54 protein-coding genes (1 of these 54 running past the window's edge) are annotated in these 57,671 nt (G+C 36.2%); 24 read left to right on the top strand and 30 right to left on the bottom strand.

Annotated features, from left to right (window positions below):
- Window positions 1–61: the 3' portion of a cytochrome bd-I oxidase subunit CydX gene (gene cydX / locus ACG916_RS11210; protein ID WP_002120988.1), read on the top strand. It extends 41 nt beyond the left edge of the window; the window shows 61 of its 102 coding nt (coding positions 42–102); the start codon falls outside the window, past its left edge; its stop codon occupies window positions 59–61.
- Window positions 62–64: 3 nt separating this feature from the next.
- Window positions 65–361, top strand: a complete 297-nt coding sequence (locus ACG916_RS11205; RefSeq protein WP_336950768.1) for a cyd operon YbgE family protein — start codon at window positions 65–67, stop codon at window positions 359–361.
- Window positions 362–408: 47 nt separating this feature from the next.
- On the opposite strand, the gene ACG916_RS11200 is transcribed toward ACG916_RS11205, so the two are convergent.
- Together ACG916_RS11200 and ACG916_RS11195 are read right to left on the bottom strand one after the other, a co-directional pair.
- Complete coding sequence (locus ACG916_RS11200; protein WP_336950767.1) at window positions 409–966, bottom strand: GNAT family N-acetyltransferase; 558 nt, start codon at window positions 964–966, stop codon at window positions 409–411.
- A 470-nt stretch (window positions 967–1,436) separates the two neighbouring features.
- The gene (locus ACG916_RS11195) at window positions 1,437–2,102 is read right to left on the bottom strand and encodes a YccT family protein (protein ID WP_419327339.1); all 666 of its coding nucleotides are present in this window, start codon (window positions 2,100–2,102) and stop codon (window positions 1,437–1,439) included.
- A 1,438-nt stretch (window positions 2,103–3,540) separates the two neighbouring features.
- Here ACG916_RS11195 and ACG916_RS11190 point away from each other — a divergent pair.
- The 4 genes from ACG916_RS11190 (at window position 3,541) to ACG916_RS11175 (ending at window position 7,068) form a co-directional block, all read left to right on the top strand.
- Window positions 3,541–3,804: a hypothetical protein gene (locus ACG916_RS11190; protein ID WP_419327340.1), complete on the top strand. Its 264-nt coding sequence runs from the start codon at window positions 3,541–3,543 to the stop codon at window positions 3,802–3,804.
- A gap of 552 nt (window positions 3,805–4,356) precedes the next feature.
- Window positions 4,357–5,511, top strand: a complete 1,155-nt coding sequence (locus tag ACG916_RS11185) for a hypothetical protein (RefSeq protein WP_336950764.1) — start codon at window positions 4,357–4,359, stop codon at window positions 5,509–5,511.
- A gap of 9 nt (window positions 5,512–5,520) precedes the next feature.
- Window positions 5,521–6,387, top strand: coding sequence for a hydroxyethylthiazole kinase (gene thiM, locus ACG916_RS11180; protein WP_419327341.1), 867 nt, complete (start codon window positions 5,521–5,523; stop codon window positions 6,385–6,387).
- 63 nt (window positions 6,388–6,450) lie between these two features.
- Entirely contained in the window at window positions 6,451–7,068 is a 618-nt protein-coding gene (locus ACG916_RS11175) for a DUF4240 domain-containing protein (protein ID WP_419327342.1), read from the top strand.
- A gap of 37 nt (window positions 7,069–7,105) precedes the next feature.
- Here the strand turns inward: ACG916_RS11175 and ACG916_RS11170 are convergent, their stop codons facing one another.
- From ACG916_RS11170 to aceI, 6 genes are all read right to left on the bottom strand, one after another.
- Entirely contained in the window at window positions 7,106–7,489 is a 384-nt protein-coding gene (locus ACG916_RS11170) for a 5-carboxymethyl-2-hydroxymuconate Delta-isomerase (RefSeq protein WP_419327343.1), read from the bottom strand.
- Window positions 7,490–8,024: 535 nt separating this feature from the next.
- Window positions 8,025–9,479: a SulP family inorganic anion transporter gene (locus ACG916_RS11165; RefSeq protein ID WP_336950760.1), complete on the bottom strand. Its 1,455-nt coding sequence runs from the start codon at window positions 9,477–9,479 to the stop codon at window positions 8,025–8,027.
- 397 nt (window positions 9,480–9,876) lie between these two features.
- Window positions 9,877–10,290 carry a hypothetical protein gene (locus ACG916_RS11160; RefSeq protein WP_262086329.1) on the bottom strand — a complete coding sequence of 138 codons (414 nt, stop codon included), beginning with the start codon at window positions 10,288–10,290 and terminating at the stop codon, window positions 9,877–9,879.
- A gap of 23 nt (window positions 10,291–10,313) precedes the next feature.
- Window positions 10,314–12,029 carry a DEAD/DEAH box helicase gene (locus ACG916_RS11155; RefSeq protein WP_336950759.1) on the bottom strand — a complete coding sequence of 572 codons (1,716 nt, stop codon included), beginning with the start codon at window positions 12,027–12,029 and terminating at the stop codon, window positions 10,314–10,316.
- 131 nt (window positions 12,030–12,160) lie between these two features.
- Window positions 12,161–14,230: a hypothetical protein gene (locus tag ACG916_RS11150; RefSeq protein ID WP_419327344.1), complete on the bottom strand. Its 2,070-nt coding sequence runs from the start codon at window positions 14,228–14,230 to the stop codon at window positions 12,161–12,163.
- Window positions 14,231–14,814: 584 nt separating this feature from the next.
- Window positions 14,815–15,240: a chlorhexidine efflux PACE transporter AceI gene (gene aceI, locus ACG916_RS11145; RefSeq protein WP_004822192.1), complete on the bottom strand. Its 426-nt coding sequence runs from the start codon at window positions 15,238–15,240 to the stop codon at window positions 14,815–14,817.
- 147 nt (window positions 15,241–15,387) lie between these two features.
- On the opposite strand from aceI, the gene aceR reads away from it, so the two are divergent.
- The 4 genes from aceR (at window position 15,388) to ACG916_RS11125 (ending at window position 19,960) form a co-directional block, all read left to right on the top strand.
- On the top strand, window positions 15,388–16,278 hold the full coding sequence (gene aceR, locus ACG916_RS11140) for an HTH-type transcriptional regulator AceR (protein ID WP_034618362.1): 891 nt from the start codon (window positions 15,388–15,390) through the stop codon (window positions 16,276–16,278).
- Between the two features lie 88 nt (window positions 16,279–16,366).
- Entirely contained in the window at window positions 16,367–17,350 is a 984-nt protein-coding gene (gene tal, locus ACG916_RS11135) for a transaldolase (RefSeq protein ID WP_419327345.1), read from the top strand.
- 153 nt (window positions 17,351–17,503) lie between these two features.
- Window positions 17,504–18,157: a leucine efflux protein LeuE gene (leuE, locus tag ACG916_RS11130; protein ID WP_419327346.1), complete on the top strand. Its 654-nt coding sequence runs from the start codon at window positions 17,504–17,506 to the stop codon at window positions 18,155–18,157.
- 630 nt (window positions 18,158–18,787) lie between these two features.
- Entirely contained in the window at window positions 18,788–19,960 is a 1,173-nt protein-coding gene (locus ACG916_RS11125) for a benzoate/H(+) symporter BenE family transporter (protein WP_419327347.1), read from the top strand.
- 349 nt (window positions 19,961–20,309) lie between these two features.
- On the opposite strand, the gene map is transcribed toward ACG916_RS11125, so the two are convergent.
- Window positions 20,310–21,104, bottom strand: a complete 795-nt coding sequence (gene map / locus ACG916_RS11120; RefSeq protein ID WP_151802897.1) for a type I methionyl aminopeptidase — start codon at window positions 21,102–21,104, stop codon at window positions 20,310–20,312.
- 326 nt (window positions 21,105–21,430) lie between these two features.
- Between map and brnQ the strand changes: the two genes are divergently transcribed.
- Both brnQ and ACG916_RS11110 read left to right on the top strand, forming a co-directional pair.
- Complete coding sequence (gene brnQ / locus ACG916_RS11115) at window positions 21,431–22,723, top strand: branched-chain amino acid transport system II carrier protein (RefSeq protein WP_419327348.1); 1,293 nt, start codon at window positions 21,431–21,433, stop codon at window positions 22,721–22,723.
- A 646-nt stretch (window positions 22,724–23,369) separates the two neighbouring features.
- Window positions 23,370–23,606 carry a hypothetical protein gene (locus tag ACG916_RS11110; RefSeq protein ID WP_336950752.1) on the top strand — a complete coding sequence of 79 codons (237 nt, stop codon included), beginning with the start codon at window positions 23,370–23,372 and terminating at the stop codon, window positions 23,604–23,606.
- Window positions 23,607–23,658: 52 nt separating this feature from the next.
- On the opposite strand, the gene ACG916_RS11105 is transcribed toward ACG916_RS11110, so the two are convergent.
- A complete protein-coding gene (locus ACG916_RS11105; protein WP_419330495.1) occupies window positions 23,659–24,117 on the bottom strand; it encodes a hypothetical protein in 459 nt (152 codons plus the stop codon).
- 127 nt (window positions 24,118–24,244) lie between these two features.
- Between ACG916_RS11105 and ACG916_RS11100 the strand changes: the two genes are divergently transcribed.
- Window positions 24,245–25,102, top strand: coding sequence for an alpha/beta hydrolase family protein (locus ACG916_RS11100; RefSeq protein WP_336950750.1), 858 nt, complete (start codon window positions 24,245–24,247; stop codon window positions 25,100–25,102).
- 123 nt (window positions 25,103–25,225) lie between these two features.
- Here ACG916_RS11100 and ACG916_RS11095 read toward each other — a convergent pair whose 3' ends face one another.
- Entirely contained in the window at window positions 25,226–26,767 is a 1,542-nt protein-coding gene (locus ACG916_RS11095; RefSeq protein ID WP_336950749.1) for a TerC family protein, read from the bottom strand.
- Between the two features lie 962 nt (window positions 26,768–27,729).
- Here ACG916_RS11095 and ACG916_RS11090 point away from each other — a divergent pair.
- Window positions 27,730–28,194 carry a MarR family winged helix-turn-helix transcriptional regulator gene (locus ACG916_RS11090; protein ID WP_336950748.1) on the top strand — a complete coding sequence of 155 codons (465 nt, stop codon included), beginning with the start codon at window positions 27,730–27,732 and terminating at the stop codon, window positions 28,192–28,194.
- Between the two features lie 9 nt (window positions 28,195–28,203).
- On the opposite strand, the gene ACG916_RS11085 is transcribed toward ACG916_RS11090, so the two are convergent.
- The 5 genes from ACG916_RS11085 to ftsY form a co-directional block, all read right to left on the bottom strand.
- Window positions 28,204–28,869, bottom strand: coding sequence for an SOS response-associated peptidase family protein (locus ACG916_RS11085; RefSeq protein ID WP_336950747.1), 666 nt, complete (start codon window positions 28,867–28,869; stop codon window positions 28,204–28,206).
- Window positions 28,870–29,012: 143 nt separating this feature from the next.
- The gene (locus ACG916_RS11080) at window positions 29,013–29,633 is read right to left on the bottom strand and encodes a 2OG-Fe(II) oxygenase (RefSeq protein WP_004719624.1); all 621 of its coding nucleotides are present in this window, start codon (window positions 29,631–29,633) and stop codon (window positions 29,013–29,015) included.
- Between the two features lie 190 nt (window positions 29,634–29,823).
- Window positions 29,824–31,986: a malate synthase G gene (locus tag ACG916_RS11075; protein WP_336950745.1), complete on the bottom strand. Its 2,163-nt coding sequence runs from the start codon at window positions 31,984–31,986 to the stop codon at window positions 29,824–29,826.
- Window positions 31,987–32,715: 729 nt separating this feature from the next.
- Window positions 32,716–33,309, bottom strand: coding sequence for a nitroreductase family protein (locus ACG916_RS11070; RefSeq protein ID WP_004719619.1), 594 nt, complete (start codon window positions 33,307–33,309; stop codon window positions 32,716–32,718).
- A gap of 412 nt (window positions 33,310–33,721) precedes the next feature.
- Entirely contained in the window at window positions 33,722–34,828 is a 1,107-nt protein-coding gene (gene ftsY, locus ACG916_RS11065; protein ID WP_336950744.1) for a signal recognition particle-docking protein FtsY, read from the bottom strand.
- A gap of 176 nt (window positions 34,829–35,004) precedes the next feature.
- Here ftsY and ACG916_RS11060 point away from each other — a divergent pair, with 176 nt between their 5' ends.
- Complete coding sequence (locus ACG916_RS11060; protein ID WP_419327350.1) at window positions 35,005–36,399, top strand: M16 family metallopeptidase; 1,395 nt, start codon at window positions 35,005–35,007, stop codon at window positions 36,397–36,399.
- Between the two features lie 13 nt (window positions 36,400–36,412).
- Window positions 36,413–38,023 (top strand): M16 family metallopeptidase, encoded by a 1,611-nt coding sequence (locus ACG916_RS11055; protein ID WP_419327351.1) that lies wholly within the window; start codon window positions 36,413–36,415, stop codon window positions 38,021–38,023.
- Window positions 38,024–38,033: 10 nt separating this feature from the next.
- On the opposite strand, the gene ACG916_RS11050 is transcribed toward ACG916_RS11055, so the two are convergent.
- Window positions 38,034–38,360: a hypothetical protein gene (locus ACG916_RS11050; RefSeq protein WP_336950742.1), complete on the bottom strand. Its 327-nt coding sequence runs from the start codon at window positions 38,358–38,360 to the stop codon at window positions 38,034–38,036.
- A 249-nt stretch (window positions 38,361–38,609) separates the two neighbouring features.
- On the bottom strand, window positions 38,610–38,969 hold the full coding sequence (locus ACG916_RS11045) for a hypothetical protein (protein WP_419330493.1): 360 nt from the start codon (window positions 38,967–38,969) through the stop codon (window positions 38,610–38,612).
- A gap of 222 nt (window positions 38,970–39,191) precedes the next feature.
- Here ACG916_RS11045 and ACG916_RS11040 point away from each other — a divergent pair, with 222 nt between their 5' ends.
- The 3 genes from ACG916_RS11040 to ACG916_RS11030 all read left to right on the top strand — a co-directional run bounded on the left by ACG916_RS11040 (window position 39,192) and on the right by ACG916_RS11030 (window position 40,560).
- Window positions 39,192–39,425 carry a hypothetical protein gene (locus ACG916_RS11040; protein ID WP_004719607.1) on the top strand — a complete coding sequence of 78 codons (234 nt, stop codon included), beginning with the start codon at window positions 39,192–39,194 and terminating at the stop codon, window positions 39,423–39,425.
- Window positions 39,426–39,604: 179 nt separating this feature from the next.
- On the top strand, window positions 39,605–39,982 hold the full coding sequence (locus ACG916_RS11035) for a DUF2750 domain-containing protein (protein ID WP_419330492.1): 378 nt from the start codon (window positions 39,605–39,607) through the stop codon (window positions 39,980–39,982).
- A gap of 146 nt (window positions 39,983–40,128) precedes the next feature.
- Window positions 40,129–40,560 (top strand): CBS domain-containing protein, encoded by a 432-nt coding sequence (locus tag ACG916_RS11030; protein ID WP_004822228.1) that lies wholly within the window; start codon window positions 40,129–40,131, stop codon window positions 40,558–40,560.
- Window positions 40,561–41,246: 686 nt separating this feature from the next.
- Here ACG916_RS11030 and trpB read toward each other — a convergent pair.
- The 9 genes from trpB to ACG916_RS10985 all read right to left on the bottom strand — a co-directional run bounded on the left by trpB (window position 41,247) and on the right by ACG916_RS10985 (window position 49,214).
- A complete protein-coding gene (trpB, locus tag ACG916_RS11025) occupies window positions 41,247–42,455 on the bottom strand; it encodes a tryptophan synthase subunit beta (RefSeq protein ID WP_336950739.1) in 1,209 nt (402 codons plus the stop codon).
- Window positions 42,456–42,518: 63 nt separating this feature from the next.
- Entirely contained in the window at window positions 42,519–43,706 is a 1,188-nt protein-coding gene (locus ACG916_RS11020; protein ID WP_419327352.1) for a vWA domain-containing protein, read from the bottom strand.
- A 15-nt stretch (window positions 43,707–43,721) separates the two neighbouring features.
- Window positions 43,722–44,573 carry an AAA family ATPase gene (locus ACG916_RS11015; RefSeq protein WP_336950737.1) on the bottom strand — a complete coding sequence of 284 codons (852 nt, stop codon included), beginning with the start codon at window positions 44,571–44,573 and terminating at the stop codon, window positions 43,722–43,724.
- A 20-nt stretch (window positions 44,574–44,593) separates the two neighbouring features.
- Window positions 44,594–45,007, bottom strand: coding sequence for a hypothetical protein (locus tag ACG916_RS11010; protein ID WP_419327353.1), 414 nt, complete (start codon window positions 45,005–45,007; stop codon window positions 44,594–44,596).
- A complete protein-coding gene (locus ACG916_RS11005; RefSeq protein WP_336950735.1) occupies window positions 45,000–45,305 on the bottom strand; it encodes a YcgL domain-containing protein in 306 nt (101 codons plus the stop codon). Before ACG916_RS11005 ends, ACG916_RS11010 begins: the two co-directional genes overlap by 8 nt.
- Before the next feature lie 181 nt (window positions 45,306–45,486).
- Entirely contained in the window at window positions 45,487–46,629 is a 1,143-nt protein-coding gene (locus ACG916_RS11000; protein ID WP_336950734.1) for a ribonuclease D, read from the bottom strand.
- A 347-nt stretch (window positions 46,630–46,976) separates the two neighbouring features.
- Window positions 46,977–47,573, bottom strand: coding sequence for a recombination mediator RecR (gene recR / locus ACG916_RS10995; protein WP_004822240.1), 597 nt, complete (start codon window positions 47,571–47,573; stop codon window positions 46,977–46,979).
- Between the two features lie 10 nt (window positions 47,574–47,583).
- Window positions 47,584–47,913: a YbaB/EbfC family nucleoid-associated protein gene (locus tag ACG916_RS10990; RefSeq protein ID WP_419327354.1), complete on the bottom strand. Its 330-nt coding sequence runs from the start codon at window positions 47,911–47,913 to the stop codon at window positions 47,584–47,586.
- Window positions 47,914–48,026: 113 nt separating this feature from the next.
- On the bottom strand, window positions 48,027–49,214 hold the full coding sequence (locus tag ACG916_RS10985; protein ID WP_419327355.1) for an O-succinylhomoserine sulfhydrylase: 1,188 nt from the start codon (window positions 49,212–49,214) through the stop codon (window positions 48,027–48,029).
- Between the two features lie 141 nt (window positions 49,215–49,355).
- Here ACG916_RS10985 and ACG916_RS10980 point away from each other — a divergent pair, with 141 nt between their 5' ends.
- The 5 genes from ACG916_RS10980 to ACG916_RS10960 all read left to right on the top strand — a co-directional run bounded on the left by ACG916_RS10980 (window position 49,356) and on the right by ACG916_RS10960 (window position 53,450).
- On the top strand, window positions 49,356–50,447 hold the full coding sequence (locus ACG916_RS10980; RefSeq protein ID WP_336950731.1) for an alpha/beta fold hydrolase: 1,092 nt from the start codon (window positions 49,356–49,358) through the stop codon (window positions 50,445–50,447).
- A gap of 9 nt (window positions 50,448–50,456) precedes the next feature.
- Window positions 50,457–51,329 (top strand): NAD(P)-dependent oxidoreductase, encoded by an 873-nt coding sequence (locus tag ACG916_RS10975; protein ID WP_419327356.1) that lies wholly within the window; start codon window positions 50,457–50,459, stop codon window positions 51,327–51,329.
- 81 nt (window positions 51,330–51,410) lie between these two features.
- Window positions 51,411–51,677, top strand: coding sequence for a YARHG domain-containing protein (locus tag ACG916_RS10970; protein WP_004719576.1), 267 nt, complete (start codon window positions 51,411–51,413; stop codon window positions 51,675–51,677).
- 28 nt (window positions 51,678–51,705) lie between these two features.
- Window positions 51,706–52,122 carry an HIT family protein gene (locus tag ACG916_RS10965; protein ID WP_336950729.1) on the top strand — a complete coding sequence of 139 codons (417 nt, stop codon included), beginning with the start codon at window positions 51,706–51,708 and terminating at the stop codon, window positions 52,120–52,122.
- A gap of 221 nt (window positions 52,123–52,343) precedes the next feature.
- Complete coding sequence (locus tag ACG916_RS10960) at window positions 52,344–53,450, top strand: porin (protein ID WP_336950728.1); 1,107 nt, start codon at window positions 52,344–52,346, stop codon at window positions 53,448–53,450.
- A 679-nt stretch (window positions 53,451–54,129) separates the two neighbouring features.
- Here the strand turns inward: ACG916_RS10960 and ACG916_RS10955 are convergent.
- The 3 genes from ACG916_RS10955 to ACG916_RS10945 form a co-directional block, all read right to left on the bottom strand.
- Window positions 54,130–54,693 (bottom strand): DUF4256 domain-containing protein, encoded by a 564-nt coding sequence (locus tag ACG916_RS10955; protein WP_419327357.1) that lies wholly within the window; start codon window positions 54,691–54,693, stop codon window positions 54,130–54,132.
- Window positions 54,694–55,102: 409 nt separating this feature from the next.
- Window positions 55,103–56,035 carry a hypothetical protein gene (locus ACG916_RS10950; protein WP_419327358.1) on the bottom strand — a complete coding sequence of 311 codons (933 nt, stop codon included), beginning with the start codon at window positions 56,033–56,035 and terminating at the stop codon, window positions 55,103–55,105.
- Between the two features lie 788 nt (window positions 56,036–56,823).
- Window positions 56,824–57,216, bottom strand: a complete 393-nt coding sequence (locus ACG916_RS10945; RefSeq protein ID WP_419327359.1) for a putative signal transducing protein — start codon at window positions 57,214–57,216, stop codon at window positions 56,824–56,826.
- Window positions 57,217–57,671: the final 455 nt, after the last annotated feature.

Here is a 57,671-nt window from a genome sequence, read left to right as displayed (position 1 = left end):
TTTTGCAGGTGTGTTAAGCGCACTCTATATTGAACATCATCAAGATTTGGATGAGGAATAAACCATGACAGAGATCGCAATGACAACAAAAGAAAGAAAGCCGAATAAGTTTGCAATGGCCATTTCGTTTTTGATGGCATTGCCTCTTGCTGCGGTATTATTGATTCACCCTGGCGCAATGCTTGATGCCAATGGTCATTATAACCATAGTGCGCTCATGATGGTGATGATTGGTATTTCAGGTGGCTTTATACATGGGGTAGGATTTCTACCACAGTTTTGGTTATGGAAATGGTTATTTAGCCCCTATGTTGCATGGCCACTCATGCTATGGGGCTATTACACTTGGTTCTTGAGCTAAATCCAAAATTTAAAACAATAAGACCCTGATTTATTTAGGGTTTTATTTTAATTAGATGAAACGCTACTTTTAACACTCTTTCTCATTTCGATTAAATGCAAATCTACAATAGGTAGGCCTACATTTGCAGTTAAAGGATAATCCGCCACTTCACCCGTTTGAACATAGCCACGGCGCTGATAATAAGCAATCAATTCATAACGTACACTTAAAACCCACATAACGAAATGCGTAAAATGGCAAGGGTTGGATAGAACTTTGTCATGCACATACCGTTCAGCAAAATCTAAAACGTATTTGCCAATACCTTGATTCTGTAATTGAGCTGCAATACAAAATGTGCCGATTTCCACATCATGCTGGGTAAAAGTCAGACCAATACATGCGACAATTTGCTCCTCCAATTCAGCAACAAATAACTGAAAATTATCCTGAGTCAATGCTTGTTCTAATTGCTTGGCATTGATACGATCACCCGCGACAATTTCTGATTCACTTGTCCAACTACGACCTTCTTGCTGCCGATAGGCAGAATTAATCAGATCAACTAAATGTGTAATGTCAGATATTCGTACTGTTCTAAAATTAAGCTGATATTTTATCAAGTTTTATTTCTGTCATATTAAAGCTGAGTAAAGTACTTTATAAAACGAAAATGGTAGCGAGAAAAGCCTTATTCTCACTCCATTCCGTCTTACCCATAAAATAATTTATAATCATCAAGATGATGAATATTATATCAATCAAACCATTTATGCTTTTGCACTATTTAATCATATCTGGTGTGTCTATCATGTGGCGACATCAATGTCGCCCATTATCTGTGAAAATGCGGGGGGTATTGCACGTCCCCCCTCGCCAAACAAACGCAAAACAAAGTACAGTTTTGTTTGTAGCACAAGATTGGTATTTCCCTACAAAAGTGAGACATTGCCTACACAAAGATATTTAAATTTTCAAGAAAAGATGGGGAAGTGCAAACTCCACAGAACTATAAACTAACTTTTATAAAATTGTATTATTCAGTTAAATACAAAAAAAGACCATCGAAATGGTCTTTCACATGTACTCAAAATTATTGCTCAGCTAACCAAGTCATAAACTTCTGACGTTCCGCCTTACTTGCATTTTGCCAGATTTGAATCAATTGGCGATCTGCTGGATTGGCATCACTTAAGGCTTGAGTGGTCTTAGTAACTGTGGTTGCTGCTGGTGACTGGCTTGTCGTTGTTGCATATACAGCCGCTGGTTGATTTACTGGCGCTTTCTTACTTGAAGTTAAATCAATCACTTTGCCAAATAACCCAGAACCTAACCAAGGCTTCGCTTCAGTATTTACACCAGTCTGTTGTACCACGAGGCGATTTTTATTGTCATAAATCGCAATCGTTGGTTGTTCTGAATACTTTTTTGCATCTTCAAAACGCTGAGGCGGATTCACTAAAGCAATTTTATAAGTTTGACCATCTTTTAAATCTGGCGCTGTCACTGTGACTACACCCGATTTTAAAATATCGTGTTCACCATTTAAATGTTCAAAATATTGCTGGTAACGAACACTTACTGCAACTTGACCTGCATCGACTTTATATTCATTCTTTTTACGGATTAAACCTGAATTCACTTCTTGATCGTTCACCGCCAATACTACAATTTCTTCTGGCGCAGATAAGGTGACTGCTGCAAAAACTGATCCGCTTAGCATTAAAGCTAATGCAGCAACGCCGTATTTAAATGCCATATTGCTCTACTCTTATGTCAAAAATATGTAAAATTTATTGCACTATGCAATGTCGTGATGACAGTTTTATGACAATGGTGATTTGTTCTAATTTTTATAATGAAAATATTTTCATTTTACTTATCACATAATTTCTCATTTACTGGAATAAAATCATTCATCTGCTTGTCCTGAAATCACATTTTAAAATTATTTCTTCTTATCTAAAACAAGATCCTTTGAATAGCACACATTCAGAATAAGCATAACTCTAAAAACAAATTAAAAGGATGTTCCCCATGAATAAGAAAACCATATCCTGATTTAAAGCAATAATAACGAGATATATCATTATTATTACAGCTGTTTGTCGTAGCTTATGCCACACAAACTATATATAGTAGCAACCGGTTACGCCACTCAAGCTAACCCTGTACAACGCTCAAAAAATACCCGTAGCAAAATTGGCCACAGTTAGGCAATTAGCTATAAATACATATAGTCATCACTAATCAAAATAAAAAATAGTGCTAGCAACCAATGCCTTTATTTTGATGTATTACGATGCACTCAGTCATATAACCTAAAATTCTTCTGGTCAAATCTGAGTGTTTTTTAGTCAATAAGGTCCGTTCTACCTATGAATCAAACTCCTCATTGTCTAATGCTTTGACCCCTCTTTAAATGTCACCAATAGTCAAAACATCATTATTAGAGGGATGAATGTACCGACATTAAAGGCCACCATTGCCCAAGCCAATGATGAATGAATTTAATGGACAAGCCAATGTTATGGCAGATACTGGTGGACTCAGTATCATGCATCAACATTATGATGCGCACAATATCTGACTGGCTATAGACCTACCCTGACACAAGCGTTTCAATTACAAAAATTGCGGATGAAGAAACACTTCGATTAGGCATTTATTCATCAAAATTTAAAAAAATGGCTAAAAATACACCATCAGCTTTGGTATTCATGAACAAGAGAAAAATCCTACAACCGATGTGGGATAAGTCATTAATACGCGATTTTGCTAAACTTAACGATTTTATAGTGTCACTCTGTTTAAAAAATTTAGGCTTACGTGGTGATATCCTTGTGGGCATCAATAAATTTAAATTAATGTTCACCCCTATCTCATTATTCCAGCACCACTCACCGCAACCAATCTGGCCAATGTGCAACATCGTATTGCGATTGTACGTAATGGTTTCAATGTACTGAATAAATGGAAACAAAAGATATTCTTTGTGTCATGGAATCCAACCATCAGTTGCATATTGGCAAGGGTAATGGCTTATAACAACCCTTAGGTGCACGATAAATCCTAAACCGCCACAATGCAAAACATTACACTTTTTTCAAAGCGACTACATTTTGAGCACAGTTCTTGCTTGTTTAATATCGTGTATATCGCACAATAAAAATACTCAACAAAAAATGAGGTGCAACATGATTTTTAAAGACCATATAGTTCGTGTTGAAAACATTAAAACGATGCAAATGCTGGATAAAGCTAAGTTAGATCATCAAGTTATTGCGATGTTTATGACTTGCGAAGGCATTCCCTTAAAAAGCAGTGAAGTGACTGCGCTTTTAAAGGAATATGAAATGCTAGGACAGCACAGAGTTCCAGTTAAAAAAGCCAAGGCATTGCTTCAAGCTAAAATGGAGCATTTTGAGGATTCTGAATTACCGTGTCCTGCTGCTTACTAAGGCATATAACCATTAGGATTATTGTTTAAATCACCTTTTATCGGTAAATAGAATCAATAGATACGTTCTATTTACCGCATTTAAACCATATACAAGCTTCAGTTCTCCAAGGCCCCACATCGTTACTTTTGCAATGGGATTATAAATATTTGCTTTTCAAAATGATAATATAAGTCAGACTGCGCTATTTGTCCTGCAATAATTCTGAATGGTCAATATGTTTTGACGCAACGAAGCGACCAATATAACGGTTCTCAATCGGGTCATTTTGAATATTTTAAGTTCTTTGAGCAAGAAAATACCATAACAGCATTCTACATACGGACCAGAGGGAAAGATTAAAAAATGATCTCATTTAGAAACATCTAAACTTGCACTCAACTGGATTGAATCGTTGAGATTTAGTTTTTTGAATATCATTGAATAACAATACAATGGCTTCAATCATGATCGAATATGTATATTTTATAAAACATTCAATTTAAGCAATCAGCTTTCATCTATATAGATGTGTATAATGAAAAGTCCTTAATAATTTATACATTTATCTATATGCTTCAAATTCTGCAAAAACAGCTGGATGAAAGTACATTTTGCCCGCTTTGTCAGGCAAGTATGTATTATGTTGAAGCTGAAGAATTTGAGAAAGAAGTCAGTTTTCACCAATGTAGCCATTGCAATCATCAAGTTTTTCAAAACAATCAACGTAACTGTCATTGTGAAACATGTCAAAGCAAACGGCGTAAACTGATTAAAGAAACTCGCTTGCAAGAAACCCGTAAGCTAAAGAAAAAAGATAACTTTGAATTAGGTTTAGACCAGCTCAGTTTTTTACATAAATTATTTTTACTGAGTATTTTAGACAATCAGGTGCATGAAAATACCAACCATCAAGAGTTTATTGATTGGGAAGTAATTAAATATCATCCCATTACACCCAATTACTATTTTCAAAGTCAACTTCTCAATCAGCTGATTAAAGATAATGTTTTTGTCGCCAAAGATTTTAGCGATGATGCCCACCAATACTATATCAACGTTCGTTTGGATGGTTATTCTGAACCGAGTATGTTTAGTATTGCAACACAACTACGCCATTGGTTCTATGAGAATCTAAGCCAAGGTATCCCATTTAAAACATCCGATGAAGTGAAAAATGCACTCTATGTTGTGCTGTATCAAGAAATTGTACAGTTTACCCAACATTATTGCCGCACGTGGGGTATCCAGATTTCGGGTAATAAAAACTTCCAAATCTTCTGTTATCACCTACTCGACACATTGGCCGTTGGGCAAATTTTCTATCTTATTCAAACTGCGCTTGAATATTTATATCAAAAAAAGGCGCTACAAGTTCGTAACGAAAACTTTATAAATACCAATATTCTCAAAAAAACAGTACAACAATATAGAGAACGTGCAATTGCAGAAAAATGGGAAACCTCAACCCTGCCACGCCCACCGAATATTCCATTGAGTAGAATGAGTGAAATACTGTTTTATCGGTTTTTAGGCTACGATGAAGGTATCTTCTTTCAACCTGTGTGGAAATCATGGAAAAAGATCGAACCCCGGTTAAATTTCTATTCACAAAAGCGCTGTATGTATTGTGGCTCAAACGAATTGACAGTTGAGTACGATGCACAAAATTATGTGACATTATTTTGTCGCAGTTGCAAACACCAAGACCACTACTTTACTCAGTAAGGAGCATCTATGAATCATCCTGAAAATATTACCCATTCTCAAACGGATCAACTTCATACGCACACTGATGTCATTTTACAAAAAGTTGTGGATGCTTGGACTGAGTTGCAAACTCAACAGCCCTTAGTCCAGTGTATTACCAATAGTGTCGCAGCAAATTATGCTGCCAACGTCTTGTTAGCTGCTGGGGCTTCACCGGCGATGATTGATAACCCATTTGAGGCTGAAAGCTTTGCGTCTATTGCTGCAGCATTAAGTATCAATGTGGGAACGCCTACGTCTGAACAAATGCAGGCCATGCAGATTTCAGCACAAACTGTAACAAGTAAAAATATACCGTGGGTTCTCGACCCTGTTGGTTATGGTGCATTTCTCAAATGGCGCAGTGAAATGGTCGATCAATTGGTTTTGCTTAAACCGAGTATTATTCGTGGCAATGCTTCAGAGATCAGTACACTTGCCGGTAATCAGGTTGAATCCAAAGGTGTAGACAGTACTGTTTCGAGTAATGAAGTCTATTTGCAAGCTTTAGCACTTTTAACCCATACTGAATGTGTTGCAATTTCTGGTGAATCTGACTTTATTCTTTCTAAACAGCTCAATAGCGTGATTCAGGTTAATGGCGGAAGTTTTTTACAGCCTAAAGTTACGGCAACAGGTTGCGCTTTAGGCGCATTAATTGCAGCGTATAGTGCGGTCACAACAGTCACGATCGCAGCAGTCTCTGCACATATCCATTTTGCGATTGCAGGAAAATTAGCTTTTGAAAAAGCCCAATCTGTTGGGAGCTTTAATGTCGCATTTCTAGATGAAATACATCAAATGAGTGCGGATAAAATTTGGCAATATGCTGATATAGAAGTCTTAAGTCTTTAGAGTACAAATATAAACTTGCTTTTAATCATTAAAATTAAGCTTAAACCGATTATGAAACCACATATGTCATTACAAGAAGAGAAATTGTTTTGGGACGCAATAGACCAGTCGAACCACAACAAAGATGCTCACTGGTCTGACTATGATATTGACCAGCATTTACAAGATCTTGTGCAATATTTATCTCAGTTGGATAAACAACAACTGATTATTTTTGAAAAAACACTTCAGCTCAAACTCTCACAACTCTATAGCGCTGAAATCGCAGAACTCTCGACAATTCTAGAATCTGAATTTACGGAAAAAGATGGTATTTTCAATTTTGATGCTTATCTATCAGATGATGGTTTTATTTATTTTAGATGTTGGTTAATCCTCAAAGGCAAGGATTTCTTTGATGACATACAAGAAGATATTCAAAACTTTGTTAGCAGAAAATATAGTTTTGATATAGGCGACACTTGGGCTGAGGGTCTACTCTATGTTGCTGATGAAGCATATAGCGTTCATTATGAAAATGAAGAAGAGTCTGAGATTCGTGATGCAGTATATTTACAACATCCAGAACATCACTATGATTTTGCAGCAGGCAAGATTGAAAGAGATTTACTCAATGGTGTTGAGTTACAAGCACGATATCCAAAACTGGTTAAAGCAATATGCGAACTTAGAAATAAATAAGTAAAAGATTGGGGCTTATCTTTTAAGCCCAATCTGATTATTTTTGCACGAAAACTTTTTTATAAATTTCTCGTGGCATTTCAGCAAACTCTACACAGAGCTGAATTTCTAAACCCTGTGCAGAATAATCTTCAAATGACTGTAAAAATTGCGATAAATTTTCAGTCATTAAATCTTTTTGTGGTTCAGTACGACCACTTAGACCTTGTAAACGTACAAAAATAAATGCCTGCTTACTCTGCTCGCCACTTTCATCCCCAAAGCCAATCAAATAATCCGAAACTGATTGAATACGGGATTTAATATCATGTGCTTGCCCCACTAACCCTGTATCGAACAGTGCATGATTTAAGCCCAACATCAATTTCTTTTTATCTAAATTTTGAATATTGTCAGAATAATCAATAAATATTTGTGGCATGGTATTAACCGTTTGAAAGCACTAGATATTGATAAAAATTATAGCATTAATATATAAAAAAACTGTAAAATTAACGCTAAATTAGCATTTTAGCGCTTAGATTTATGAGAACTATAAAAGAAAAAGCAAGTCGTAAAGGTGTTATTTTTTAGCTTACCTTTAGCTCTACAAATTTACTTCCAAATACTAAATTTTCTAAATGATAGGGAATTCGAGATAAATCAAACACTAATCTATATTTCGTTGATTTTAATCTGTAAATATTACTTTAAGTTTGAATCTTTTTTAAAAGCTAGACATTGGGCTTAAGTTAGCATCTTAATTATTTCAAACATTTTTTACACTACATTGATTATATTTTTCAGCTGTATCAATATTCCACAAGCTAAAACCATTCTCACTTGCTGATTTTAGTTTTAGCATTTGTGGCATATATCCCATAAATGAATCTTAGCTAATTCATATTACGAAGTACTTGGATAATTAAGATTATACCGATTTTAGAGACTCTACATAAATATAGAGTCTCGTTAATTTAAATTCTGGCATGTGTACCATACTTATCGATCATAATTGAACTCGCTTCATTTAAACCACGTACTGTGACGTTGATTCCATTCTTACGAAATTTGCTTACAACAGAATCCAACATCGCAACAGATGTGACATCCCAAATATGGGAGTGAGTCAAATCGATAATGACATTTGAAATTTTCTCATTGAAGTCAAAGCTTTGCATAAATTTTTCAGAAGAGCTAAAGAAAATCTGACCGCTTAAATCATATAAACGTGCTGATTCTTCAAAAGCAGACTTCACCTGAATATCATTTTCTAATTTAATGGCAAGAAATAGCGCTGAAAGCAAAACGCCACTGAGTACACCTAATGCGAGGTTATGAGTAGCCACGACCACTATGACAGTCATGATCATCACAACATTACTACTTTTAGGATTTGCTTTAAAGCTAGTTAGAGAACGCCATTCAAAGGTACTAATAGAGACCATAATCATTACAGCAACCAATGCAGCCATTGGAATCACTTTGAGCCAGTCACTAATAAACACAACAAGAATAAGAAGAAAAATACCTGCTGAGAATGTTGATAGGCGAGTTAAACCGCCAGATTTCACATTAATCATAGATTGACCGATCATTGCGCAACCCGCCATTCCGCCCATAAAACCAGATGCAATATTGGCGATTCCTTGCCCTTTGCATTCCTGATATTTATCACTTGGTGTATCCGTCATTTCATCCACGATCGTCGCTGTCATCATAGATTCAAGTAAACCAACTGCCGCTAATGCGAATGAATACGGCAAGATAATCTTCAATGTTTCAACATTCAAAGGGATGTCTGGAAGTAAAAATATTGGAAGCGTATCAGGCAAAGCCCCCATATCCCCAACTGTTCGCACATCAAATCCAAGACTCATTGCCAATATCGTAATTGCAATAATACACACAAGCGGTGAAGGCAGTATTTTTCCTAATTTTGGAATGAGCGGAAATAAATAAATGATTACCAAACCTAATGCAACCAAAGCATAAACATGCCACGTCACATTCACAAATTCAGGCAACTGAGCCATAAAAATTAAGATAGCTAAAGCATTCACAAAGCCAATCACTACAGATTTAGAAACAAACCGCATTAACTTCGCTAACTTCAAATAGCCTGCAAATATTTGAATCACACCCGTTAAAATTGTTGCAGCAAGTAAATATTCAAGGCCATGCTCTTTTACTAAAGTGACCATAAGCAATGCCATAGCGCCTGTTGCTGCCGAAATCATTGCTGGACGTCCCCCAACAAACGAAATCACGACGGCGATACAAAATGATGCATATAAACCCACTTTTGGATCTACACCAGCAATAATTGAAAAAGCAATAGCTTCGGGGATGAGTGCAAGCCCCACAACAAGTCCAGCAAGCACATCCCCACGGATGTTAGAGAACCATTGTTCTCGGATATTAGATAACATAAATAGCGCCTATTTTTTTGATTTTTTGATAGGCTAGTGATGTGATATACGACACACAAACGACTACACCACATCACTAGACAGTGATGAGTTATTTACAAATTAGAAGAGGTAAATAAACTTAAGGTGGCGTAAGTGTCATAAAAAAGCACTGGTTTTGAAGGAAGTTAAAGTGCGAGTATAGCATCCAAATTTACTACACAGCTATACGATGCTGAAATTCACTTTAATTTTAGAATAAGAATAACCATGAGATGAAACATTTCTGGACTAGGGCGCTTTATGGTTCTTTATCTCATTCAAAGCACGACATCTATTGTATTCTATTGATAGACCTTAACAAAATCATCAATAAACATCTGTGTTAATGCATTCTTTTTCACTTAAAACGATTGAATCATAAGATCTGAGATGCAACAGTAGCATTGATCACCAATTCTAGATTTTCAAAATCATCAAATTGCTCAAACTCAAAATCGATCTTGATTTTCGCAATCACTTTTAGATAACCGTCACGACTTTCAATAAATGCCAATTGGTATAAATCGACAGGATTATGGATACTTTTAATGGTAAAACACCCATTAAATGCATCACATTCATTTTCATCAAAAACCAACGTCAACCCAAGCAAATCTTTTAAAAATGGAGATGGTAGCTCCAACCCTTCAAAAGAAATATTTGAATCTATCAATTCATGCGCATAATAAAATGGGCACAACTGAAAGCTGAGATTATAACTATTAGAATATTTGCATTTAGACAAAATAGCTAAACGTGGACTTAATAACTTTTTCTCAAATTTAGCCATTAATTCATCACTAAAAACATCTATCACTCAACAAATAACAATGCCAAACGTACCTGATCATAGCCCATTTTGGGACTGGTTAAATCAACGATTGGACGCAATTTAATCGCACCATCATCATTAAAATGACTTGGATCTTGACGTTTCTTCAATTTTTTATAGATCACACGAATTTTTTCTACAACTTCTTCACCAGGATTTGCAATCGAGATATCTAAACCTTGCTCTCGATGTAAACGAGCCAAATGATTGATAATCGTCGCAGGAGTTAATCCACGTTCAACCGCAATATCCTGAATCTCATACCCACTCTCGAACAATTCACGTGTTTCATCAAGTGTTGCCGAGGCATAATTGGTTTTACCACTATTACGCGCCAGCTTCTTCTCATTACGTTCAATCTCAGTGGTATTTAAAGTCCCGCCACAATGACGAATAAAAGCATTGTGCTGTGAAGTTAAATCTGAATCTGCATAATGCACTTCGGCTTCATTAGATAACTCTTGAAAACGGCGATCTGCTTTAATTGCAAGACTATCCAGTTCCAATGCCTGATCATTAAAACCTAACAATCTTAAACCCTGAATCGATTTAAGCCGTGATAAAGCCACATAACCCTGACCTTTTTCAAAAGTATGGCTTAAGTTGATTTCCGCAGCTTCCAAGGTCATCCCTTGTGATTTATGAATAGTAATCGCCCAAGCTAATCGTAATGGTACTTGTTGTAGACTGGCGATGGTTTTACCACCTTCATTGTCAACAGACCATGTTTCTGGCGCAACCAATAAGGTTGTACCATCGGTCATTTTGACTTTAGGCAACATTCCCAGTTCATCGTCCTCTTCAAAACCAATAACTTCACCTAAACTACCGTTGATATAACCCATATCGAAGTTATTTTTAACGAACATGACTTTGGCATGTTTTTTAAGCGTCAACTCGTCAGGCGCACGTACAGAAGATTTCAATGTTTCGATCAGCTTTTCATTACCATCTGTGACCGCTACAAATTGATGATCATCCCCTTCAATCGCATTGAGATGCTGAAAGTTGATGCTATCCACATCCATATTGTGGGTATACAAACGCGTGTAGGTATCACCAATGTCTTGATTACGGGTATCTTGTAGCGCTTGAATATGCTGTGGCTGAATATTCTGGGCACGAATCGCATTGAGTACGTCATTCAATGCCGAATCATCTTGACGATGCTGCTCTGTCAGGTAGCAAACACGAAATTTTGCTTCAACCCAAGCGGTTGACATAAAACAAAATTTATCTCGATTTAATTCGCTGTTTTTACCTACTGGTGGCAACTGGAAAAAATCTCCGGCTGCAATCACTTGAATTCCACCGAAAGCATCATCAGATTCTTTAAAATATTTTAAAACTTGATTGACTAAATTTAGCTGCTTGGCATGTAACATTGAAATTTCATCAATGATCAAGACTTGGGCATTTTCTAAATGCTCTTTTAAGTATTTACGCTCTTTCATACGCTTTAAATCATCATCAGTCAGCGTATCTTTGATCCCAATACCTGCCCAAGTATGAATCGTCATACCATTCATATGTGTTGCTGCAATCCCCGTAGATGCTGTAATTGCAACAGGGACTTTGCGTGCTTTTAAATAATTGATGTACTGATTAAGCGTATAGGTTTTTCCTGCACCAGCAGATCCAGTCAAAAAGACATTTTCACCCGCTTTCATAAGTTTGAGTGCAGTTTCTTGTTTCATAACAGCCTTGAATTACCTAAACAGGATGGGACGGCTATAGCCTAACGATTTTTGTATAAAAAGTTAAGCCAAATGCATCACGAAAAGTGAATTAAAGCCAAGCAGCCCACTTAAAAATGATCTGCGTCAAACTATAAGTTTCCCAATTCTTCATTGGGTTGAATACTGCTTTTCCATTTTAAATGCTGATTTACATCATCAATAAAAGCTTGAGCTTTCAATATATAGAACTCATCAGGAATAAGATTATTGGGTAAACGCAATTGATCAAAGACCAAACATCCTAATTTGTAATAACAACCCAAAGTCATTTCCTGCGTCACATCATCAACTTTCGATACATGAAATGCTACATATTCTCGATCTACAATCCGCGCACAATAGGACAATGCCAAACAGTGTTTAAACACCAACGACTCTTGAATAATTCGTTTTAGGCTATTCAGTTCCTCATAGCACCACTCATCAAAATAAATCTTTTGCATTGGTGCAACGCGATCCCAATGATCTACATCTATTTTTTCTTTAAGTGTCGATAAGGTATCAACAAAATAATGATGTTGATGCCAACGCTGTGCTTGCTGATATAAACCAGACCAAGTGACATTTCGCTCTATATCGTGATGATCATTAAATAAATGCATCACATAGTCCAAAACAAAGCTGTCGTATATACTCGGGTTAGATGCACGACCGATCTGCATGTGTTTCAGTTTTTTACGAAAATCATCGACTGTTATATTTTGCTTTTGCAACTGAATAAAGAATTCAGCATGTTGTTGTCGTTGCGGATCAATAAATTTAATCAGTTGTTTGGGCAAGCCCTGAGCAATGTGTTGTACAAACAGCATAAATGCTTGAATGATTCGATTTATCTTAAGGTATATTTTTTTATACATCTGCGGTTGATCTGCTAACATCAACGCAGCAAAATCCAACCATTCTTCGATATATAAATAAGAATGAGAAATCGTTTTCTTATTCGATTTATTTTCAATCTCTGTTTTTAAAAAACTATAACGATTGTTCTTTGGGTTGTTTTGCCATTCATTTGTAATTGCAAAGGAATGGCATTCAATTAAAAATAGCCGTGCTGCAATATTTTTAAAATACTTTAAAACACTTACAGTGACTTCAGGATAAATCTTTGAAGTATCAATCAAACTTAATGCTGTGATTGTGATCCGGACATTGGGGTCCTTTATATGTCGACTAATCCAATCATTGACCTGTTCATCTTGTTTAAATAGCCAATTTGCAGTGCGCTTAAGACTACAAATTGGAATTTGTGGAACTTGATCCTGTTCCCAATATTCAGCATCTTTTTGTAAAAAGTGCTGCTTGCTCAATAAATCCTGATATTGCCAAAAACCGCGTTTCATATATTTTGCATAAGCAAGCATTTGCGGTTGTTGTTGAGCATGTACCGCCAGCAATTGATAACTTGCAAAATACTGGCTGAGTTCTTTTAAGCGTAATGATTCTGGGTGAAAAATCTTTAAAATACGCAAATAATGCGCTGGAATAAACTGATCTAAAGAAAAAATGGCCTGTTGAAATTTGGGTACCAATGACTGAATCGGTAAAAACTCTTGACCCAATACAGAATTAATCAGCACTAAATGCTTAATGTTAATTTCAACACTTAAAGGAATCGCTTTACCATATTTGGCAAAATCAGAAACATAGGCATAATCAAAATATTCATAGTGCAGTAAAATTTGATCAATACGCTCTGCATCTGCTTCACTAATATTATATAAATACTGCTCTACCCGATTTTCACCATCCACCCACTCAAAAACCTGCTCAATCAGCGTTTGGCGGATGATTTGGGCTTTGGTCTTTAAATCAGTTGGATGTATCTCATGATATTTTGTTGTATAAAAATAAATATTTTCTGAGAAATATTGAACAAAACGATTGATATTAATTTTATTTTCTAAACAACGCGGTAACTTTTCAAAATTTAAATCAAAAATTAAACCCTTTTCTTCATCAAAGTAGATATTGAGTAACTGATTTGCCAGACTGAATTTATGCTGCTGTGGATCAAACTGGAAAAAGTTGTGCGCAGTAATCTCGGACAAATAGTCAAATTGATCAAGATAAATCTTATTTAAATTTGCTGAAACCTGAAGTAATTCTTGAGCAGCAAGCTGGTGTCTATCTGGCAGCTGCTCCTGAACTGTCTGCACCATATTTGCCTCAATCCATCTCTTACATATATTGAATTTATTAGGGTCTGTTGACACTTCTTCTATATTTGCGACAACGAGTTTTTTTAGACGATTCGAGGCACGAAATACGAAATTTAGTCAGCTAAATGAGTAGTTCGTAACGACGTAGCGACAAAAAAACTCTAGTCCCGAAGGGTTATGGTTAAAATTATCTCAGTCTGTGTTATGAAACTCGAAAATAGTCTCGCTATTCTCTTCGTTTCATGCCTTGCCTGCTCAATTTTAGCCTACAACGCAAGCCATTTATGAAATGTTAACAGACCCTATTGTAGGCGAACAATTTTACAAAACAAATTGAATTCCAATTATCTTTTGCAAAAGTTTGTTTAAACTGAGCTGTGATCGTGTAACGGGTTTTATCTTTATTGATTCTAATTTATCCATTCTTTATTCATTATTTAAAATCTATTTTAATTATATGTTATTTATTCAATTAAATTTTTATAAAAAAGATCCCCTTACTTTTCAAAAAAACTAAGGGGATCTCTAACGCAACACATTTGAAATTTTCACTAAAATTTAAAATAAATGCATTGCAGGCTTAATTAAGAATGTACAGGCTTTGCCCCCATACGCTCTTCAATCAAGTCATAACACCATTGGAAAATAAAGGTATACACCAAAATACAGGTGGTCATTCCAAAATCCAATAAAATTGCTTGCCACAAAGACATATCCATTGCGTAAGCAACCATTGGAATCGTGGCTAACATCAAACCACCCTCAAAACCAATGGCATGTAAAATACGTACACCAATGGTACGTTTAAGTTTTCTCTTACGTTCAAATTGTTCAAAGAAATGGTTAAACACCATATTCCAAACCACTGAAGTCACGGCCATCGCAACACCTAATACACCAGTAACTTCCATTGGCACTTCAAAAATAAAACTTAATGCAATCGCTATGATCACCAACAGGATGACTTCATAGCTTAATGCATGAATAACCCTTCTTTTGGAAATCATCATTTAAAACTACTCTTTTTTGATTCGATGGATGCATTATATTTTTATAATATTGATCAATCGAGTCAGGTTCTTTCAATTTCATTGAAAGGTCGTATGAATTGGAGTAAATTTAATGATTGAAGAATAAAACAGAATGGCGCCAAACGTATGAATATTAACCAAGAACAACTCACCATCTTTAAAACGGTGATGGAAACAGGTTCATTTTCAGCAGCAGCCCGACAGCTTGGCAAAGTCCCCTCCGCTGTCAGTATGTCTATCGCCAACTTGGAAATAGACTTAAATCTAAAACTCTTTAATCGTGTGGGACGTGAACCAATCCCTACGCCTCAAGCTCAACGCTTATATGAAAAAACTGAACAACTGCTAGTAGAAATGAATCAGTGGAAACAACAAGCGATTGCACTTAGCGAAGGCTTGGAATCCTCATTAAATATCGTGGTGGTTTCTGAATTACTGCATACAGACTGGGCTGAATACATTGCACTGTTGGGAGAGCATTTTCCAACTTTAGAAATTAATATCTTCTCAGCACCACAAGAAGATGCGCTGAAAATGCTGATGAATCAGACTGCACAACTGGCATTGATGTTTGAACGTGAAATACTTGAAAGCCGTGAGCAATTTGTCGAATTTAAAAAAGAAGCCTTGGTTCCTGTTTCAGCTATTCATCATCCATTATCAGCACATAAACAAGTTACTTTTGAACAAATCCTACAATCCAGACAAATTGTCGTGGCAAGTCGTGATCGAACCATTAAACCTGAACTGCTTTATTCTAAAAACTATTGGCGGACGGACAATCACCACTCAGCATGTGCTTTAATTTTAAAAGAACTGGGTTGGGGAGTACTTCCCTTAGAAATGTTTAATGAAAATCCTGAGCTTAAACATAAGTTAAAAATCTTGGATTTGCTCGATTTCACACCAAAATTTGAATATTTTGTCGACTTAGTCTGGAGTCGTGAGAGCAATTTAGGCTCAGCTGCTCGTTTTTTGATTAATCACATTCGAAATCAAAGAATTCATACAAAATAATAGGCCTTTCAGTACATTTTCCTCTTTTGCTCAAATCGCATTGTGTTATAAATAAATCACAAATATTTTAACTAAGAAATAATCGGTAATGACACAATCTGCATTAGATCAATTAAAACGCTTAACCACTATCGTTGCTGATACAGGTGATTTAAACGCAATTCAACAAATTCGCCCTTTGGATGCAACGACTAACCCGTCACTCATTACAGCAGCAGCACAACAGCCTGAAAGTCGTGAGCTGATTGAAGATGCCTATGCTCAAGCAAAAAAAGAAGGTTATGAATTAGATGCACTCGTTGAACGCACCATCGATATTCTCACCGTCAAACTGGGTGTCGAAATTTTAAATATTGTAGAAGGTCGTGTCTCAACAGAAGTGGATGCAGCCCTTTCCTATAATACCGAAGAAACCATTGCCAAAGCCAAAGAGCTACTTGCGTTGTATAAAGAATATGGGATAGACCAAGATCGTATTCTGATCAAGATTGCCTCTACATGGGAAGGTATTCAAGCAGCAAAAGTGCTAGAAGCAGAAGGCATTCATTGTAACTTAACGCTACTTTTTGGTTTACATCAAGCCAAAGCATGTGCAGATGCAAGGGTTACTTTGATTTCTCCATTTGTCGGTCGTATTTTAGATTGGTTTAAAAAAGCTGAAAATGTAGAGAGCTATCCAATTGAGAAAGATCCAGGCGTATTGTCTGTTAAACAAATTTATCATTACTACAAGCAACATCAAATCAAAACTGAAGTGATGGGCGCAAGCTTCCGTAGCATTGACCAAGTTTTAGGTTTAGCAGGTTGCGACCTTTTAACCGTTGCACCGGGTCTGCTAGAAAAATTGAAAAATGATCAACGTCATGTGGTTTCTCAACTTAGCTTAGACACTGAACAGACTGCTCAAGAACATCAAGAGATCTCTAAAGCTGAATTTAAACAACAATTGGAAGCTGATTTAATGGCATTCCAATTATTGCAAAGCGGGATTGACGGTTTTATCAAAGCGCGTGAACAACTTGCATTATTATTGCGCCAATCTTTTGGTCTAGATGCTGATTTTATTGACTAATCTATGTATTTAGAATGATTTATATAAATCTAAATTGTAGATGCGCTTTTGGGTAAAATTGCACTAAAATCGCTCACACTCTAAAGCCGAGTTTGTTATCATAACCACTCGGCTTTTTTATTTCGCTTTTCTTATTTATACAGTGAGAATGTTGTGTTTGGTATTACCGATATAGTGACATATATACTAGGGACTATTTTCATCGTCATTTTACCCGGTCCCAACTCATTGTATGTCATGTCAATTGCCTCTCGATTTGGAATTAAAACGGGCTATATCGGTGCTTTAGGCGTATTTACAGGAGATTTAATTCTGATTCTCTGTACTGTTTTAGGTGCTGCCTCTTTACTACACGCCTTTCCCTGGTTATTTATCATTCTCAAAGTTGTAGGCGCAAGCTATTTGTCTTATCTCGGTATTCGTTTACTGATCGCAAGTATCAAAACTTGGCAAAACAAACCACAAACGCTGCAAACAAATACATCCAATACTGCAACTCACGAACAATTCCATCCATTTCGAACAGCGCTAACCATTAGCTTACTCAACCCAAAAGCAATTTTATTTTATCTCTCGTTCTTTGTTCAGTTTGTTGATCCCGATTACCCTTACCCCGCTTTAAGCTTTGCGGCACTTTCTGTGATTCTGCAAATCATCAGTATGAGTTATTTGACGATCTTGATCTTCTCAGGCGTTAAGCTCGCCACTTTTTTCAATACACGCTACAAAATTGCTGCAGGTTGTGTTGCCTATGTAGGTTTACTGTTCTGTGCTTTTGGAATAAAGCTTGCTGTTTCAACAATGTAACCTGATTTAGTTAAATAAATCTCCCAATTAAAACATTCTTTTTTGAATCGTTCTTTTGGATAAACTGCGCTTTCTATTCAAGGCAATATCTAATCTTTATCAATGGGTAATCTATAGTCAACCTGTCAAAAAAATCAGACACAAGAATACAACTTCTCTCAATTAATTATTTTTTAATTAAATCAATTACATGGAAAGACTTTTTTGATTATAAAAGCTTGTAATACCACAGCTTACATTCAACGTTTAAATACCTTTGCGTTAGCGATGCCTCCCTTTTTAGAGATAAAAAGGGACAAAAATCTTTTGCTGGGCGAAGGCTATGTCCTGTACCCCCGCCCAACGGCGACATCCATGTCGCCCCACAGTAGGATCACCAACTATAATTCAAAAGTATCAAAAATGAATTGGTGCAAATCACTTATATGAATAATTAGGTGGTTTGACTATACATTGTTTTCAACTAAGATAGTTCTAGATTAAAAAAGCCATATTCTCTCATAATGATAATCTAATCAGTTTTATATTTACTTTTTATATTTAATTCCAATTAACCCTATAAGCTTTAAAATGATCCCTGTATGATGGTTGCATTTTCAACCATTCAATCCAATTTAAAAGCAAGGGATCATGCAAAAGTTACTCCTAGACTTCTCTATACCTGCTGTATTTGCAGGTTTCATTACCTTTTTAATTGGTATCAGTGTTTCGGCTGTACTCGTCATACAAGCAGCTCAATTACTTGGCGCAAACCCTGAACAAATTACCTCTTGGTTTTGGGCACTCGGTTTAGGTATAGGTCTTTCAGGATTAATTCTTTCTTGGAAATTCAAATATCCTGTTGCCACCTCATGGTCAACCGCTGCACTTGCACTCATCATTGCCACTGCCAGCGGCTACTCACTCTATGAAGCCATTGGTGCTTTCTTAGTGAGTGGTTTACTGACCGCCACACTAGGCTTTTTAGGCATATTTGAAAAAATTATTTCGTATATTCCTCAGAGTTTGACCAGTGCCATGCTGGCAGGTGTATTACTCAAGTTTGGTATTGCTCTATTTGCCAGTATGCAAAACGACTGGGCATTTATTCTCAGCCTTTTGACGGTTTATATCGTCACTAAACGGCTATGGGCTCGTTATTGTATTGTGATTACCGTGATCGCAGGAATTATCATTTGTCCATTTTTTATGGAGTTTCATGTTCCAACCTTACAGTGGGGATTGGCAAAACCAGTATGGATGACACCTGAGTTCACATGGTCTGCAATTCTCGGATTGGCACTGCCTTTATTTGTAATCAATATGGCATCTCAGTATTTACCAGGGATTGCGATGATTAAAAGTTATGGCTATAAACCCCATGTTAACCAACTTATTGGTTGGACAGGTACAGCGCAGACTTTGCTTGCACCATTTGGCTGTTATACCGTGAATATTGCTGCAATCAGTGCTGCAGTCAGTCTGGATGACCAAGTTCACCCAGACCATGCGAAGCGCTATATTGCTGGCATGAGCTGTGGTTTCTTTTATATTTTGATGGGGCTATTTGCGGCAACATTGACAAGTCTATTGATGTCTTTTCCACATCTTTTTATTGTGGCATTAGCGGGGATCGCCTTGTTTGGTACGATTAGCCATAATATTGCGATTGCATTTCATGAAGTCAAAGATCGTGAAGCCGCACTGCTCACCTTCTTATTCAGTGCATCAGGTGTTCAGTTTTTTGGGATTGGTTCCGCTTTTTGGGGACTCCTATTTGGATTCGCTGTTTCGTTTATTTTAAACTTTAAACTTAAAAAATAGCATTTTGATCAATAAGATGAATGGAGGCTCATTCATCTTATTTTAAATTTTCAATTGTCAAATCAAAGCAAATCGAGAAGCGATAGACAAAAAAAAGCTTACCCTAGGATGGGTAAGCTAGAAAGCTTGGAACAACAATAGAAACTACAGCGAGAATCTGGAAGCTATCATAGCGATTGTTTAATATTTAAACCAATACTTAAAAACACTTATTGGATATTTCTTAAACGGAAATATCCCCAGAAATAGTCACATTTCTATTAAATAAAGTGATAACAATATCATTTTTAAAGATAAAAAAACAATAAATCATCGATCACAATTCATTCAATAGACTAAAGTCTAAAGTTCAAATTTCCGGGTAGCTTCCAGTGCCTTCAGGCCACGGTGTAAGCAACTCAAAGCCCGTATCTGTGACTGCAACCATATGTTCCCATTGCGCTGACAGTGACTTATCCGCAGTGACCACAGTCCAACCATCTTTCAACTCTTTGACACTGGATTTCCCCGCATTAATCATCGGTTCAATGGTAAAAACCATACCCTTTTTAAGCACTAAGCCCTGCCCGGGTTGACCATAATGTAATACGTTAGGTTGCTCATGATAAATCTTACCAATCCCATGACCACAATATTCACGAACGATCGTATAACCTTCACGTTGCCCAACTTGTTGAATCGCATGACCAATATCCCCAAGTGTTGCACCGGGTTTAACCATATGAATTCCAGCCACCATCGCTTCATAAGTCGTTTCAACCAGTCTTTTCGCTTCAGGTTTAACTGTACCCACATAGTACATACGACTGGTATCACCAAAATAACCATCTTTGATAATCGCAACATCTATATTGATAATATCACCATCATTTAAAACCTTGTGTTTTGATGGGATACCGTGACAGACCACTTCATTTGGAGAAATACAGGTGGTTTTGGTATAACCATAATATCCAATATTTGCAGGGATCACTTTCAACGTATTGACAATAAAATCATTGCAAATATCGTCTAAATACTCAGTCGTCACCCCTGGCTTCACATATTCACCAATCATTGCTAAAACTTGAGCAGCTAAACGCCCCGACACTCTTAATTTTTCAAGGTCTTGTTCGGTTTTAATGGTGACTGTAGAAGCTTTCATTGGATCTGTCCGCAAAAGTGAAAAAATATTATATGCCTTTTCAATACGTTTAGGGCAATTTACCGCCTATCATATTCAATAAAAATGCAAAATCAAGCACACAAATTTTAGAATAAGTATAATTTCTCCCTATAATGTTCTTTCACACTCTATATTTTTTAAAAATTTTGATTTTTGAAAATTAACTGTGAATCATCCACATAAATATAATCAATATAACTAATTGGTTAAAATTTATAAAAAATGGGAATATTATCCATAAAATAAAATACAAAAAATAAGCTATTTCTACTAAAATCGCTGTTTTGCTTTTTCAACCACAGTTTATGACTAATCTCCGTACCAAGGATATTATTGCTTTAGGCTTTATGACCTTTGCCTTATTTATTGGGGCAGGCAATATTATTTTTCCACCCATTGTTGCTCAACAAGCCGGTGAACATGTATGGCTCGCAGCGCTTGGTTTTCTAATCACGGCTGTAGGCTTACCTGTTATTACCATTATGGCACTTTCTAAAACTGAAGGTTCTATTGCGATTTTAAGCTCGCCTTTAGGTAAAGTCGCAAGTTTAATACTGACCGTAGTATGTTATCTCTCGGTTGGACCATTATTCGCGACACCACGTACCGCAACTGTTTCTTATGAAATTGGTTTTTCCTCATACTTTGGCAATGGTGGTACAGCATTATTTATTTATAGTGTTATCTATTTTGCATTTGTGACTTTAGTTTCTCTTTATCCAAATAAATTATTGGATACAGTGGGTCATATTCTTGCACCACTAAAAATTGTTGCACTCGCAATTTTAGGTATTGCAGCATTTCTGATCCCTACTGGTTCAATTTCTCCTGCAATCAACAATTACGCAACCAGCCCTGTTTCTGAAGGTTTTGTGAATGGTTATTTAACCATGGACACTTTAGGTGCTTTGGTTTTCGGTATTGTTATTATTCATGCCATCCATTCTCGTGGTGTAACAGACAAAAAACTCGTAACCAAATATGCCATTATTGCAAGTTTGATTTCTGGTGTAGGTTTAACGCTGGTTTATCTCAGCTTATTTAAACTTGGTTTAGGCAGTCATGATGCTGCTCCAAATGCTGAAAATGGCGCAGTGATCCTGCATGCTTATGTTCAACATGCTTTTGGTGACTTAGGCTCTTTATTCCTGACAGCTTTGATTTTTATTGCATGTATGGTTACTGCGATTGGCTTAACCTGCGCATGTGCTGAATACTTCTCTGAATTGACAAAAATTCCATATAAAGTTTTAGTGATTATTTTGGTGTTATTTTCATTGGTGATTTCAAATCTAGGGTTAACCAAACTGATTGCTTTTTCAGTGCCTGTACTCAGTGCAATTTATCCACCAGCAATTGTGGTCATTCTATTGAGCTTCTTTTGGGGTAAATTCAATAACCCAACCACGGTTATCGCACCTGTTACTGGCGTTGCATTTTTATTTGGTCTTATTGAAGGAATTAAAGTCACAAGCTTTAAAGACAGCTTACCTTTGATGATTCAAAACTTACCGTTAAATGAACAGAACCTTGCATGGGTGATCCCATCATTGATCGTGTTAATCATCTGTGTCGTAATTGATAAAGTTAAAAAATAAAGCTTTTTAATTATCATCCTTAAAATTTGATTTTACCCAAATCTTATTTTAACAGTGATCAATAATTGTCATGTTTACCCCACAGGCCGTTATTGTTTGCGACACAATTTTTAAAGCGTTCTTTGATCCATCTTAGTGCTTCAAACATGTGATCAATGAACCTGAATAGATCAAATCAAGCTTTGCTCTACGTATAAAAAACATTTGGCTAAAAATACTAAAACTTAATTTTAATTCAACAAAGATAAATTCAGTCGCGTTGTTGCTTTTTTTTGAATGAGTGAACCGTTCTCCATGCCAAAATTGAATTATTTTGAAAAAATAGTCATTTTTTTCGATTTTTGCATAAATATTGCATAATTTTTTATCAACTTTAGTCGAAAACACTTTCAAGACCTATTAAGTTATTGTATTTTATTTTGATAACTAGCTCACACTACTTCAACAACTATTACGCCATTTATCAAAAAAATTACACATATTTTCATTTTTTATAAAATAATCATCACTTGTAATAAATATGTCATAATTATTTTGAATAATAGAGGTATTTGCTCTTGAAATAATTATTAGATATGGTACAACTGAATAAACCAATCCAGACTAAAACAATGTGGTTTTTGTCGAGCAGACAGGAGGGATGGAGATGTTATCAATACATTTCAATAAGCAAGTCTTCATTAATTCTTTGAAGACAAATACGAAACTGGTCATCTATCTAAGTACAACGCTTGCACTTTTAATGACACTATTAATTCATGGACTCATTCAAGGAAATTTAAAACCTGAATTTTTTGCCTATGCATTAGTCGTTTCTGCTGCCTTCTATGTTTGGGATGTAGTCGACCATAAATCTCGTAAACTTGCGAAGATTACAGAATAAAAGATGGATGCCATGCATCCATCTTAAATAAGAAAATTATAAAAATTAACTATTAAAATAAAGTAATAAACATTCCAAGTAATAATCCACCAGTCGCAACAATCTCCCCTAACACCAACAATAGCATTGCTATACGTAACAATATTTTCGGTAATTGCACTGTTCCTAATTGATGTGGTTGCTTAAATTGGTTGGTCGTATCTTTCAAGAAACCATGCAAAACATAACTGGCGGTTGAAAAACTAAAAAAGAATAAATTGACCAAAACAAATATCAAATTTATTGTTTCAGTCCAGCTTGAACAATAGGCCATCACCGCTAAAATCAAAGTGGCTGGAGCATAAAGCAAACTACTGCGATGTGCGATATCAACATAATAATGCGCTCGGGCAATTTCTGAACGGCTGATTTGGTAATACTTCCAAACGCCTGTCAACATGCCTACCCATAGATAAATTCCACTAAATATTAACGCTAACTTTACCGACAAATCCAAACTCACAAAATCCATTTAAAACACCTTTATTCCAATTACTTAAAATATTTTTTATTGCATTTGACTCAGAAGTCATACTTTTAACAAGTTTCTTTTTGGAACTTGTGTAAAGTAATCATTAAAGCATACTCATAGAATTGTTATGAATACATTTGAAAATTTAACCATAACTTGTGCAGATAGCTATAGCTTAACTGCACGTTTTTATCCGGCAAAACAATCAACTAATCGTTTGCCTATTTTGGTTTGTCCTGCCACAGGTATTACTCAGAGCTTTTATCATCACTTTATAGAGTGGCTTGCTCAACAAGGTTCAGATGTACTGGTTTTCGATTTCCGTGGTATAGGTGACTCCTTACATGGTCCTATTCGTCAGTCCACAGCAAGTATCCAAGATTGGGGACAACTGGATATTCCTGCTGCTATTGAAACTTTGCTGAATAAGACAGGCAAAGAACAAGTCATACTCTTAGGTCATAGTGCTGGGGGGCAATTACTAGGCATTGTTTCCAACTACAAGAAAGTAGCTCAAGTGATTGCAATTTCAGGCTCTACAGGACATGTAAAAGGACTTAAAGGGAGAACCAAACGTATGGCACCTGTCATGTTTAACATGATCTTTCCTATTTCAAGTTTAGTCAAAGGCTATGGTGCTACTAAGTTTTTAGGAATGGGAGAAAATTTACCCAAAAATGTTGCAAAACAATGGGCGGAATTTTGCAGTAAACCCGGTTATGTGATGAACGCTATAGGTAAAACTATTTTCGAGGACTATCACAACGAAATTCAATGCCCAATTACGGTGTATTGGTCATCGGACGATGAGATCGCCACTGAAGCCAATGTCAAAGACCTACTTCGTTTGTATCCAGAAGCCCCCACTGAAATGATAGAGCTTAAACCGAAAGATACAGGTCATAAAGCCATTGGTCATATGTTAATGTTTAGGAAGTCACATCAAAATTTATGGCCAATTATGACAAAAAATATTTTTAATTAATTTTTAGTTTTAAGTACTTAGATAAGTAATCCTATCTAAGTGCTCTTTTTATTCAAAAAAATGCCTCATTAATGAGGCATTTTTTAGTCTTTTATATCTGCTTACGATTTAATCACAAAACAGTTACGAAAATTGCTCTGGACGGGTAATTTTTACCGTTTTGATCCGATTTTCATCCATTTCGATGACTTCAAACCAAATGCCCTCTTGTTCAATCTGAGTGCCTACTTTTGCTTCGCCTTGGGTTTTATCTAAAATCAAACCTGCCACGCTAAAATAGCCTGAGTCTTCCTGAACTAGATCCAACATACCAAGTTCCAGCTCAAGTTGATACAAATCCAGCATGCCAGAGGCTTTCCAGGTCGTATCATCCAGTTTAATTAATTCCAACTGCTCATCTGCATCAGGGAATTCACCAGCAATTGCTTCAAACACATCCAATGGAGAAATCAAACCCTGGATATTACCAAATTCATTACTCACCAAGACTAAAGAACCCTTAGACGTTCTTAAAGTATGAATAGCATCAATCACTTTCATTTTTTCAAAAATAAAAATCGGACGACTACGTTTAAGCAAGGCTTGTAATTGCTCTGGTTCATCCAGTACATCAATTAACTCTTTAGCGCGTACAACCGTAACCACTTTATCTAATTGTCCACGACACACAGGAAATAAACTATGCGGTACAGCCAAAATTTGCTGACGAATACTCTCTGCATCATCCTCAAGATTAATCCAAGATATTTGATTTCTAGGGGTCATGATTGATGCAACTGAACGTTCTGCAAGCGTTAACACTCCACCGACCATATAACGCTCTTCATCACCAAAGGCTTTTTGTGCTGCTAAAGTCTCAGGGTTTTGTAATAAATCTGCATCAAGTTTGCTTCCCATCAATTTCAAAATTGAGTCAGCAGTACGATGACGCAATGGTGTTTTCGACTGATGTTTTTCAACATTGCGGCTAGAAAACTGGTTAAAAGCTTCTATTAAAATAGCTACACCAATACCCGAATAAATATAACCTTTTGGAATATGGAAACCAAAACCTTCAGCAATTAAGCTCACACCAATCAATAATAAAAAGCTTAAGCACAGAATCACGACAGTAGGATGCTTATTGACAAAAGATGTTAATGGCTTAGAAGCAATCAGCATCACAATAACAGCAATTGTTACTGCTGCCATCATTACGTAAATATTATCGACCATGCCAATCGCAGTAATCACTGAATCGAGAGAGAATACAGCATCTAAAACAATGATTTGGGCAACAACAGCCCAAAAGCTTGCATAAACGACAGCCCCTGAACTTTTAACCTCGGGCTTACCCTCTATTTTTTCATGCAGTTCAGTGACAGCTTTATAGACGAGGAATAACCCGCCAAATAATAGAATTAAATCCCGTCCTGAGAAAGAGAGACCACCAATTTCAATCAGAGGTTTAGTTAATGTCACTAACCAAGAAATAATAGACAGTAAACCTAAACGCATTATTAATGCTAGAGATAAGCCGATGATACGTGCTTTATCTCTTTGTTCAGGAGGAAGTTTATCTGCAAGAATGGCAATAAAAACTAAGTTATCAATACCCAGTACAATTTCTAAAACTATTAGGGTTAAAAGACCAACCCAAATTCCAGGGTCTAATAAAAATTCCATTATTAGATCTCCTGCTTATTATTATAAATATATAAATTGGAGAAAAATAAATTCGACCTACAAGACGACGGATCCATGAATGATACCTTTTCAACTAAATTGCTATAATTATGCACAATATCTTAGGCTTGTAATTATTTTTCATAAAAAATTTACATTTATTTAAGTTTATATATATGTATAGCCGACTGATACCTGCAAATTTCCTGTATTTCTAATCATCATTTTACAAATATAGTCTTTAACAGATATCGATACATCATATTCAAATTATTTTTCAATCAATATTACAGAAATGTCATTGGTATTTTCGTAAAAAATTACGTATAACTATGTTTGTAGAAGCCTTTAAATTAGTAGACTATATTAATCATAACTATATTTAATCAATTATTTTCAATTAGATATAAGGGCAACTAACGGAGTAAAAAATTGATAAATTTATATAATAAATTTTAACAAAAAAAAATATTTAGAGCTAAGCGAAGTTGATTTCTTTTATTTTTCAGTTAAAATAACATAAGATGTTATTTTTTTTAACTAATGAGCTTGCTTTTAACAACATCTTCTTGGTAATTTTCATAATTAGGCAAGCTGAAATACTTAGGATCGTACTATGACACAAGGACTTTCATTAACATTTAATAAAATCTGCCTTTGGGGTTGGTTTAAAACTTTCTATTCCACGGCGACACTAGAGAATGAATTATATTCATTCTAAATTGCATGAAGAAGCGACTAAGTTTTCGCAAAGTATTACTGATTTCCATCTATCTATAGACAGTCGTACAATGCCTTTACTAAATACTTTAACTTAAGTTTAGTTCAAGCAAAATTTACATTTCGTCGATTTTACTTGTTTTTTTCTTTAAGTGATCTATCACATATTGATTCAAGTATTCAAAGTAAAATATGATTACCGCTTAAGATATGGCAATAATTACAAAAACAGGGACCCTTAAATGACTAAAAAATATGCAAAATTTTTACCTGCAGCTGAAAATTTTAATATCGAAAATTTCCCATACTACTGGATCACTCAAGTACATTCGCAGTATGTTTTAAATTTAGATCACGTACTTAAAAAGTATGGGGTAGACCATTCTAGACGACGATTGTTGGTTGCATTAGAAGCCAAACCAGATGCAAGTGTCTCTGAGCTCTCAGAAATGATCGTTTCAAAAATGTCGACGATAACTAAAATTGTTTATCGCTTAAAAGAGGAAGGATTTGTTGATACTTACTCGTGTGAAAATGATGCGCGTATCACAAGAGTACATTTAACAGAAGCTGGACAACAAATGACGCAAAAAATAAATGACTTAATGAGTGTTGTACTTGAAAAGTCATTTGAAGGTCTAACGCCACTTCAAATTGAAAAAACCATGGAAAACTTAAAAATTATTTTTAAGAACCTTGCACATTAATATTTAAGGCTATTCATCGAAGATGTTCAACTGTGGCGAGTTTTTGTTATTCGATCTTTTGGGGCAATAAAAACACTCAAACTCAGCCACAGGGAACCCTTCGATAAAACTCAAAATATTGGGCTGCGGTAAGCCCAACCATTCATCAAGTCGATGATGTGGAATAACTACCACCGAACGTTTGTCTGTTCGAGGTTCATGAAACTCACTCATCATCGGATGCAGGTGGGCATCCATACTAATCATGGCGGCTGAACGAACAACTTCACCAGTTTTTAATCGAGTAATCTCATAAAGTGCAGCAATATAAAAAGCCTGACCATCTTTACGCCGTACACCCCATCGTTGTGGTCGACCATTGATATATTTGGATTCATAGAACTCTGTCACGGCGATCACACCAAATTGGCACTTGCTAAAAGCCTCGACAAAACTGCGTTTTTCCATCAGAGTTTCATTTCTTGCATTATATGTATGTTTTGCAACATCTTTATCCTCAGCCCATTTTGGCACTAAACCAAAGTTGACTAAACGCCATTCAATCCCTTGATTGGATTTAAATAGCAACGGCGTTTGAAAGCTGGGAAATATTTCTTCTTCATACGGGAAAGGAACTGCAGGCAAGCCAAGCTGCTGAACTTGTATTAAGCTGATCGGTTTAAAATTAGCACACATGATAATAAGATTTAAGATACTGACTTATAATTGTTGAATTTATCTATCGCGCTATCTATTGATAACAACATTAGACATTGATAAAAAATTGAAACAGTTCACAATTTCAATTGAGGATAAACCGAAGTTTACCCTCATTGCTTTTATCCAAAAATCTTTTTCACTTTGGCGCTTAAACCATGAAAAAACTTATGTTTTGCATTGGCTTTTTCGCTAGTCAAAAAATTAATTTGAATGGATTGGCGTTGCCCTTCATAAGGAATATAGCCATGCCAACCATTATCAGTCACTTTAAATGCAACCAGTGAACCTGGTCCTGCATTGATTTCTGTCACATAGTTATTGATGTCTTTATCGTCATTGAGAATACGTAAACGTCCATTCGGCGCATCCCAAGATTCATTTAAATAGATTAAAACCGTCAACAATTTGCTTTTTGAATCACTGTGAATCCGGCCATCTTTTTGACGAGAGTAGCCACGTAAAGTAATCATCATCGGATGTTCCATAACGTTGACATCAAATTTATCTGTTAAAATTTGACGAAATTCTGGTGTATCCAATGATTTTAGAAAGCGATCAAAATTAGGCTTGATTTCTACATCTTCGATGTTAAAGCTTCCGCCTTGTTCAATTTTAGGAAAGTCTTGGATTACTGCCTGGACTTCACTATCTGCCAAAGCATTTTCAACTACAAAATACGGATATGGCGTACTCGCAACTTCAGCATTCTTCAACGCATCTAATTTCAGAATTGATGTCATTTATAATTCAGCTTAATGATTAATTCCCTTAAATTGTATCAGAGATTTTATATCATTGGCTTAAAACTCAAAGTCACGTCTACAAATTTTATATATGGAAGCATAGCAACAGTTAAAATAAACAATAAAAAGAATAAAGCCCCCGAAGAGGCTTTGTTGATAATCAAACAAAATAAATTAGACGATAAAATTAATCGCCTGTATAACCTTTTAACTTTAAGCGATATGCATGTAATAATGGCTCAGTATAGCCAGACGGTTGTTCACCACCTTTGAATACTAAATCATAAGCAGCTTTATATGCATAACCATCAAAACCAGGCGCCATGTTGCTATATTCAGGATCGTTGGCATTTTGTTCATCAACAATTTTCGCCATACGCTGCATAACTTCTTCAACTTGCGCTTTAGTCACAATCCCATGACGCAACCAGTTTGCAACGTGTTGAGAAGAAATACGCAAAGTTGCACGGTCTTCCATTAAACCGACATTGTTAATGTCTGGCACTTTAGAACAACCTACACCTAAATCAACCCAACGAACAACATAACCCAAGATCCCTTGAAGGTTATTTTCAAGTTCTTTGGTCTTCTCTTCTTCAGTCCAGTTTGTATCTGTCGCTAAAGGCGGTGTCAACAAGTCATCTAACGGAAGTGCTTCAGTTTTCAATAACTCTTGTTGGCGTGCTGAGACATTACATTGGTGATAATGAATCGCGTGAATCACTGCACCTGATGGTGAAGGAACCCATGCACAGCTCGCACCCGCTTCAGGATGTTCAATTTTGGTTTTATACATGTCTAAAAGCATGTCAGGTTTAGGCCACATACCTTTACCAATCTGCGCTTTGCCACGTAAACCTGCTTGTAGACCCACCATAACATTACGGTTTTCATAAGCTGGGAACCAAATTTGGCTTTTCACTTCGCCTTTACGAACGAACGGACCTGCTTCCATAAAGGTATGAATTTCATCACCTGTACGATCCATGAAACCAGTATTGATGAAAATTGTACGGTCTTTTGCTTGTGCAATACAGTTTTTCAAGTTTACAGATGTACGGCGCTCTTCATCCATAATCCCGATTTTCAAAGTTTTCGCTGGTAAACCAAGCGCTTGTTCAGCACGTTCAAACAATTCGACAGCAAATGCAACTTCTTCTGGACCATGCATTTTTGGTTTAACGATATACATTGACCCTTTACGTGAGTTTTTGTTTTCGTTTTGACCTTTGATGTCTGCGAAAGTCAGTAATGGTGTGATTAAAGCATCCATAATACCCTCGTAGATTTCAGCACCATCTACAAGGATTGCAGGGTTTGTCATTAAATGACCAACGTTACGAAGAAGCATCAATGAACGACCATGAAGTGTTGTTTCACCACCAATCAAGTTCTTATGCGTACGATCTTTATTTAATGTACGCGTAACGGTTTTACCGTTCTTCTCAATTGATTCTTCAAGCGTACCTTTCATTAGACCTAACCAGTTACGGTAGCCTTCTACTTTCTCTTCTGCATCTACAGCAGCAATCGAATCTTCTAAATCTTGAATCGTGGTAACAGCAGCTTCTAAAACAAGATCTTTTACACCCGCTGCATCAGTTTTGCCTACTGGGCTATTTGCATCAATTTCAATAACAACGTGTAAGCCATTATTTAAAAGTACAATTTCAACGGGTGCAGATTCGTCACCATTGAAACCGACAAATTGTGATTCTTTCGCCAAAGTCGAGGTTGAACCATCTTTGAGTGTGACAACAAGTTTTTTGCCCTCAACAGCATATTTTGTTGCATCTGCATGTGAACCATTCGCCAATGGGAATGTTTCATTTAAGAAATTCTTTGCAAATGCGATAACTTTATCGCCACGAACTGGGTTATAGCCTTTACCTTTTTCTGCGCCACCTTCTTCAGATATCACGTCAAAACCGTAAAGTGCATCGTATAAAGAACCCCAACGCGCATTTGCCGCATTTAAGCAATAACGTGCATTCCGCACAGGTACCACCAATTGCGAACCAGCCAATAATGCGATTTCTTCATCTACATTTTCTGTACTGATTTGAAAATCTTCTACTTCTGGTAATAAGTAGCCAATTTCTTTTAGGAAAGCTTTATAAGCTTGAAGTTCAAATTTATTGTTGCGGTGCCATTCATCAATTTTAGCCTGAATCTCGTCACGCTTCGCTAAAAGCGCCTTATTCTTAGGACTAAGATCGACAACAACTTGCTCAAAGTTTTTCCAGTATGTTTCACTATCTAAACCAGAACCTGGTAGTGCTTCATTTTCGATGAAATCGTAAAGTTCTTTAGCAATCGCTAACTTGCCTTTTTGAATACGTGCAGTCATTGTCTTTCCTGATATTGCTACTTTTTATAACAAGAGTTTCTAGTATACCGATTTAAACCATGCTGAATAGTACTATCACATTGCTAAATAGTGATCATTTTAATTAAAAAAATAGCTATATTAACTTAAAAAATAACGATCAAAAATACAGCAACACCATCAACTAAATCATCAACTTAAATCGCTTTTTAACAGTGTATAAATTTTTTAAAATGTCTAAATTAGACCAAAGTGCTGAATCAACCCTAATTTCTCCATTTTTTATACACTTTTATTCCTTGAGCAAAGATTAAGCCATGAATAGCGCTAAATGTCGATAAAACCAATCCATAATTCTGTGTAAAGAATTGTTCGACTCACTTATATTTTTTTCTGTTTGTTCAAATCTCATCTTATTGTTTCAATTTAGATGATTAGAATCTTTAGCAACAAGGTGGAATCACATAATTTTTTAAAGCACTTATGCTTTTTTACATTATTTAATCCTACAAGGTGTAGCTGGGGTATCCCCTACACAAATTAAATTTAAAGTTTCATTCTAATACGTGGCTGTGCAAACACATTTGTCTCTTTTAATCATACAGCGTCTATCTATTATCTGGCGACAAGCACGGATAAAGTGCTACACATAAAAAACCTGTTTAAAATTTTCATTCTAAACAGGTTTCTGGAATAGCAAGGTCTAAGCTAAATAAGAGATAGACCTCAACTTAAAACTAAATGCTTCACTTAATTAAAAGTTTTAAAACGTGTTGCATCATCAATAAATGTTTTTTCGCCCGCTGGTGCTTCGATTGAACCAAATACTAATTGTGCGCGAAGTTTCCAGTCTGCAGGTACATCAAATGTTGCTGCCACTTCTTCATCTACGATTGGATTATAGTGTTGTAAAGAAGCACCTATACCCGCTTCAGCCAATGCAGTCCAAGTTGCAAATTGAGCAATACCTGTTGAATGCTCAGACCATACTGGGAAATTGTCTGCATATAATGGGAATTGTTCTTGTAAAGCTTTAATCACACTTAAATCTTCATAAAACAACACTGAACCAGCACCAGCGATAAAGCTGTTAATCTTACCCGAAGTTCCTTCAAATGCTTCAGCTGGAACGATTTTACGTAAAGTTTCTAAAACGATTGTCCAGAATTTAACATGTGAATCACCAAATAAAATCACAGCACGAGAAGACTGTGAGTTAAATGAAGATGGGCTATGCTTGATTGCATCTTTGATGATTTCTTCAATTTTCGCTTGGTCTAAGCTTAAATCTCTACCAATTGCATAAATTGTACGGCGTTGTTTGATTTGATTTAAAAATGACATGGTGTTAATCCTTCTATGACCAAATGGGTCGTGTTATTTAACATGGTTTGAGTGTATTGCATCATTCTTAGTTTCGTCATGCTTATATACATAACAATGTGTTCTATATTTAGAACAATATGTGAAATTGGGTCTTTTAAAATGCCATTGTGTTTCTGTAACCCCTTTTTAAGGTACTTTGTACTTTAAAACGATAAGAATATGTCAAATTTTCTATGGGCTTTTCATTACTTATTTTGTGGTAAAAATATGCAAATTTCGACATACGATTCTAGACATAATATTAAAATACAACTCAATGACATTCTTATAATGCCTTCTTCCAATAACATACTATCAAGAGCCCCAGTCTTAAAAAAATAAAAAACTCCGCATAAAGCGGAGTCTCATTGAAGATAAATAGTTTTCTAAATTACTTATCTGTTTCAAATAATGCTGCGACAAACGATTTTGCAGAGAATGGACGTAAATCATCTATCTTTTCCCCGACACCAATATATCGAATTGGTACATGGGTACGGCTGGCAATATTAAACAACACACCACCCTTTGCAGTTCCATCTAATTTGGTAATGGTTAAACCAGTTAAACCTACAGCTTCATCAAACATTTCAACTTGGTTAATCGCATTTTGACCAGTACCAGCATCCACCACCAACATCACTTCATGTGGCGCAGTTGCATCAATTTTTTGCATAACACGTTTTACTTTGGTCAATTCAGACATCAAGTTACTTTTGTTATGCAAACGCCCTGCTGTATCGGCAATTAAAACATCCACACCTTTGGCACGAGCACTTTCAAAGGCATCAAAAATGACTGAAGCACTATCTGCACCATGGCCTTGAGCCACGACAGCAATATTGTTACGTTCACCCCAGATTTGAAGTTGTTCAGTTGCTGCTGCACGGAAGGTATCTCCTGCTGCAAGCATGACTTTCTTGCCTTCGCCTTGTAAACGTTTGGCTAATTTACCAATCGTGGTTGTTTTACCTACACCATTTACACCCACCACTAAAATCACAAATGGATTTTTATTGGGATCGATATGCAATGGTTTTACACGAGGCGCAAGTAAAGCAACTAGCTCTTCTTGTAGCGCTTTATACAATGAATGTGAGTAAATTAAATCACCACGTTCCGTACGCTCAGTCAAGTTCGTAATAATGGTTTTAGTCGCCTCTACCCCGATATCAGCAACCAAAAGTTGCTCTTCTACCTCTTCAAGCAACTCATCATCAATTTCTTTACCACCAATCAGGATATTAACCATACCATCGGCAAGGCTTTTACGCGATTTGGTCAAACCTTCTTTCATGCGACTAAAAAAGCCACCTTTGGATTTTTCATCAGCTGATTCAATCTGTGCGGCTTGGCTTTCAGTTTGAATAGGTTCCGCTTTAGGTGTTTCTACATTATTTTCAATAATAGGCACATTGACGGCTGGTAAACTAGGTAATGTGACATCGTCATCCCCGATATCCGCATCAATCAAGAATTTATTTTGCTGTTCTTGCATGCCGATTCCTTGAAAAGCATAGCGTTAAAAAAGAATGAGTTTAGCATAGATTGCATCATTTTTAGAGTTAAAGCAGCGATAAAACAAGCAAACCAAAATGCAACATTCTAACCTTGCTTTAAATCATTAATTTTTTAAGAATAGTTCTAAATTTAAAATAATTTTTTGGGTTATCTGTGTATATTCTGAAATCTAGATTCTTTAATCTTCTTAGACAATCCAAAGTTATCATTGCGCCAATCTTCTTTTTATCATTAAGCACGATAAATACTCAACTTCAGGCAGCACCTCAAAGCCAACTTTCAAGGACTACTTTCGAAACCACACTTAAAAATGGTTTAAAAGTGATTATCAGAGAAGATCATCGCTCTCCAATTGTCATGACTCAAATTTGGTATGGTGTTGGCAGTAGTGATGAGTCTGGTAATGTGCTTGGTATTTCCCATGTACTTGAACATATGATGTTTAAAGGAACTAAAAAGGTTCCAGATGATGAGTTTGCACGTTTAAGTCGTATTTATGGTGGCCGCACCAACGCTGCCACATATACAAATTACACCAACTATTATCAGCTTTACCCCAAGAAGTATTTTCCATTGGCTTTGGAACTTGAAGCAGACCGTATGACAAATCTGGTCCTCAAACAACAAGACTTTGATCCTGAAATCAAAGTGGTTATGGAGGAAAGACGACAACGGACAGATGATAATCCACGAAATCTAGCCTACGAACGTTTTAAATGGATCGCCTATCCAACCAGTCACCACCGTCAACCTGTGATTGGCTTTATGAAAAACCTACAGAATATTCGTCTGGATGATCTTAAACATTGGTATCAAACATGGTACACGCCCAATAATGCGACTTTAGTCATTGTAGGAGATGTCAATGCAGAACAGGCACTTAAACAAGTTGAAAAATATTTTGCAGCAATTCCCAAAAAGGAACTTCCTGACCGTAATGATGTTTTAGAGTTTGACCGAATGGGGTATCGGCATATGGAAGTGCAGTTGCCAGTACAAGTGCCCAACTTATTTATGGCTTGGAATGTCAAATCCATTGCCACAGCAAAAAACCCACAAGATGCCTACGCACTAACCATTATCCAGTCCTTACTGGATGGCGGAATCTCCGCTCGTTTACAAGACCGTCTGATTCGAGATAAGAAAGTGCTGACCGCAATCAGTGTCAGTTATGACCCCTATAATCGTGGCGACAGTTTATTTATGATCTCCGCGATCCCAAGTGATGATGTTTCTCTGGATGAGGCACAAAAAGCGATTGAAAAAGAGATGAATTTATTTAAAACAGAATTGGTCAATCAAGCTGAACTCGATCGTGTCAAAAACAACTTCGTTTCAAATTTAATCTATAGTCAGGATGATATTGGTGGACAAGCCAATATGATTGGGAATTTGGAAGTAAATGGCCTAAGTTTTCGTTTAATGGATGAATTACCTAAACATTATGACAAAGTGACACCACAAGATTTACAACGAATTGCCAATATTTATTTTGTCAAAGCCAATCTGAGTAGTTTGTATTTAATGCCTGAAAGTACAAAAGAATAAAAAAGGATCTCTCATGAATTTTAATCCATTCTCGACCTATTCGATAAAAATACCCTTGTTTGTGTTCATCAGCTTACTCTACTCCCCCCTTAACTATGCGGAGGTTGAATTAGACAATCATGATGAAACGGAGGTTGTTGTAGATGATTCAACACTTAAAGCAAATTCGACCTTACAAAGCTTAAAAAATTTAGATAAACATCAACAGTACCAAGCGCCATTTGTTCAAGACCTCTCCAACAACCAAAAAGTCAGGACACTTTTTGTTTCAGCCACCGACCTGCCTATTGTGGATATTCAACTCACCTTTAATGCAGGTTCGTCACAAGATGAAGCACTAGGAAAAGGCTTGTATGGTATGGCAAATATGGCAGCCAAACTGATCACTGAAGGGACAGATCAATATACAGCAAAACAAATTGCGTCAACATTTGAAGGATTAGGTGCTCAATTTAGTGTTACGGCGTACCGTGATATGTTTGTCGTCCGACTTCGGGTCTTATCAGATCCTGAAAAATTAAACCCTGCCATCAATACCATGCTACATGTGCTTAATCATGCACAATTTAATCCATCGGGTTTAAATCTTGTATTAAACAATACCAAAGTTGGGCAGAAGCAAATTCAAGAAAATCCAAGTCGGATTATGAATATTCGCTTTTATCGTGCTCTGTATGGACAACATCCTTATGCCGAGCCCACTGTTGGCACCAATGGGAGCCTAAAAAAAATTACTCCAGAACTACTTAGAGCGTATCGACAAAAACTGCTTGTTGCCCAAAACATGAATATTGCTATTACTGGTAATTTAACTTCAGCCGATGCAACTCAACTGGCCAATTTAATCAGTCAAAACCTCACCCAAGGTGAAGCTGCACAAGCACTTCCTGAACCACAAGATCAAGATGATTTTAATATCCATTACATCCCGTTTAACTCAACCCAAGCCAACGTAATGATGGGACACTTGGCGATTCAGCGCAGTGATCCAGATCGTGTTGCACTAGAAGTCGCCAATCAAATGTTTGGCGGAAGTGGATTTAATTCCATTTTAATGAAAGAACTTCGAGTTAAACGGGGTTATACCTATGGAGCTTATAGCAATTTGACCTCCACATTGGCTCAGGGTTTCTTCAGCTTGAGTTATTCCACTGAACAAAATCAATTGATGGAGAGTATCAAAGTTACACATCAGGCCTTACGCGATTTTGTAAAAAATCCAATACAAAGAAAACAGCTCGAAGAAACTAAGGAAGGCATGTTACGTTCTTTCCCAATGACCTTCAGCTCCAATGCCAATATCAATGCACAAATCGCATCGATTGGCTTTTATCAACTTCCTGCGGATTATTTAACCCAATATCAAAAGCAATTGAGTCAAGTTACCACCAAACAAGTTCAAAAAGCTATTCAAAAACATCTTCGTGCAGACCGTCTCACTTTGGTTGTTGTTGCACCGATACTGGATCAGAATGCGTTAAAAGACATGTTGAAGGCTGATTTAACCACCCCAGAGCAATCCAGTTCAAATCAAAACCAGCAAATGGATACGCATACCATGCCGGATGTCCCGACTTTGATCATTCAAAAAACTATTCGTACGCAAGCTGAATCAGTCAAATAAGTATTATCCATTATTGCGGATCTTTACTATCCACAGCTGGATATCGTTTTACTTGTTGATTTTCAAAATGGTAGGCACGTAATAGACGTAAATATTCAACCACATAAATACGATCTTGGCTGCGTAATTGATTGGCAATCTTTTGTGTCTTTGGATTGCTTGCTTGTTGTGAATATTGCAAAACATATTTGTATTGATTTGGATTAATTGGGCGTGTTAAAGCCAGTATTGCAAGAAAAATCATCAATGCGATGATTACAGCAACAAAACAATTCAAGATTTTTTCCACAGGGAATGAATAGAATAATTTTTGAAAATAATCTTTGAATTTTTGCATGAACTACCTCTAATTACAGATAGTTTATCATCCTGACCATAAAAATATAGGGCTTTCTTCAAGACATCTGAAGATCGGTTGTAAGATGATCTTTAAGATCAAAATTGATAGATAGTACGACAGCGCTTAATAATCCCAGCATAGATATCATAGCGTGTAGAGATGAAAGTTTAAGCCCTCTTCTCATATTCAAGAAAAGGGCTTGAGTAAAGTTAAGCAACTCGTGAATCACTTCAATATTAGTACCAATTAAAGGATCGTTGCACGTAAGAATGCGAAATACAAAATAATCGCGATAATTGCCAATGCAATGCTGACAGCAAAGATACTCACTCCACCCTCTGCATGCGCAGGGTGCAAATCATCATAATCAGCAAGACGCCTCAATTCGCCATCATAGATTCGGTAAAAACCTGCTTTTTGCACTGGATTTAAGTTTCGGGTATAATCGTACACGCGTTTACGCTGGGCTAAACAATAATCCCCAAGATGGATTTCTTGATGATAAATTGCCTCATCCAGTTGTTTACGGTGATACTGAGCTAATTCTACGATCTGAGACTCAGCAGCGGGTACATCAAAAATAAAGCCATCTATAGTGTTTGTCATTTTGCTCTCCCTTTGTCTTAATTCTCATATTGATTTTAATAAATATTATTTCTGATTAATGTTTAATCATGTAATCTTATCTTCGTCAAGCATAGATTTCAAATCACTTGACAAACAAGGCTAATTGTAATATTAGTTTAATAAAGTTAAGTTAGATTAGTTAAGTATAAGCTCCGTTGGGGAGCTATGTTAAAAGATCATAATTACAATAAGGAGTTATATATGATTCATCAGATCTCTCACCAAGACTTAGAACATGTTTATGCAGATGCTGTAAATACAATCCAATGTGAAATGAACTTTGTAGAAGCAGTAAAAGCATTAGAAGATGCGGCGAAGGCTGGCCATGGTAAAGCAGCAATGTTTCTTGCAGAACTTTACTACCAAGGTTTCCGCGTTGAACGTGATTCTCTAAAAGCCCAATATTGGCAAAAGATGGCAACCATGCAAGCATAATAAAACGTCACTTAGGTGGCGTTTTTTTTGCCCTATCATTTTTATTTTTTAATAAATCATTACGTTTTCAATACATTTTTTATTGTTTTAATAAATGCTTACGATTGAGCATAAAGCACCAACAGTTCTTATAAGAATTTCAACTACAATAGGCAATGTACTAAATAAGATTATTAATTATGAAAAAGTATATTCATCTTCAGCCCATTTCGAATGAATTGTTTATTAAAATTTCTATTTTAAAATCACTCATGTATTGTGGTGTACTTTGGGGACTTTACCATGATGGCTGGGCAATGAAGTCTGGTTCAAATGAAGTTTATTTTCCTTTTTGGCTAAACGCTGTTCAAGCCCATCAGTATGCAAAGACTCATTGGCCCCACTACACCCCACGTAGAATAACACCTAAAGATTTTAGAGACTCGCTGTTACCCACGTTAACACGGCTCAATATCATGCCAGCATTGTTTAATTCTTCATCTCGAAAATTTAAACTCTCAACGTCTCAAATGGAACATTTCTTTTTTCATAGTCATGTTCAATTTCAAACGACTTAAAGGCGAAGATATATTTTTATCGGTTTAAAATTGTTGTAAAAAATAAACTTTATATTTTATGACTGCCAAGTATTTGCAAAGTTAAAAAATACAGTTAATTTAAAGGTGTGCAGATTGGTAAGTACCCTAGAAAAGGAAGAATAATTATGACGACAGTAGCACAAGTAATCCAAGATAAGATTGGTCGTGAAATTTATACGATTTCACCCTCTGCCACAGTATTAGAAGCCATTACACTTATGGCAAACAAAGGTATTGGTGCTGTGGTTGTCACTCAAGATACAAAGGTCGTTGGAATTCTTTCTGAACGCGACTATACACGTAAAATTGCGCTTATGCAGCGTACATCTGACCATACAACAGTCGCTGAAATTATGACCTCTAGAGTGATTTCTGTGACCCGTGGCCATACCGTTGAAGAATGTTTAAATTTAATGACTGACGGACACCTACGCCATTTACCTGTAATTGAAGGCGAAACACTGGTTGGGTTTGTTTCTATTGGCGATTTAGTCAAAGCTACGATGGAAGATCAAAGAAAATTGATTGAACAGTTAAGACAATATATTTCAGGTTAAGTTAAATTATAAAAATACAACCCTCCCTCCATATGGAGGGTTTTTTCTTGTGCTTAGAAAACTAACAGCTAAGTTATAATCAAAACTGCCTATTTATTCAAACAAATGACTTCCATCAAGTCATTGATCAGAAATGAAGCACATTTTTTGTATGGACTTTTAAAAACTGTTGGGGGATCAATTCATTTTGGGTATTTTTGAACCCTAGATGGTTATCCTTCTAAGGGGCGACTAGGATGTTTCCGTTGAGGGACCTAAAGGACGTACCACTCGCCTAACATCAGCAGAAACAAAACACTACTTGGTTTGCAGCGCAAAGTTTAGCAACTCCTACGAAAAGTGAGGCATCGCCTACGCAAAGGCATTTAAGCTTTGAGTGTATGGTGTGGCATTGCAAGCGTGTTTATATTCAAATAAATTATTTTTCTCATGCAATTGATTTATTTGAATATTAATTAATAGAAATTCTACTCTTATGTCTGAGTTTTTTACAGTTTAGCTATAAAATATCAAATTTTTTTATTTTAATATATTACAAATAATCATCTATTTTGAGTTGCATGTCTTTAATTAATATAGCTATAAACAATTTACTTCATTAAGTAGAAGCTAAACCTGAATTTCAAATTTAACGACAAAATAAAAACCTAGCCAATGCTAGGTTTTTAGATCAAATCAATTTTTAATCAGTTTAGATTTAACTTTCCAGCAACATAGTCGGCATCTTTGTCACCACGTCCAGAAAGGTTTACAACAATTTTAATTTCTTTCGCTAATTTAGGCGCTTCGCGAATTGCCCACGCCACAGCATGAGAACTTTCTAATGCAGGAACAATCCCTTCTATTCGTGAAAGGGTCATAAACGCATCTAAACACTCTTGATCGGTTGCTGTAGAGTAATCCACGCGGCCTAAATCTTTTAAAAAGCTATGTTGAGGGCCTACACCTGGATAATCTAAACCAGATGCAATCGAGTGCACAGGCAAGGGTTCGCCCTGTTCATCTTCAAGCACATAACATGCCATACCATGAATCTGACTTGGTTTACCTAAAGTCAATGTTGCTGAATGCTGTTGAGTATCCAGACCATGACCTGCTGGTTCCACACCAACAAGTTTAACCTCTGCATCATTTAAAAATGCAGTGAATGCGCCAATTGCATTTGAGCCACCGCCTACACATGCAACTACATAATCAGGTTGTGCGCCAAAGCGATCTTGGGCTTGAACTTTAATTTCATTGCCAATAATAGATTGGAAATCACGTACCATTTTTGGGAAAGGATGCGGTCCAACCACAGAACCAATCGCATAAATAAAGTTTTTAGGATCTTTTAAATACTCTTCAAATGCACTATCTACAGCATCTTTGAGTGTTGCAGTACCTTGAGTGACTGAAACCAGTTTTGCACCTAAAATCTTCATTTTCACGACATTGGGATGCTCTTTTTCAATATCCACCTGTCCCATATGAATTTCACATGGAATACCGACCAAAGCACACGCTGTTGCAAGTGCAACGCCATGTTGACCAGCACCTGTTTCTGCGATTACTTTGGTTTTACCCATATATTTGGCAAGCAAAGCTTCGCCCAAACAATGGTTAATTTTATGTGCGCCTGTATGATTTAAGTCTTCACGCTTTAAATAGATTTGTGCACCACCCAATTGATCAGAAAGGCGTCTTGCATGGTATAAAGGACTAGGACGACCTACATAATTGGCAAATAAATCAGCCAATTCATTTTGAAATTCAGGCGTTTTACGAATTTCTTCATATGCAATATTGATTTCATCCATTGCTTCTTTTAAATGAGGTGGAATAAATTGACCACCATATTCACCAAAAAAGCCTTGTTCATTTGGTAATGCAATACCATTTATTTGATGATCCATTTCTTTCCCTATTTAATAAATTAGCTGTTGAATTTATGAATAACAACTTTGCTTGAGAATAATTTATCGTGACAAATATTTCGTCATATCCTCAATACCTTTAAGGGTCATTGGAAACATATGATCGTCGAATAATTGTTTAATAAGTGCGATGGTTTGCGTGTAATGCCAGTAACCTTGCTCTTCTGGATTTAACCATGCTGTTTTTTCAAAATGATTGCGTAAGCGACGTAACCATACATCCCCAGCTTCATCATTCATATATTCGACAGAACCACCAACCGATTTCAGCTCATAAGGTGCCATACTTGCATCACCTACCACAATTACACGATAGTCTTTCCCGTAGGTATTAAATAAATCCCATGTATTCATGCGGGTAGACGAACGACGATGATTATCTTTCCACACATAGTCATATAGACAGTTATGGAAATAAAAATACTCTAAAGTTTTAAATTCAGTTTTTGCCGCGCTAAACAGTTTTTCACATTGCGCAATGTGTGAATCCATCGATCCACCCACATCAAACAACATCAAAACTTTAATACGGTTACGCCGTTCAGGCACCATTTGTACATCTAGAATGCCCTGTTTGGCAGTTTCATAAATAGTGCTGTTAATATCTAATTCTTCTGCAGCACCTTGACGAGCAAACTTACGTAAACGACGTAAAGCCATTTGCATTTGTCGAGTACCCAAAATTTGTTCATCATCCAAATTTTGAAACTTACGCTGTTCCCAAACTTTTACAGCTGAATTTTTACGACTCGGGCCGCCAATTCTCACGCCTTCAGGATGGTCACCAAAAGCACCGAACGGTGAAGTTCCACCTGTGCCAACCATACGGTTGCCGCCTTGATGTTTTTTGTGTTGTTCACGCAAGCGCTCTTCCAACATCTTCATCAGTTCTTCAAGCGAACCTGCTTTCAGCAATTCAGCACGTTGTTCTGGTGTTAAATGTTTTTCACGTAACTCTAAATCAAACCAGTCTTTGGGAAGTTTTTGAACTTTACTGAGCAGATCATCGATATCAAAAGTATGAATACCTTCAAAATAATCTTTCATGGCACGGTCAAATTTGTCAAAGAAGCGTTCATCTTTGACCATGACTGTTTTTACTAATTGATAAAAATCATCTTGATCGGCAAAAACTAATCCTTCACTAATTGCTTGGTTGAGATCAATGAGTTCACGTGTTGAAACTGGAACACCATATTTCCTGAGGGTATAAAATAATCGCACAAACATGTTGCGATCTCCTCATTAACGACGTGACATAAAGGCTAAGCGTTCAAGCAACTGTACATCTTGCTCATTTTTAATCAATGCGCCATATAAAGGTGGAATCGCTTTTGATTTATCATGATTACGCAAAATATCTTCAGGCATATCATCTGCCATTAACAAGCTTAACCAGTCAATTAATTCAGATGTTGAAGGAGGTTTCTTTAAGCCAGGCACTTGGCGTAATTTAAAGAAGACTTGTAATGCTTCTGAAACCAGTGTTCCGGAGATATCAGGAAAATGAACTGCGATAATTTCACGCATCGTTTCTTCATCAGGAAATTCAATATAATGGAAAAAACAACGACGTAAAAACGCGTCTGGCAGTTCTTTTTCATTATTTGAAGTAATGATCACAATCGGACGTTGAGTTGCAGTAATGGTCTCACCTGTTTCATAGACAAAAAATGACATTTTGTCTAATTCATGTAGCAAGTCATTTGGAAATTCAATATCGGCTTTGTCTATTTCATCAATCAACAATACACAGCGCTCTTCGCTGGTAAATGCATCCCACAACTTACCTGGTTTGATGTAGTTTTTAATATCGTAAACACGGTCATCACCCAACTGGCTATCACGTAAACGAGAAACTGCATCATATTCATACAAACCTTGCTGTGCTTTGGTTGTAGATTTAATATGCCAAGTAATTAATTTAAGACCTAGACTCTCAGCAACTTGTTCAGCCAATAAGGTTTTACCTGTACCAGGTTCGCCTTTGACTAATAATGGCTTTTGCAATGCTCGAGCTGCTTTTACAGCCAGTTTTAAACTATCCGTTGCGATATACTGTTCAGTACCTGTGAATTGTTGAGAATCTACAGACATAACTTACCTTTATTTTTTATTTAAAGTGGTGAAATATTTTTTGCTACAGCGCTTGCTTGGGAATTTTTCGTAGTTTTGTATTTAGACCAAAAAAATCCAATGACTAAACCAATACCCATAACAAATGTAATTAAGGCAAGATTTGACCAAATCAATGGTGAATCCTTGGTAAGAATACCAAATAACAGTCCAAAAATTGCTGGCGCAATCGCTGAGTTTGGTCCTTCAGAAATAGTCGGGGTTGCTAGAACGGCAAATACAATGATCCATGTAATACCGCCAAGTGGCGATGGCAATCGCTTTGAAATCGAATACCAGCACCATAAAATCAACAGCGTCCCAAGAATATAGACGGATATTGCAATATTATCTTCTGGGATAGAATCAAATAGATCTAAAAAATTTGCCCATATTCCTGATAACTGATCAAGCACCACGTAGTCCCTCTGGTTCAACCGCATTTGGGTTAATTAAACCTTCTGGCGGCATTTGAATAAAGAAGCCTTTTGTATTAAGTGAATCTATTACATGTAACACATTTACACGTGCCAATGGTCTAGTTTCACTTAGTTCAAGATGCATTACATGCGTAGCCCGACCAAAGGCAATACGTAGAGGCTCAGAAAGAGCCGCTAAGGGATCTGCACTTTCATCTTTATTTGGATGATTTGGACGAGCCACATAAAGATACATTTCATCTTTTTTGCTCGATTTATAAATATCACAATGCATTTTAAACAACAGCTTCAGTAAAACTTAGTTGACAGCATACATGAAAAAAACAATGGAGACATTATCGAAAGTTAACGCATCAGTCGTTATTTAGGTTCAATTGCTAAATCTTTGATCAATAGTAACGCAATAGTCTTGAAGATTATTCCCCTAAACAATAGCTCAAAAGAACCAGTTCCAATCACTCATTTACTTTCATCTGCATACTTAAAAATTTAATATCTTCTTGTAGTAAATGGATAAGCGGCTGAGTGAGCAATTCATAGCGCCATCCCAGTAAATACCCAGGTAAATCTTGCTCATTACCATGAAATACCACATGATGATACAAGGCATTCAGCCATTTTTTACGCATAAGTACTTCTTTGGGTACTTGCATTTCAAATGAAACCTGAGAAATCAACTCATCTACTTCAACCGTGATTCCCTGAGATGAATGTTTGATTGGGCGAGCAATACGAAGTGGCCACTCATCTGTTTCAGGCAGGAATTTCAATAAATCTAAAATTGTTTTTCCATGCTCACGAACAATATTGGGACGTATCCCCTTAACAGAAGACAATTGAAAATTATTTTTTGGATTAACTTCAACTAAATCAATCATTGTGGCACTTTTGAGAATAAAGCTACGCGGTTGATTCAGTGCTTTAACCATTTCTTCGCGCCAAACACTCAACTGTTGCAATTGCATCAGCTGTTTTCTGGAATGACGGTAATTACCAATATCACAATACAATTTGTCTTTCGGGGTTTCAGAAGCAATTTCAAAGGTCAAATTTTGGCAATCTTCAAGCACATGCGAGTATAAACTTTTCTCTACCAATTCAGCTTTTACTTTTTCAGCCAGACGCATAATGTATAAAACATCATTAGCAGCATAATTCATTTGTTCATCTGTTAGTGGTCGAGCCAACCAATCTGAACGTGTCTGATCTTTATCAATATCGATATCTAAGACTAATTTCAAAGCATTTTGATAACTGACTTGTAGACCATGGCCTAAAAAAGACAGCCCAACTTGCGTATCGAACACATTATTCAGGTTTTTTTTATCTGCATAATGATAAATTAAATCAATATCTTCCCCACAGGCATGAAAAACATTTTGCTGTGCTTTAAAAAGCTCAAACCAAAATTGATCTAAATTTAGAGTTGTACCGTCGAGCAAGAATACTTGACCATTGACATTAATTTGGAATACACCGAGTTTTGGCCAAAGTGTGTCGACTTTAATAAATTCAGTATCTAGACCATAAGTCGAAGTATGTTGCATCAAATTCAACACATGTTCGAGATCGGTCTGTTGATTAATAAATTGAAACATGTCAGTTTAAGTCAAAATGTTACATTCAAATGAAATATGATTTTACCTTAATATATAAAATTTAAATATAATATTTTTAAACTAATTCTCCGTAAACACCTTATTTTTCAATAAAGTTTCTTGTGAATATTTATTTTATATATAGGTTTTACAACTTAATAAAAGCATATTTTAAAGTAATAAATAACCAGGCTAATCATTGATTTAGCTTGAGTGTACATAAAAAATTTAGAATGAATGTAAATAATTTTTAAATTAAACAGAGTTTGTTGATCTTTTAATCGTTATCGCATTTGCGCTAAACATCCAAGCCCAACAAACTCTAAATGCTACAAAACCTAAGATCACTATTTCATTTTCATACGATTATGAACAGCCTGACTTAATGTATGACTATCCACATATTCCAATTCACCACCTTGTGGAACACCTTGTGCGATTCGTGTCATTTGCAAAGACAAATGTTTTGTTGCTTCTACAAGATAATGTGCAGTCGCTTGCCCTTCTACAGTTGCATTAGTGGCTAAAATTACTTCAGTAATTTTACCATCAGTTAAACGTTGCACTAAATATGGAATACCTATCTCTTCAGGACCAATACCATCTAAAGGCGACAAATGTCCACCAAGTACATGATATTTTCCTCTAAAGCTACCAGACTGCTCTATTGCCATCACATCTGCTGGGGACTCAACCACACAAAGCAGTTGATCATCCCGATCATTTGAGCAACAAATATCACAGACTTCATTTTCAGTTAAAGAATGACAAACACTACACTCATGAATATAAGAGGTTGCTTCATTTAGCGCATGCGCCAAACCAATAGCACCTTCTTTATTTTTCATGATCAAATGGAGTGCCATACGTTGAGCCGATTTCGGCCCAACACTAGGTAAGATTCGTAAAGCTTGTACGAGTTGGTCAAAACGGTCGCTAAACACCTATGATTCCTTAGAACAAACCTGAAAGACCTGGTGGTAAACCCATACCTGAATTAGCTTCTTTCATCTTCGCTTCTGTAATAACTTCAGCTTGGCGAGCCGCGTCATTCATTGCTGCTGCTATCAAGTCTTCAATCATATCTGGATCGTCTTGTAACAAATCTGGACTGATTTCGATACGCTTAACAACATTCCGGCAAGTCATTGTTACTTTTACTAAACCGCCACCAGCTTCAGCATTCACTTCAGTTTGGGCAAGTTGTGCTTTTGCCTTTTTAACGTTGCTTTCCATATCTTTCTGCATACGTTGCGCTTGCTGCATAAGCATATTAATGTTCATAAAATACTCCGAACAAAAGTCCTAAATTAAATCTCTGTCTTGCACTTTCATGACTAGTTTTTTTAAATGCCTAGAAGAAAATGAAACAAACTCTTTCACAAATTATGCTTATCTTAAATTAAATCTAATCCATGAGAAAGGTCACGAATAATATCATCGACATCTTCTAAGCCAACAGACAAACGGATTAAACCTTCACGAATACCCGCTGCTGCTTTAGCTTCAGGAGAAAGCTTACCATGAGTCGTTGTCGCAGGATGGGTAATTGTTGACTTAGCATCACCCAAATTGCCTGTAATTGAGATAAATTGTGTGTGGTCAATAACTTTCCATGCTCCTTCTCGCTCACCTTTCACTTCAAAAGAAACGATTCCGCCAAAACCAGTTTGTTGTTTGGCTGCTAACTCATGCCCAACATGGTCTGCTAATCCAGCAAAATAAACCTTTTCCACTTTTGGATGAGCAACCAGCCACTCGGCAATTTTTTGTGCACTTTCAGAATGCGCTTTCATGCGTAGTTTTAAGGTTTCTAAACCTTTCAAAAAGACCCATGCATTGAATGGACTCATCGATGGGCCAGCGGTACGAACATAACCAAATACTTCTTCAAGTAATTTGTGATTACCGACCACAGCCCCACCCAGTGCACGACCTTGTCCATCTAGATATTTAGTGGCAGAGTAAATCACTAAATCTGCACCAAATTGTAATGGGCGCTGCAAAATTGGTGTGCAAAAACTGTTATCGATAGCCAATAAAGCATCATTTGCATGTGCTAAATCTGATAGTGCTTGAATATCAGCGACTTCAGCCAAGGGATTTGAAGGTGACTCAACAAACAGTAAGCGAGTTTCAGGACGAACCGCGTCTTGCCAAGCTGTTAAATCAGTTAAATCAACAAAAGTCACTGCGACATTAAATTTGGCGACATATTTTTCAAATAATGCAACAGTAGAACCAAAAACAGCACGCGAACAAATCACATGATCACCTGCTTTTAAGAACGACATTGCAACTGCCATAATGGCAGCCATACCCGAACTTGTTGCCACAGCCCGTTCACCACCTTCGAGTGCAGCTAAACGCATTTCAAACATTGCTACTGTTGGATTGGTAAAACGTGAATAAATATTGCCTGGTTCAGCACCAGAGAATTTTGCTGCTGCTTCCGCTGCATTTTCATACACAAATGACGAAGTGAGGAAAATCGGCTCACTATGTTCACCTTCAAAACTGCGTGTATGACCTGTACGAATCGCTAAAGTATCAAGTTGGTATTCAATGTCGTCGTGCTGGCTCATTTCAACTACTCAGTCCAAAAACTGCCTTTGTAAAATATTGCCAACATTTTGAGCGTCCTATGTATTTAAGGTCAAGGTAAAATCGTAAATTATCACATACACTTCGCTTAAATCTGCATAAAAATGAGACAAACACCGCTTATGACACAAGTATCAGCTAAGTTCCAACAGCGCAAATCCAAATTGAAGAATCTAACCACACGTATCTTCAATGGTAAGTCATTGGTTTTATCTCAAAGTACCCCTTATAAAATTATTGCAGAGCATCATCAAACCAAAGTGCGTTACTATGCAGCTGTTGAAAAAAAATTTAAGGAACCTTTGGTTTTTACAGCACCATTGTCTATCAATATGGCAATCTATGATCTCTACCCTTATCGTTCACTCATTAAATATTTTACTGAACAAGGTTATGATGTTTATCTATTGGACTGGGGAAAACTCAGTTATCAAGATCGCAACTTAAACTTCTTATATTTTATTGATGAAGCCATGCCGTTATGCATTAATAAAATTCGAGAGCATGCTCAAAGTGAGCAAATATCCCTTCATGGGTGGAGTATGGCTGGCATTTTTGTATTACTTTACACGGCATTACGCCAACCCAATTATGTTAAAAACTTAATTATCTTGGCCAGTCCAATTGACAGTTACGCCTCGGGTGGCATTGGTAAACTTTATCAAAAAATAAATAATTTGATTATAAAGAGTCAAAAACTGAAAGATACTTTATATAAAGGTGGTTTACCGAAAAAACTGATACATACCCCCGGCTTACTCAATGCCATTGGTTTTAAGATTTTAGATCCAAAGGGTTGGTATGAGGGTCATAAACAATTGTTGCTAAATTTAGATGACAAAGAACTCTTGCATGAACACGCCACCCTTGGAAATTTTTTAAATCACATGGTGGATTACCCCGGTGGTGTCAATCAAGACATGTTATTTAATGTTTGGCTGCAAAATCCACTGAAAAATGGGGCAATTCAGCTCAGTAACCATAAAATTGAACTTAGAAATATCGACTGTTCACTGATGATTGGAGCTGGAAAAAATGATCAAATGGTCACCGCAGATGCAGTTAAGCCTTTAAGTGAATTGACAAAGAGTAGTGATGTCACGTTTACTCTTATTCCTGGGGGACATTTAGGGCTAATGTCTAGTCAAAAAAGTGCAGATGAATTTTGGCCTACTCTGTCCAGATGGTTAGAACAAAGATCGACAAAAATTTAAGAGATAGATATGAAGACTACAGTTGCATTTATTGGTTTAGGCGCAATGGGCTATCGTATGGCAGCACATTTACCCAAATATTTTGATACCGTATATGTATGGAATCGAAATTTTGCAAAGGCTAAGCAACATGCAACTCAGTTTGGTACTCAAGCGGTCGAACTTGATCAAGCAGTACAAGCTGATATTATTTTTTCATGTTTACCGACTAGCCAAGATATTGATGATTTAATCCAAGATTTAAAGATCAAAAATGGCGCGATTTGGGTCGATTGTACCAGTGGTGTACCTGATGCTGCGCGTAAACAGTCTGAGTATCTTCTCAAAAATAATATTCACTTTTTGGATGCACCTGTAAGTGGTCAAACCATTGGCGCTGAAAATGCAACACTGACCTTCATGGTCGGCGGTTCGGCAGAAGCGTTTCAAATTGCCCTACCTGCAATGCAAGCGATGGGTAAATTAATTAAACGTGTTGGTGACTCAGGTGCAGGCTTTGCAGTAAAAGCTGTAAATAATATGATGATGGCGGTTCATTTATGTGCGGCTGCTGAAGGATTTACCACACTGAAAGCACATGGAGTAGATTTAAATGAAGCACTTGATTGTATCAATGCATCCAGTGGTAAAAGTGGTGTGACTGAAACCGCACTACCGCAACGTATCCTCAATCGTAGCTTTCCACTGACCTTTGCTTTACCCTTATTGGCAAAAGATACCGGTATTGCCATTGATTTAGTTCGTGATGCAAGATTATCAGCACCTATTCTTGGTTTAACACAAAGCTTAATTACCGTAGCCAATAGTCTTTCAGAGCCTGATAGCGATTTTTCTACCGCCGTAAAAATGTATGAATCATGGAGCAAAATTACATTAGATTAATTTTTCGTCATTGAATAATCACAACTAAACCTTATAATCACATTAAGTGACATGTAAATATGTCAATTTCGAGGTCGTATCATGAATAAATATGTAATTGCTACACTTTCTAGTTTATCTATTTTAGTCGCTAGTCACGCTTTTGCTGATAACACCCAAGAATGTAAAAAATTGCAAGATGATTACAATGTCATTTATGCATCAAAAGGGTTCTGTTTTAAAGATCCTGAAGCAAAAGCAAAATATAATAATGACAATTGTTATACAAGTAAGCCTAAATTTTCTGAAAAAGAGCAGCAAAAACTTGACTCTATCAAGGAACGTCAGAAAGAATTGAACTGTAAATAATCACATTCACACCTTCAAGGAAATAAACATGGCTTATGATGATCAGAATATATTTGCACGAATTTTACGTGGTGAACTTCCTGCAATTAAAGTTTATGAAGATGATCATGTGCTTGCATTTATGGATATCATGCCGCAAGCCGATGGGCACACTCTGATTATTCCGAAGGCTCCAGCTATCACATTGCTAGACTTAGATCCTGAAATTGCAGCTTATACAATCAAGATTGTGCAAAAAATAGCGCAAGCAATTGAAACAGCTTTGAATACTCAAGGTATTGTATTGATGCAACTTTCTGGGGCTTCTGCTGGACAAACCGTACCTCATGTACACTTTCATTTAATTCCGAGCTCGGTGCATGAATTAGGTCGTCACGCTATTCAAATGGGTGATCAGGAAAAAATTAAAGGGTTTGCTGAAAAAATTAAGATTGCACTGGCTTAATTAAAAATCTTTTTAGAATCAATGGGGCTAATCAGGCCTCATTTTTTTATTTAAATTACACAAATGTTAAATTCACGTCATTAAATTGTCATTTTTTCTTCACTGATATGTAACAAAGTTTACAGATACTGCATGCAAGTTAGTAAGTAGTGCACAAATCCACACTTACTGAATAAAAAAAGTAACTGCAAACCCATTGAACATGTTTTGGAGAAATCTCAATGAAAAAAGTGCTACTCGCTGCAGCAATCGCCACCCTTAGCATAAGCGCAGCTCAAGCAGCGCCAACATTGTATGGTAAATTCAACGTAACTTTAGATCAAATCGATAATAATGGCTTTAAAGACGAAAGCGTAACTAAAGTAAACTCTAACGCTTCTCGCATTGGTGTTAAAGGCGAAGAGAAATTAACAGATAAATTGTCTGCAGTTTACTTGGCAGAATGGCAAATCAGTGCTGATGGTGATGGCGATGCTTTTACTAACCGTAACCGTTTCGTGGGGATTAAATCAGACGGTATCGCAACTTTAAAAGTGGGTCAGTTTGATTCATATTTCAAAAATGCTGCTGGTAACAACCAAGATATCTTCAACGATCACAATGAACTCGATATGACTGCGATTTTAGTTGGTGAAGATCGTTTAAAAAACGTGATCGGTTTTGAAACTGATAAAAAATTATTGGCTGGTTTAGCTTTCAACATCATGTTCCAGCAAGGTGAAGAATCATCTGCTTTAAAAAATGATGCTAAAGGCCAAAAAGGTAGTCGTGATAGTTTCGGTGATGGTATCTCTACCTCACTTACTTATGACAACAAAGACTACGGTTTAGCTGCTGCTGTTGCAGGTAACTTCGGTGTTGCATCTAAATATAATGCATATAACTCTGAATTAGGTAGTAACACAATCTACTCTGACGCAATCCGTGTTACAGGTTCTGTAGACTTGAAACCTGCGGGTCTTGATGGCTTAGTATTCGGTGCATTATGGCAAACAGCCAAACCAACTGATGACACTGTTGCAACCACTTCTGGTACTACAGTAACATCGTTCAAAGGCTTGAAAGAAAATGCTTATGGCATCACTGCTGCATATGCGATTCCTTCTACACCAATTAAGCTAAAAGCTGAATATATTTCTGCAACAACAGAACTCGATGGGCGTGATGATCGTAAACAAGACCTTTACGGAATTGGCGCAGACTACAACATCAATAAACAAGCTCGCTTCTATGGTGTTGTTGGTCAACAAAAACGTGATTGGTCAACGACATCTACCCCAGAGAAAAAGAAAACTGTTATTGGCTTAGGTATGGAATATAACTTCTAATCCTAATCTTTATAAAAACGGTAAGTCATCTTGCCGTTTTTTATTTCGACTCAACAATAAAAAACTAATTTTATAAAATTCATATTCATTAATGAAGTAACCATAATACAAATTCAGCATTTTTATAAATAGCACATACGTTTAATCATCCATGACAGACCTGTCATTTAGCAACATCAATTTCATCATTGGATAGGCATACAGTTTCTTAAACGAAAACTAAAAATCATTAAATTTATGTTTTGTATGAACTCCTAGAAACTGTTAGCTATCGATTCATTTTTTGTACTTTTGAATCATAGACGGTTATCCTACTGTGGGGCGACATGGATGTCGCCGTTGGGGGGAGGTACAGGAGGTACCCTCGCCCATGAGCAAAAACAAAGCACTGCTTTGTTTGAAGCGCAAGGTTTGGCATCCTCTACAAAGTGAGGCATCGCCTACACAAAACTATTTAAACTTTAATGTAAAGTGCGGTATTGCAAGCTTTTTTATAATCAAACACTTTATTTACTCATGCAATTGATTTAATTAAAAATATAAATTAAGAGAAATTATATTCTTGTGTCTGAGTTTTCGACAAGCTGACTATAGGCTATGACAGGAGTTATATTCTAAACAAAAAAATAAAAACAAGCTCGATAGAATCTTAGGATTTCACTATCTCAGTTTTAAACGGTTAAAGTTTGATATAGGTTCGAAAACCACGACTCGCATAATATGAAGCAGCACCATTATGATAAGTAAATGTACGCCCATAACGCTGATCACAAAAGATCGCGCCACCTTGCTCACGTAATACTCTTGGTGTCTCGACCCAACTGGATGTTTTTAAGTCAAAATTGAATATTTGTTGTAGGGTATAATACTGTTGTTCAGTCATTAGCGCTAAAGCATGCTTCTGCACCCAATCGATCACCGTATCTTCAGGAGGATGATCCTTGCGGCTGAGTAACGCCTCTCGATCATAACACATGCTACGCCGCCCTTTTGGCGACTCAATTGCACAATCAAAAAAATACAGACCTTCTGTATTCGGTAAAACAACCACATCAGGCTCACCGCCAGTCATTTCCATTTGTTGTAAAGCCGGTAGCTTTTCAGGACAAAGCAAAAGTTGTCTTTGTATAAAATCCCAGCTCACTTGTGCATGTCGTTCTATATGCTGTTGAAAGCGCTGTTCTAAAGTTTTTAATAGATTTTCAATTTGTAACGGACTATGTTTTTCTTGCTGTTTTGTCATTTTATTTTACTGCCTTATTTTAAGTCTTTATTAGCATAGCATTATCTCTCAAGCCTAACCAAATCCAATTTTTAGACATACGGAATTGGAATAATTAAACAGTGTGGCACTGATAATTCAATGAATTTCTCTGCATATGCAATTCCTTTTATACCAATTCAACTAAAGTTAAATATATTTTTGCAATGACAAAAAAATGGCCATGGCGATCATAAGTTATGGAATTAGCGTTGACTACAATATCAATAAGCAAGCTCGCTTCTACGCAATTATTAATTAAAAAAAGTAATGAGACAGTTGCATATAGAGAACAAAAACTGTTATCAACTTAGCTATGGAATATAACTTCTAATCCTAATCTTAAAAATAGCAAGAAATCTTGTCATTTTTTACTTAACAATAAAATATTTTAAAAATCTCGTATTTCATCAAACCAAGTATTCACTGTTTCTTGATCTATATCTAATGTTGAAGCTTCAACCAGTTGCTGTATAGCAAGACCAATATCTTCTCTTTCAACAGTTTCAATATTGGGCAATGTATTAAACATCGCTACAAGTTCAATAATTACCTCCTCCACATCTTGCTTCGTCTTCGCCTTGGAGATTTCTTTTAAAGCAAATTTATATGCTTTGATCGCTATTTTTGCATTACAGCTTTCCCAATTTTCAAATGGAATCCCATATTCATTGGTAAACCATATTGAACTCCTCAATTTAGACACCGAAGAATAATCCAATTGCTTTTCTTTAGCTAAATACTTTAATTCAGCATTTAACCTTTTCCCTATTTTTTCATCAATATTCCATCCAATGAAGGAGGTTAAATTTTCCCAAGTATTTAAAGCTGGAAAGCCTTCCAAATTTACGGCATAGCGTATCCCAATACGTTCAAGTCGGTGAAGTTGTTTTAAAATTGTTGTATTGGTTATATTCCCAGTTAAGTTTAGATTTTTTAAATTAGGAAACTGTAATAAACTTCCACAATCAAAAGCTTGGCCTAAAGGTTTAACAGTTAAATCTAACGATGTTATTGCCGCTAAATTTTTCATAACAGGAAGATGGTATGCCGATATTATTGGATCTTGGTTTGTTGTTGGCTCTATTCTAATATGGGGATATGGTGCGGTGGTAATAATTTCAAAATGCTCAATATGACCAGCCAAATGAAGCGAATATAACGCCTTCTTATTCTCATCATCAGGATGACTTAAATCCAGTATGATTGGATGTTCGTCTGCTTTGATTGAAAAGTTATGAATTTGAGCATCACTTTTAAATCTAGACAAATCGCTTGCGTAGGTCGCCAAGAAAAATCTTCTATTACTCTTTTCTTCGACCATTCAATAAAACCCTGATCATTTCCCCAATAATAAAAAAATCTCGGCCAATTTCCATAAGGATACAAATGCGGATTTTGTTGACCATGTGGCGTATAAAAAATATTAAAAGCATCCCAATTGATTACAGCATTTTCATCGACAAGAACATCAACCTTTTTCTTGTCCATTCCGATTCGACCAATTTAGAAGCTTCCTTGCCCTGCTGGAATTTTTATGTGATGGCTATTTGTACCTATTAAAGAAACATAAATGGGAGTATTTCTATCCATGTTCATCCATTATTTGTAAATTGCAGTGTTCAGATTTCAGCAAATATAAGTACTTATGATTGTGCAAATAAACTCTACATAGAATATATCAAGTTTAAAGCTTAGCCTTTGTTTCATTTTAACAAAAATATGAACATGTTAGGTTTAGCTCTATATTTCAACTTTCCCAATTTAGATACTTAGATGGTCTAAATGACCTTGATGATCTATTTTGACCACAATCAGCTGATCAGATAATTTCTGATTAACAGTATAATCAAAGATGGTAAAATATGATGTATCATATTTTCCATCTGGATAAAGCCCACGCCCTGTTAAATATAATTTGGTAAAAATAAAAAATCATCACCTAATTCTTTAATATGAAAATCCACATTTTCTTTACCCCCTCCAACTTCAAAATCCTGTTGAATGATGCATTGGTTTTATTGATCAAATTTTGCGATATTTTCTAGAAAGTGATTTATTTGATCTAAAGTTTGCTTATTTAAAATATCTTGCCAATTTACCAATATAGCACTAGCTCCAAAAATGTTGGCACTCTTTACACTTCGTTCCATTTTTATAAAAAAAGAGTGGAAAACCAAGCAATAAAAAAACCAAATAAGCGGGACGTTTTCCTTGTGTATATGACTGTATATCACTACTACCACAATTTGGGCAACTTTCACTTGCTCCAAACTGTTGTTCTAATTCTTGGCTAAAATCTTGGGTAAGTAATCCTTTAGCCTCTTCTGCATAGCTTTCAGGAACTAACAGTCGCACACCACCCAAAGCATTGGAGTAAAGCCAATCCATGTTAATGGTGTGTTCATTTTCAATACGTGCTGGAATTTCAGCTGCTTCTAATTGTGTTTTGGCAATCTGAGCCTCGTAAGGAAATGAATATGTTTCAGCGACCACCCATTGCATAAGAACACCTAACAGAAATAAAATTGAATTTTAAGCTCAATTCATTTAACTGTATATTGCATAAATTTATTCAGTTGATACTTTCATTTTTTAAGCTATGTCAAAAAAAGCAAATTTCATAAAAAATAAGGAAATACGTTGAAGGATAGATAGGTTTTAAATTCCTGTACAAATTCTTCCGAGCTAATAGAAAAATTATTATGAATTATTTAAATTTCATCCTTTATCCTATTCTGCTTAAGTAACCCATAACTATAGTTTGTCGTAACTCTATCCTACTTTTCTATATTTTGATGAGGATATAAAACAACAAAATTTACATCTTATTCTTACTATTTATTATTTTCTTTCACACATAAAAAAACACCCCGTTCTCGTTAGAGAACGGGGTGTTTTAGATTTAAAAGCTGGCGATGACTTACTCTCACATGGGTAACCCCACACTACCATCAGCG

This window comes from Acinetobacter legionensis (assembly GCF_048552295.1).
In the GTDB taxonomy this organism is placed as follows: domain Bacteria; phylum Pseudomonadota; class Gammaproteobacteria; order Pseudomonadales; family Moraxellaceae; genus Acinetobacter.
This window is presented reverse-complemented; position numbering and strand designations above follow the sequence as displayed.

Bases quoted from the DNA above. Each gene is read 5' to 3' on its own strand.
- ACG916_RS11205 (WP_336950768.1), top strand. From the start codon at position 65: ATGACAGAGATCGCAATGACAACAAAAGAAAGAAAGCCGAATAAGTTT.
- ACG916_RS11195 (WP_419327339.1), bottom strand. From the start codon at position 2,102: ATGGCATTTAAATACGGCGTTGCTGCATTAGCTTTAATGCTAAGCGGA.
- ACG916_RS11190 (WP_419327340.1), top strand. From the start codon at position 3,541: ATGATTTTTAAAGACCATATAGTTCGTGTTGAAAACATTAAAACGATG.
- ACG916_RS11185 (WP_336950764.1), top strand. From the start codon at position 4,357: ATGCTTCAAATTCTGCAAAAACAGCTGGATGAAAGTACATTTTGCCCG.
- thiM (WP_419327341.1), top strand. From the start codon at position 5,521: ATGAATCATCCTGAAAATATTACCCATTCTCAAACGGATCAACTTCAT.
- ACG916_RS11175 (WP_419327342.1), top strand. From the start codon at position 6,451: ATGTCATTACAAGAAGAGAAATTGTTTTGGGACGCAATAGACCAGTCG.
- ACG916_RS11170 (WP_419327343.1), bottom strand. From the start codon at position 7,489: ATGCCACAAATATTTATTGATTATTCTGACAATATTCAAAATTTAGAT.
- ACG916_RS11165 (WP_336950760.1), bottom strand. From the start codon at position 9,479: ATGTTATCTAATATCCGAGAACAATGGTTCTCTAACATCCGTGGGGAT.
- ACG916_RS11160 (WP_262086329.1), bottom strand. From the start codon at position 10,290: ATGGCTAAATTTGAGAAAAAGTTATTAAGTCCACGTTTAGCTATTTTG.
- ACG916_RS11155 (WP_336950759.1), bottom strand. From the start codon at position 12,029: ATGAAACAAGAAACTGCACTCAAACTTATGAAAGCGGGTGAAAATGTC.
- ACG916_RS11150 (WP_419327344.1), bottom strand. From the start codon at position 14,230: ATGGTGCAGACAGTTCAGGAGCAGCTGCCAGATAGACACCAGCTTGCT.
- aceI (WP_004822192.1), bottom strand. From the start codon at position 15,240: ATGATGATTTCCAAAAGAAGGGTTATTCATGCATTAAGCTATGAAGTC.
- aceR (WP_034618362.1), top strand. From the start codon at position 15,388: ATGAATATTAACCAAGAACAACTCACCATCTTTAAAACGGTGATGGAA.
- tal (WP_419327345.1), top strand. From the start codon at position 16,367: ATGACACAATCTGCATTAGATCAATTAAAACGCTTAACCACTATCGTT.
- ACG916_RS11125 (WP_419327347.1), top strand. From the start codon at position 18,788: ATGCAAAAGTTACTCCTAGACTTCTCTATACCTGCTGTATTTGCAGGT.
- map (WP_151802897.1), bottom strand. From the start codon at position 21,104: ATGAAAGCTTCTACAGTCACCATTAAAACCGAACAAGACCTTGAAAAA.
- brnQ (WP_419327348.1), top strand. From the start codon at position 21,431: ATGACTAATCTCCGTACCAAGGATATTATTGCTTTAGGCTTTATGACC.
- ACG916_RS11110 (WP_336950752.1), top strand. From the start codon at position 23,370: ATGTTATCAATACATTTCAATAAGCAAGTCTTCATTAATTCTTTGAAG.
- ACG916_RS11105 (WP_419330495.1), bottom strand. From the start codon at position 24,117: ATGGATTTTGTGAGTTTGGATTTGTCGGTAAAGTTAGCGTTAATATTT.
- ACG916_RS11100 (WP_336950750.1), top strand. From the start codon at position 24,245: ATGAATACATTTGAAAATTTAACCATAACTTGTGCAGATAGCTATAGC.
- ACG916_RS11095 (WP_336950749.1), bottom strand. From the start codon at position 26,767: ATGGAATTTTTATTAGACCCTGGAATTTGGGTTGGTCTTTTAACCCTA.
- ACG916_RS11090 (WP_336950748.1), top strand. From the start codon at position 27,730: ATGACTAAAAAATATGCAAAATTTTTACCTGCAGCTGAAAATTTTAAT.
- ACG916_RS11085 (WP_336950747.1), bottom strand. From the start codon at position 28,869: ATGTGTGCTAATTTTAAACCGATCAGCTTAATACAAGTTCAGCAGCTT.
- ACG916_RS11080 (WP_004719624.1), bottom strand. From the start codon at position 29,633: ATGACATCAATTCTGAAATTAGATGCGTTGAAGAATGCTGAAGTTGCG.
- ACG916_RS11075 (WP_336950745.1), bottom strand. From the start codon at position 31,986: ATGACTGCACGTATTCAAAAAGGCAAGTTAGCGATTGCTAAAGAACTT.
- ACG916_RS11070 (WP_004719619.1), bottom strand. From the start codon at position 33,309: ATGTCATTTTTAAATCAAATCAAACAACGCCGTACAATTTATGCAATT.
- ftsY (WP_336950744.1), bottom strand. From the start codon at position 34,828: ATGCAAGAACAGCAAAATAAATTCTTGATTGATGCGGATATCGGGGAT.
- ACG916_RS11055 (WP_419327351.1), top strand. From the start codon at position 36,413: ATGAATTTTAATCCATTCTCGACCTATTCGATAAAAATACCCTTGTTT.
- ACG916_RS11050 (WP_336950742.1), bottom strand. From the start codon at position 38,360: ATGCAAAAATTCAAAGATTATTTTCAAAAATTATTCTATTCATTCCCT.
- ACG916_RS11045 (WP_419330493.1), bottom strand. From the start codon at position 38,969: ATGACAAACACTATAGATGGCTTTATTTTTGATGTACCCGCTGCTGAG.
- ACG916_RS11040 (WP_004719607.1), top strand. From the start codon at position 39,192: ATGATTCATCAGATCTCTCACCAAGACTTAGAACATGTTTATGCAGAT.
- ACG916_RS11035 (WP_419330492.1), top strand. From the start codon at position 39,605: ATGAAAAAGTATATTCATCTTCAGCCCATTTCGAATGAATTGTTTATT.
- ACG916_RS11030 (WP_004822228.1), top strand. From the start codon at position 40,129: ATGACGACAGTAGCACAAGTAATCCAAGATAAGATTGGTCGTGAAATT.
- trpB (WP_336950739.1), bottom strand. From the start codon at position 42,455: ATGGATCATCAAATAAATGGTATTGCATTACCAAATGAACAAGGCTTT.
- ACG916_RS11020 (WP_419327352.1), bottom strand. From the start codon at position 43,706: ATGTTTGTGCGATTATTTTATACCCTCAGGAAATATGGTGTTCCAGTT.
- ACG916_RS11015 (WP_336950737.1), bottom strand. From the start codon at position 44,573: ATGTCTGTAGATTCTCAACAATTCACAGGTACTGAACAGTATATCGCA.
- ACG916_RS11005 (WP_336950735.1), bottom strand. From the start codon at position 45,305: ATGCATTGTGATATTTATAAATCGAGCAAAAAAGATGAAATGTATCTT.
- ACG916_RS11000 (WP_336950734.1), bottom strand. From the start codon at position 46,629: ATGTTTCAATTTATTAATCAACAGACCGATCTCGAACATGTGTTGAAT.
- ACG916_RS10990 (WP_419327354.1), bottom strand. From the start codon at position 47,913: ATGAACATTAATATGCTTATGCAGCAAGCGCAACGTATGCAGAAAGAT.
- ACG916_RS10985 (WP_419327355.1), bottom strand. From the start codon at position 49,214: ATGAGCCAGCACGACGACATTGAATACCAACTTGATACTTTAGCGATT.
- ACG916_RS10980 (WP_336950731.1), top strand. From the start codon at position 49,356: ATGACACAAGTATCAGCTAAGTTCCAACAGCGCAAATCCAAATTGAAG.
- ACG916_RS10975 (WP_419327356.1), top strand. From the start codon at position 50,457: ATGAAGACTACAGTTGCATTTATTGGTTTAGGCGCAATGGGCTATCGT.
- ACG916_RS10970 (WP_004719576.1), top strand. From the start codon at position 51,411: ATGAATAAATATGTAATTGCTACACTTTCTAGTTTATCTATTTTAGTC.
- ACG916_RS10965 (WP_336950729.1), top strand. From the start codon at position 51,706: ATGGCTTATGATGATCAGAATATATTTGCACGAATTTTACGTGGTGAA.
- ACG916_RS10960 (WP_336950728.1), top strand. From the start codon at position 52,344: ATGAAAAAAGTGCTACTCGCTGCAGCAATCGCCACCCTTAGCATAAGC.
- ACG916_RS10955 (WP_419327357.1), bottom strand. From the start codon at position 54,693: ATGACAAAACAGCAAGAAAAACATAGTCCGTTACAAATTGAAAATCTA.
- ACG916_RS10950 (WP_419327358.1), bottom strand. From the start codon at position 56,035: ATGGTCGAAGAAAAGAGTAATAGAAGATTTTTCTTGGCGACCTACGCA.
- ACG916_RS10945 (WP_419327359.1), bottom strand. From the start codon at position 57,216: ATGCAATGGGTGGTCGCTGAAACATATTCATTTCCTTACGAGGCTCAG.